Genomic DNA, 56,017 nt, shown 5'->3' with positions numbered 1-56,017 from the left:
TCGCCCTCCACCTCCGTCCCCCCGGGTCGGTTCCAGGCTCGCTCCGCTCCTCGCTCGCTGACGCTCGCTGCGATGCTCACTCGCCCTCCACCTCCCCGCCTCCCTGCTCGAGCAGACGCTCGATCAGCACGCCGTCCCGGCCGTCGATCTCCGCGAGCAGCACGAGGATCTGCTCGCTGCGCGACGTCGGGACGTTCTTGCCGACGTAGTCCGCGCGGATCGGCAGCTCCCGGTGGCCGCGGTCGACCAGCACCGCGAGCTGCACCGCGCGGGGGCGACCGTGGTCGCCGAGGGCGTCGAGCGCGGCGCGGGTCGTCCGTCCGGAATAGAGGACGTCGTCGACGAGCACGACGAGCCGGTCGTCGACGCCGCCCTCGGGCATGGAGGTCGGCTCGAGCGGGCGGGCGGGCTTGCGGCGCAGGTCGTCGCGGTAGGGCGTCGGGTCGACGATGCCCACCTCGGGCTCGACACCGGAGAACTCCGCGATCGCCGTCGCGAGCCGCCGGGCCAGCAGCGCGCCGCGGGTGGGGACCCCGACGAGCACGGGCGGGCCCGCGTCCGCGGTCTTCTCGATGATCTGGTGCGCGATACGCGCGATGATGCGGGTGACGTCCGCCGCGCTGAGCAGCTCCCTGCCGGGAGGGCTCGCGCCGACGTGGTCCCCGCGGCGGTCGTTCGCCACGGACCACTCCTTCCCCGCCTCACGGGACGGGCTTAAAGGAACCGGTGAGGCGGCCCGCGGAACGGCACCGCCGCGCCGAGACCGTACCAGCGCGACCCACGGGCCGTCCGGCGAGGTGATCCGGCAGACAGGCCGCCCATCGGGCCGACCGTGGCAGGATGTCGATCAGCCGTTCGGGTGTTCTCAGGCTGTGACGACTCCGGAACGGGGTGCGCATCTTGACCGCGACAGCCTCGTCAGCGCATGATTACTCTCCGTATTGATCGACACGGTTCCCGGGTGGCCGCACTGTGCGGGGGGCAGCGCCACGGGACCGCCGGGCCGACCGTCGCGACCGTACGGCCGCATTCCGATCCACGCCCGATCACACGACGTTCCACCCAGCACGCCGTTCGACACCAGGATTGACAGCACTGACGCCGCCGGACCGGGGCCGGCGACCAGCACGTGAGGAGATCGCCACCATGGGCGACTACGCCAAGGCGCTCGGCGGGAAGCTCCGCGCCATCCGTCAGCAGCAGGGACTGTCGCTGCACGGCGTCGAGCAGAAGTCCGGCGGTCGCTGGAAGGCGGTCGTGGTGGGCTCCTACGAGCGCGGCGACCGCGCGGTCACCGTCCAGAAGCTCGCCGAGCTCGCCGACTTCTACGGCGTCCCGGTCGCCGAGCTGCTGCCCGAGGGCCGGGTGCCGTCCGGCTCCGAACCCGCCACGAAGATCGTGATCAACCTGGAGCGGCTCCAGCAGCTGCCCGCCGACAAGGTCGGCCCGCTCGCCCGGTACGCCGCGGCGATCCAGAGCCAGCGCGGCGACTACAACGGCAAGGTGCTCTCGATCCGCGCCGAGGACCTCCGCTCGCTCGCGATCATCTACGACACCTCCCCCGGCGAGCTCACCGACCAGCTGATCGACTGGGGCGTCCTGCCGCCGGACGCCCGCCCCGCCGGACGGGAGTGAGCGGCCGGCACCGTGTCCGATCGGGCGCGCCCCGTTCGTCGGGGTGGTAGGAGGTGAGGGGTCACCTCCCCGACCCGAGGAGGCACGCGTGCACTACCTGGTCCTGCTGTACGGCGACGAGAAGACCGCGGCCGAGCCCGGCACCCCCGAGTTCGACGCCGAGCTGGCCGCCTACACCGCGTTCGACGAGGCCGCGGCGGGCGCGATCCGCGGCGGCGCCGCGCTCCACCTCACCGAGCGCGCCCGCACCATCCGCCACGACGGCGCCGCCGTCACGATCACCGACGGCCCCTTCGCCGAGACCACCGAGGCGCTCGGCGGCTACTACGTCCTCGAGGCCGACGACCTCGACGCGGTGATCGCGCTGGCGCGCCGCATCCCGGCGACCACGGCCACCCACGGGGGCTCGGAGATCCGGCCGATGGTGGCGTCGGAGACGCTGCGGTCCGAGGGTGAGATGCTCCCGGACCTCTGGCTGGCCACGCTGCACCGCCCCGGAGGCACAGCCGGCACGGTCGCCACCGGCTGGGGCGACACGGACGCGGACCACGCGGCGTTCGTCGAGGCCCACCGGGACCGGCTGGTCCGCATCGCCGTCGTCCACCCCACCACCAGCGCGACGACGGTGCGGACGCGCGAGGGCGAGCTCGTCGTCACGGACGGGCCGTACGACCCCGACGTCGCGGTCGCCGGCGGGTTCTACGTCGTGCAGGGCACGCCCGAGGAGGCCGAGGCGCTCGCCCGCGCCATCCCCCTCCCCGACGGGGGCGCCGTCGAGCTGCGGCCGATCGTGAACCTCGCGGACCTGGGCATGTGAACGGCAACGGCGCGGCGACCACCGCCGACGCGGTGGTCGCCGCCTTCCGGGCCGAGGCGGGCGCGGCGGTCGCCACCGTGGCCCGGCTCACCGGCGACGTGGGCCGGGCCGAGGACGCCGTCCAGGAAGCCTTCGCCGTCGCCGTGGTGCGCTGGCCCCTGCACGGGGTGCCGGAGCGGCCGGGTGCGTGGATCACGACCACCGCGCGCAACCGCGCCCTCGACGTGCTCCGCAGGGAGGCGGGCCGGGCGGTCCGCGAGGAGGAGTCGGCCCGGGCCCTCCGCGACGGCATGGTCGCCGCCCTGGAGGCCACGCCGCCGGTCCTGCACCCGGTCGTCGACGACCAGCTGCGGCTGCTGTTCACGTGCTGCCATCCGGCGCTCGCCCGGGAGGTCCACGTCGAGCTGGCGCTGCGGCTGGTGTGCGGGCTGCGGGTCCCCGAGATCGCCAGGGCGCTGCTGCGGGGCGAGGACGCGGTCGCGCGCCGGATCCACCGGGCCAAGTCCAAGATCCGTGACGCCCGGATCCCGCTGCGGGTCCCGCCGCCGGAGCTGCTCGGCGAGCGGCTGCCGTCGGTGCTCGACTGCGTGTATCTCACCTACACCGAGGGCTACGCCGCCACGGCTGGCGACACCCTCATCCGCCACGATCTCTGCGACGAGGCCGTCCGGCTGACGCGGCTCGTCGTGGAGCTGCTGCCGGGCCACCCCGGTGCGCAGGCGCTGCTCGCCCTGCTCCTGCTGCAGGACGCCCGCCGCCCGGCGCGCCTCGACGCGGACGGCGAGGTCGTCGTGCTGGCCGACCAGGACCGGACGCGCTGGGACGCCTCCCGCATCACCGAGGGCATGCGGTGGCTGGACCTGGCGAGCGCCCATCCCGAGGTCACGGCGGCCGACGCCGCCTACCTGTTCCAGGCCGCCGTCGCTGCCGAACACTCCACGGCGCCGAGCTGGGATGCCACGGACTGGCCTGCGATCCGCACCCTCTACGACCAGCTCGCCACGCTGACGTCCTCCCCCGCCGTCCTGCTGAACCGGGCGGTGGCGGTCGCCCACGCCGACGGGCCCGCTGCGGCCCTCCCGCTGCTGGAGGACCTCGCCGCCGATCCACGCCTCACCGGGTCGCACCGGCTGCCGTTGGCCCTCGCGGAGGTCCACCGCATGCTGGGGTCCGTGCAGGCCGCCCGCGCGGCCTACGCCGAGGCCGAGCGGCTCGCCCCCACCGCGCCGGAGCGGCGCCACGCCACCCGGATGCGGGCGTCGCTCCCGTGACGTCGGCGCGGTCCGGCGCCGTTCGGGTCCGGCAGGGACGGCCGAGCACGACGTCAGCGGGGTGGCGGCAGGCGCGAACCCCGCTGACGTCGCGCTCGGGCGTCGTGCGGGGGCCGATCGACCCGCGACCAGATCGTCCTGGCGACTGGCAGGCGTGCTGGTGAACGGTTGTCGCCCGGCGCCGCCCGCGCCTAGTGTCGGGACCGTGCCCCTCGTCCCGCTCGTGCGTCGACGCTCCGTCGACCTGATGCGGGTGCACGCCTCCGGCTGTCTGGGCTGATCCGCCCCTCCCACCTCCCGGGCCCGGCCCGGGAGGGCGCCGCCGCGCGCCGATCCGCGCTGTGCCCCCATCCAGCCCCTATCCCCTGAGGAGACCGCATGCCCGCGACCCTGCCCCCGCTCGTGTCCGCCGACGAGCTCGCCGCCGCCCTCGCCTCCGACGCCGACGGCGCCGAGATCGTCGTCCTCGACGCCACCACCCGCCTCGCCGTGACCGCCGAGGGCGAGCCCTACACCGTCAGCCCCGACCAGGACGGGTACCTCGCCGAGCACCTGCCCGGAGCCGTGTTCGCCGACGTCCCGAACGCCCTCTCCGACCCCGGCGGCCGGTTCGCCTTCACCCTGCCGAGCCCGCAGCGGTTCGCCGAGGCGGCAGGCCGGCTCGGGATCGGCGACGGCACCCACGTCGTCGTCTACGACACCGCCACCAACGCCTGGGCCACCCGGGTGTGGTGGCTGCTGCGGGTGTTCGGCCACGACGCGGTGTCCGTCCTCGACGGCGGGCTCTCCGCCTGGAAGGCCGCCGGGCACCTCGTCGAGTCCGGATCGGTGACGCCGCGACCCTCGACGTTCACCGCCCGCCCACGGCCCGAGCTGATCGCCGACACCGAGGAGGTCCGGAAGCTCAGCGAGGAGGGCGGTGTCGTCGTGAACACGCTGGACCCGGCGACCTACCGCGGCGAGGTCGAGGTCTCGCCCTACTCGCGGCGCGGGCGCATCCCGGGCAGCACGAACCTGCCGTTCTTCACGCTGCTCGACCCGGCGACCGGCCGCTTTCTCGACCGGCCCGCCCTCGGCGCGGCGCTGGAGGCGGCCGGCCTCCTGACGGGCGACCGGACCGTCACCTACTGCGGCGGCGGTGTCGCGGCCACCCTCCCGGCGTTCGCGGCCTACGTCGTCGACGGCACGGAGCTGGCGGTGTACGACGGCTCGCTGTCGGAATGGACGGCCGACGCGGCGCTGCCGGTCGAGGTCGGGTGAGCGTTCAGTAGATCGGGACGCCCACGTCGATGCCGAGCTGGATCCTGCCCGCCGGTTCGAGCATCGTCGCGGCGAGCAGGCCGTGCTGCGCGGCGACCATGCCGTCGCGGAAGGCCCGCTCCAGGCGGCTGCCGACGGAGAGCGACGACGAGCTGCCCAGCACGTACGCGCGGGTGAGGACGTCGCGGGAGGTCTGGGCGGCGTGGCACATCGCCGCCCGGATCGCGCCGCGCAGCGCGGGCGTCACCGAGCCGTCCGGGCCTCCCGTCCCGTCGAGGACGGCCGCGTCGATCTCGGCCGCGCAGGTGCGCAGCAGCAGGCTCGCTGCCCGCAGCGCCGCGTCCGCACCCGCGATCGCGGCCTGGGCATGCGCCCGGTGCGCGAGCGTCGCCCCGTTGTCGGTCAGCTTGTCCGTGGCGAGTTCCACCAGCGCGTCCAGCCCCGCACGGGCGATGCCGAGCACGACGGCGGCGCAGCCCGTGGAGGCGTTCGTGAACGCCGGGATGCGGTAGAGCGGCCGGTCGATGCGCGACGGCGCGAACGGGCTCACGACGAGCTCGGAGGGCACGACGGCGCCGTCGACGACGACCGAGTTGCTGCCGGTGCCGCGCATGCCGGTGACCTGCCAGGTGTCGAGCACGCCGACCGCCGACCGCGGCAGGAAGAACACCCGCACGTCCGGCTGCGCGGCCTCGACCATCCCGAACAGGGCCACCCAGTTCGCGGAGTCGATGCCGCTCACCAGGTCCCACCGGCCGGTTAGCGCGTACCCGCCCTTGACCGGGACGGCACGGCCGGTGGGGCGGGCCGAGTTGACGACCACCGGGTCGGCCCGCTGAACGGGGTCGCCGCCCCAGACGCGGTCGGCCCCGGCCTCGGACAGCAGTGCCGCCGCGAAGCCCGTGTTGCCGTTCCAGACGTTCCAGGCGACCGGGCCGTCGATGCGGGCCAGCTCCTCCAGCACCGCGACCGTGTCGGTGAGGCCGAGCTCGGCGCCGCCGTACTCGCGCGGGGTGGTGAGGCGGAAGGCGCCCGCGGACCGCAGGGCCTCGATCAGCGGGTCGGGAAGGCGGCGGAGGGCGTCCGCCTCGTCGCGCCAGGTCTCGACGGCCTCGCGCACGGCAGCGGGCAGCTCACGGGCGCGACTCAGGGTCTGGACCATGAGTCCAGACTACACGTCTGGACTCAGAGTCCGCTAGGGTCGGGGCCATGGCCGTCCGCCCCTACGTCCGCCCCGGCGCGCCGAACGCCGGATCGAGAGCCACGGAGCAACGCGTCCTGGACGCCGCCGAGGAGATGATCGGCGAGGGCGAGTTCCACCGGGCGAGCGTCGCCGAGCTCGCCCGCCGCGCCGGGGTGGCCCGCGCGACCGTGTTCGGGCGCTTCGGCTCCAAGCTGGGCGTCCTCGAGGCCCTCGCCACCCGCTGCTCGGGCGGGCCGGAGATGCGCGGCATCCGCGAGGCGATCGTCGTCGACGAGCCGCGCACCGCCGTCACGGCCGTGGTGCGGGCCTCGTGCGTGCTCTGGGAGCGGCAGGGACACATCCTGCTCACGCTCAAGGCCGTCACGGAGCTGGAGCCCGGCGCGGTGGCGCTCGTCGACGACCAGCGCGCCGATCAGCGCACGTCGCTCGAAGGCCTCGTGGCGAGGCTCGACGCGGCGGAGGAGCTGCGCGCCGGCCTCGCCCCGCACGCGGCCACCGCCGCGCTGCACATGATCACGAGCGTGGAGTCGTTCGTGGAGCTGCGCACCCACGGCGAGCTGTCGTTCGACGCCACCGTCGAGGCGCTCACCGGGCTCGCGACGAGCCTGCTGCGATGACCGTCAGCGGGCGGCGCGCAGCTGGTCCGCGATGTCGGCGATCCCGCCGAGCACGCCGTTGAGGAACCGCGGCGAGTCGTCCGTGGACAGCGTGCGGGCCAGCTCCACGGCCTCGGTGATCGCCACCGGGTCGTCGATCTCGTCCACCCACAGCAGCTCGAACACCCCGATCCGCAGCAGCATGCGATCGACCGCCGGCATCCGCGCCACCGTCCAGCCCTCGGAGTGCTCCGCGAGCAGCTGGTCGATGCGCGTCTGATGGGCCACCACCCCCTCGACGAGGAGTGCGGCGTAGTCCGAGACGGGCGGCGCGTCGTCGGTCTCGCGACGCTGGGTGAGCACCGCGAGCGGATCCTCGCCGCGCGCCTCGGACTCGAAGAGGATGTCCAGCGCGCGCTTGCGTGCCCTCGTGCGCGCCCTGATCATCAGCCCGACACGCGGCCCAGGTAGCGACCGTCGCGGGTGTCCACCTTGACCTTCGTGCCCGTCTCGACGAACAGCGGCACCTGGATCTCCGCGCCTGTCTCCAGCGTGGCGGGCTTGGTCCCGCCGGTGGAGCGGTCGCCCTGCAGGCCCGGGTCCGTGTGGCTGATCACCAGCTCGACGGAGGCGGGCAGCTCGACGTAGAGCGGCACGCCCTCGTGGGAGGCCACCATCGCGACCTGGTTCTCCAGCAGGTAGTCCGCCGCGCCGCCGACCGTGGCCTCCGGGACCGGGATCTGGTCGTAGGTGTCGCCGTCCATGAAGACGAAGTCCGTGCCGTCCCGGTAGAGGAACGTCATGTCGCGGCGGTCGACGGTGGCCGTGTCGACCTTCGTGCCGGCGTTGAACGTCTTGTCCACGACCTTGCCGGTGAGCACGTTCTTGAGGGTCGTGCGCACGAAGGCGCCACCCTTCCCGGGCTTGACGTGCTGGAACTCCGTGACCGACCACAGCTGGCCGTCGAGGTTGAGCACCAGACCGTTCTTCAGGTCGTTCGTGGTCGCCACGCGTGGATCTCCTGGTGTCGAGAGTGCGGGCGCGGGCCCGTGCCGGGAGCGCGCCTGGGGTTCGGCCGGAGGGCGGCGGCCGATCAGGCGGCACCGCCGTGCTGCAGCCCAGGATACCGGTCCACCCCGGCGCCCCGGCGGCCGAGGCGGCCCCGGCCGCAGCCTCCGGCTCCCTCGGGGCCCACTCACAGTTCCAGCAGCTCCCGCGTCGTCCGGCTCAGCGCCTCGGCCGTCCCGCCCGTCACGAGCAGCGTGTCCTCGATCCGGACGCCGCCGCGGCCCTCCAGGTACACCCCGGGCTCGACGGTCACGGTCATGCCCGCGGCCAGCGTGCCCGAGCCCGCGGGCCCGAGGCCCGGCGCCTCGTGGATGCGCAGGCCGACCCCGTGCCCCAGCCCGTGCGGGAAGTTCTCACCCTCCCCCGCCGCGACCACGACGTCGCGCGCGGCCGCGTCCACCGCGACGACGTCGGCGCCGGGCCGCAGGGCCGCGCACCCGGCCACCTGCGCCGCCGCGACCAGCGCGTACAGCTCCCGCTGCCACGCCGCCGCTGGGCCGAGCACGACCGTGCGGGTCATGTCGGAGTGGTAGCCCTCGACGAGGGCACCGAAGTCGAGGGTGACGAGGTCACCACGGCGCAGCGGGGCCCCCGACGGCCGGTGGTGCGGGATCGCGGCGTTCGCACCCGCCGCCACGATCGACTCGAACGCCGGGGCGGTGGCACCCAGGGCGCGCATCCGGGCCTCCAGGTCCAGCGCCACGTCCCGCTCGGTGCGCCCGGGCCGCACGCCGTCCGCGGCGACCAGGTCGGCGAACGCCTCGTCCGCGACCGCACAGGCGCGACGGAGCGTGGCGACCTCGTCGGCGTCCTTCACCTCGCGCAGGCGCTGCACGAGGCCGGGCGCCCGGTGCAGCGCCGTCGACCCACCCGCGCGGGCGAGCTCGTCGACCAGCTCAGAGTGGGCGTCGACCGTCACCGCGTCCGACTCGAAGCCCAGCCGCCCGACACCCCGCCCCGCCGCCGTCGTCACGAGCGTCCTGGCACCCGCGCGATCGATCACGGCCGGCAGGTCCGGTGCCTCGGCCGCCGCCTGGAGCGTGTACCTGCCGTCCGTGCAGAACACGTCCCGGCCGTCCGACGCGACCAGCAGGCAGGCGTTCGAGCCCGTGAACCCGGTGAGGTAGCGGACGTTCACCAGGTCCGTGACAAGCAGCGCGTCCACCTCGCCCGGATCGGCGAGCAGGGCGCGCAGGGCGTCGCGTCGGGCCCGGTGGGCTGCACTGGGGGGCATGCCCCGAGCCTAGGACGGGGGCGGCACCTTCTCATCGGGCAACTCGTCGGCGATGAAGCGCAGAGCGAGCTCGTAGCCGCGCAGCCCCAGACCGACGAGCACCCCGTCCGCGACGCCGCTGATGTAGGAGTGGTGGCGGAACTCCTCACGCTTGTGCACGTTGCTGATGTGCACCTCCAGCAGCGGCGCGGTGAGCTGCGCGCACGCGTCGCGCACCGCCACCGAGGTGTGCGTCCACGCGCCGGCGTTGAGCACCACGGGCACGCCGTCGTCCGCCGCGGTGTGCAGCCAGCCGATCAGCTCGCCCTCGTGGTCGGTCTGGCGCACCTCGACCGCGAGGCCCAGCTCCGCGCCTGTGCGTTCGCACCGCTCGACCAGCTCGGCATAGGTACCGAAGCCGTACATCGTCGGCTCCCGCTTGCCGAGCCTGCCCAGGTTCGGCCCGTTGAGGACGAGGACGGCCCGGCTCACGCCGTACCTCTCGTGCCGACCGCGGCGTACGCGCGCTCCAGCAGCTCCGGCTCCGGCGCCTCCAGCCGCGCCGGCTTCGCCAGACCGTCCAGTACGACGAACCGCAGCTTGCCCGAGCGCGCCTTCTTGTCCCCGTGCATCGCCTCCACGAGCTCGTCCAGTGCACCCGCCTCGTAGGAGACGGGCAGCCCGAGTGACTCCAGCACGGCCCGGTGGCGGTCCGCGGTGGTGTCGTCCAGCCGCCCCGCGACCCGCGCCAGCTCGGCGGCGAAGACCAGCCCGACGCTCACCGCAGCACCGTGCCGCCAGCGGTACTCCTCGCGGCGCTCGATCGCGTGGCCGAGGGTGTGCCCGTAGTTGAGGACCTCCCGCAGGTGCGACTCCCGCAGGTCGGCGGACACGACGTCCGCCTTCACCTGGATCGCTCGGCGCACCAGCTCCGGCAGCACCTCCCCCGCCGGATCCAGCGCCGCCGCCGGCCCCGCCTCGACGAGGTCGATGATCACCGGATCGGCGATGAACCCCACCTTCACGACCTCGGCCATCCCCGCGACCAGCTCCGGGCCGGGCAGCGTGTCCAGTGTGGCGAGATCGACCAGCACCGCGGACGGCTCGTAGAACGCGCCCACGAGGTTCTTGCCCGCCGCGGTGTTGATGCCGGTCTTGCCGCCGACGGCGGCGTCCACCATCCCGAGCAGCGTGGTGGGCACGTGCACCACCCGCACGCCCCGCATCCAGGTGGCGGCGACGAACCCGGCGAGATCGGTGACCGCGCCCCCGCCGAACCCGACGATCACGTCCCCGCGGCCCAGCCCGGCGGTGCCGCACACCTCCCAGCAGAACCCCGCGACCGCGAGAGACTTGCCTTCTTCGGCATCGGGAACCTCGATGCGGTGCGCCTCGACGCCCGCAGACTCCAGCGCGAGCCGCGCCTCCTCGACGGCGTCCGCGAGCACCGGCTGGTGCACCAGCAACGCCGTGCGCGCCCCCGTGCGGGTCACCGTGTCGGTGAGCCGCTCGCGCACGCCCCGCCCGATCACCACCTCGTACGGCCGCTCCGCCGCCACCTCGACCGTCACCGGTGTGCTCATGGTCGCCGACTGTAGAGGCCGATCACAGGCCCGCCGACCCCGCGGGGCGCCCACCGTGCGCCGGACCGGCCGTCGTCGTGATCTCGATCGGCTCGCCCTCCTCCGGCGGCACGTCGGCCTCGCCGGGAAGGTCGTCCTCCGCGGAGCGGGGCGCCTCCGGGTCTGCCGCGCCCAGCGCCTCCAGGACGGCGCGGGCGACCTGGTTGGTGTTGCGACGCACCGTGTCGATCTCGATCGTCGCGACCTCGCGGTAGAGCGGTGTGCGGGCCTCCAGCAACGCCCGGAACGTCGCTCGCGGGTTGACGCCCACGAGCAGCGGCCGGGCCGTCGAAATGCCGGTGCGGCGCAGCCCGTCCGCCAGCCCGACCGTCAGGTAGACGACCTCGTGGCCCCGCAGCCGCTCCCGGGTCTCCGCCGCCAGCACCGACCCGCCGCCGAGCGCGAGCACACCGCTCGTCGTGCCGAGGGCCTCCGCGACGACCTCGCGCTCCAGCGCGCGGAACGCCGGCTCGCCGTCCTGCGTGAAGATGTCCGAGATCGGCTTGCCCGCCCGCTCCACGATCAGCGCGTCGACGTCGGTGAACTCCAGCCCGAGCCGACGTGCCACCACCTTCCCGACCGTGGTCTTCCCCGCGCCCGGTGGCCCGACGAGGACCAGGCGCGGGCGTTTCCCAGCGGTCATCGCGTGGCGTCCCGGTACGCCGTGAGGTTGCGGCGCGTCTCGGCCAGCGAGTCTCCGCCGAACTTCTCCAGCGCGGCTTGGGCCAGGACGAGGGCGACCATCGCCTCGGCGACGACGCCCGCCGCGGGCACCGCACACACGTCCGAGCGCTGGTGGATGGCCTGCGCCGGCCCCCCGGTGGCGACGTCCACGGTGCGCAGGGCGCGAGGGACGGTGGAGATCGGCTTCATCGCCACCCGCACGCGGACGGGCTCGCCGTTGGTCATGCCGCCCTCGATGCCGCCCGCGCGGTTCGACAGGCGTTCGACCCCGTCCTCGCCGGGGACCATCTCGTCGTGTGCGGCGCTGCCGCGACGCCGGGCCGTGCGGAACCCGTCGCCGATCTCCACACCCTTCATCGCCTGGATGCCCATCAGCGCCCCCGCGAGCCGCGCGTCCAGGCGCCGGTCCGACTGCACGTACGAGCCCAACCCCACCGGCAACCCGTAGGCGATCACCTCGACGACACCGCCGAGCGTGTCGCCGTCGGACTGCGCAGCGTCCACCTCGGCCACCATCGCCGCGGTGGCGGCGTCCGAGTACGCGCGGACCGGGCTCGCGTCGACGCGATCCAGGTCGCCCGGGCCCGGCAGCTCGTCCTCCGGGGCCTCCGCCGCACCCAACGAGACCACGTGGGAGAGCACGGACACGCCCAACGCCTGGGCGAGGAACGCCTTCGCGACGGTGCCGAGGACCACCCGAGCGGCGGTCTCCCTGGCGCTCGCCCGCTCGAGCACGGGGCGGGCGTCGTCGAACCCGTACTTCGTCATGCCGGCGAGATCGGCATGGCCGGGACGCGGGCGTGTGAGCGGGGCGTTGCGGGCGCGGTTCTCGATCAGCGCGGGGTCGACCGGATCGGCCGCCATCACCGTCTCCCACTTGGGCCACTCCGTGTTGCCGATCCGGACGGCCACCGGTCCACCCTGGGTGCGCCCGTGCCGGACCCCGCCGATGACCTCCAGCTCGTCCGCCTCGAACTTCATCCGCGCACCCCGTCCGTAGCCGAGACGGCGGCGGGCCAGCTCGGCGGCCAGCTCCTTCGTGGTGATCTCCACCCCGGCGACCATGCCCTCGAGGACGGCCACCAGGGCCGGGCCGTGCGACTCCCCGGCGGTGATCCAGCGCAACACGACGACCTTCCTTCCACCCGCTCCCGGCCGATCAGCCTAGACCCGGGCCCGCGCCGCCCAGCGCTGTGCCGAGCGTCACCACCCACGCCGCGAGCAGCATCGACGGTCCGTGGGGGACGCCGCCGTCGCGGCGGGCCCGCCCGGAGATCGCCGCGAGCGAGCCGAGCACGGCGGTCAGCGCGGCCGCCAGCACCGCCGCCGGGACGAGGGCGGCGAGCGAACCTGCGGCCAGCACGGCGCCCAACGGCCCGGCGAGCTTGACGTCCCCGCCCCCGATCGCCCGGGGCGCGCACCACCGGACCGCGGCGTGCGCGCCCACGGCGAGGCCCGCTCCGGCGAGGCCGCGCAGCACCGCGGCGCCCCCGAGCGGGAGGACGAGCAGCAGCGCGGCCGGAAGCGCGGGGAGCGTGAGCGCGTCCGGCAGCCGCCTTCTGACGAGGTCGACCGCGCCGAGCGCGGCGGCGAGCCAGCCCAGCCCGAGCAACGCCGGCAGCCAGATCCCGGGCAGCGCACCGCCCACCCACAACCCGCCAGCTCCTCCCCAGAGCACGGCGACGGCCAGCTCGCATCCCGGCGGCTTGACCGGCGCACCCCTGGGCAAGTGCCCCACGAGCCGCCGGGCAGCGGCGCCCGCGAGGGCCCCGGCCACCGTGAAGGCCGCGGTCGCGGTCACCGTCACGATCATCATGGCTCGATCATGGGAGCGGGCGGGGCGGGGACGCCAGACCCGTTTCGCGAGCTGTGGACAACCCGGCGCGAGGTGGATAACCGGCTGGCGGGGGGCGTCCTTGCAGGGGGTCGCGCGGCGTCCGGGGCGGGGTCGTCATCGGCGTCGGGCTCGCACACGCCGCGCCTCGCAGGGGTTGCGCCCGCCTTACAGAGGTCGCGCCCGCCTTGCGGGGTCGCGCCCGCCTCGCAGAGTCACGCCCGCCTCGCAGGTCTGGTGCACGCCGTCGCAGGAGCTGCGCCCGCCTCGCAGAGAACGGGCACGCCTCGCAGGGGCCGCAGCCTCTGCGAGGCGCACGCGAACCCTGCGAAGCCGCCACCGGCCCGCGCGGCGGCAGCCCGCCGGACGAACGGTCGTCGCCACCACCGGGATCGCACCCCACACACGCCTACACCGCGCCTCGCAGACCCCCGCGCCGCGCCTCGCAGAGAACGGGCACGCCTCGCAGGGGCCGCAGCCTCTGCGAGGCGCACGCGAACCCTGCGAAGCCGCCACCGGCCCGCGCGGCGGCAGCCCGCCGGACGAACGGTCGTCGCCACCGCCGGGATCGCACCCCACACACGCCTACACCGCGCCTCGCAGACCCCCGCGCCGCGCCTCGCAGAGAACGGACACGCCTCGCAGGAGCCGCAGTATCTGCGAGGCGTGTTCGAGCCCTGCGAGGCGGCGCTCAGGGCCCGCGGCGGCAGGCGCCGGCGCGCAAGGCTCAGGACCGCGGCACACGGCGGCGGGCGGAGCACGCCGAGGCAGGCGGCACGCGACGGCGCCGGGCGGAACACCGCGCTCAGGGCACGCGGCGGCGCCAAGGGCTCCGCGGCGACCGCACCGGGCGGCTCGACGGGCGGAACGCGACGGCGGCGGGCGGAACGCCCCGCTCAGGGCCCGCGGCAGGCGGCGGCGGGCGGGCGGCCCGCGTCAGCCCGACGGCAGGCGGCACGCGGGCGCCAAGGGGCCCGCGGCGACACTGCACCGGGGTGGCCCGACGCCGGGCTGCCCGCGACAGCCCGACGGCAGGCGGCCCGGCGGCGACACCAGAGAGCCCGCGGCAGCAGGAAGCCAGTGGCACCAGAGAGCCCGTGGCAACACCCGAAAGCCCGCGGCGGCGCCAGGGCCCCAGCGACACCGCGCCCGGCGGCCCGTGCCGCCGCGGCCCGCACACCGGCCGCGCCGCCGCCACCCGCCCCGGCTCGCGCCGAACGCGACAACCACCGCCCCCGTCACGCCACCGGTGCCGGCACCGCCCCCGCCCGCCGGTGCTGGTCGCAGACGGTGGACCCGTCGCGGAACAGCACACCGTCCGCGCACCGCGCCTCGACGGCGCCACCCGCGAACTGCTCGGTGTAGAGCCGCGCGTAGAGGCCCCCGCGGGCGAGCAGCTCGGCGTGCGTGCCGCGCTCCACGATCCGGCCCTCGTCGACGGCGAGGATCACGTCGGCGCCGAGGACGGTGGACAGCCGGTGCGCGATGGCGATCGTGGTACGGCGGCTGGTCGCGTTCTCCAGGGCCTCCTGGACCAGGCGCTCGCTGGTCGTGTCCAGGGCGCTGGTGGCTTCGTCGAGGATGAGGATCCGCGGGTCGGAGAGCAGCACCCGCGCGATCGCCAGGCGTTGCTTCTCCCCGCCGGAGAGCCGGTAGCCGCGCTCCCCGACGACGGTGTCGTAGCCCTCGGCGAAGCTCAGGATGCGGTCGTGGATGTTGGCCGCCCGGGCGGCCGCCTCCAGCTCGGCGTCGGTGGCGTCCGGCTTGGCGTAGCGGAGGTTGTCCGCGATCGTCGCGTGCAGCATGTAGGTGTCCTGCGTGACCATCCCGATGGCGTCGGCCACCGACGCCTGGGTGAGTTCGCGGACGTCCTGTCCGTCGATGAGCACGCGCCCCCGGTCCACGTCGTAGAGGCGCGGGACGAGGTAGGACAGGGTGGTCTTGCCCGACCCGCTCGGGCCGACGATCGCCGCGAGCTGCCCCGGCTCGACGACGAACGACACGTCCCGCACCGCCCACGCGGGCTCTCCCCCGGAGTCGGACGGGTACGCGAACCACACCCCGTCGAGCTCCACGCGCCCCGGCTCGGGGCTCGACGGCAGCACCCGCGCGTCCGGGGCGTCCACGATCCGCGGCTTCAGGTCGAGATACTCGAAGATCCGCCGGAACAGCGCGAGCGAGGTCTGGACGTCCAGCCCGACCCGCAGCAGGTTGACGGTCGGGAAGATCAGCCGGCCCTGCAGCGTCGTGAACGCGACGATCGTGCCCGCGCTCACGCCGGTGCCCGCCGCGATGAGGAACCCCGCGACCAGGTACACCAGGGCCGGGGTGACGTTCATGAACGTCATGACGACGGCGAAGAAGGACTGCCCCGTCATCGCCTGGCGCACCTGCAGCCCGACCTGGCGGGCGTTCTCGGCGCGGTAGCGCTCGATCTCGTAGGCCTGCCGGTTGAACACCTTCGCGAGCAGCACGCCCGAGACGGACAGCGACTCCTCGGTGATCGCCGTCATGTCCGAGAGCGACTCCTGGGTGCGCCCGGCGATGCGCTGGCGCACCCGGCCGACCCGGGTCTGGAGCAGCACGAACACCGGCATCAGCACGACTGCGACGAGGGTGAGCTGCCAGGACAGCAGCAGCATCGCCACGAGCGCCGCCGCCACCGTGACGACGTTGCCGAGGATCGAGCTCGCCGTCTCCGAGAGCACCGACTGCACCCCGCCGACGTCGTTCGCGAGCCGGGACTGGATCGCGCCGGTGCGGGTGGCGGTGAAGAACGACAGGTCCATGCGCTGGAGGTGCTCGAACAGCCGCCCGCGCAGGTCGGCCATCACGCGGTTGCCGAGCAGCGTCGTCTGCCAGGTCTGGAACACCCCGATCAGCGACGCGACGATCGGTATCACCACCATCCCGGCCACCAGCCAGCACAGGAGCTGCAGGTCGACCGGCGAGCCGTCCACGGGGAAGAGCGCCCGGTCGAACGCGGCCTGGGTGAGGAACGGCGTGATGATGCCGAGGCCGCTGCTCGCCAAGACCGCCACGACGATCACCACGAGTGTGGTGCGGTAGGGGGTGAACAGCGCCCACACGCGGCGCCCGAGCCGATCGTCCATGGCGCCGAGCGTAGGCAGCCGGGCCGGCGCACGCGTCGATGGCGTGGCGCAGCTGTGAACTCCCGGTGAACCGCCGACGTCGGCACGGCGACGTCCGGTTCAATGGCCGTCTCGGTCGTTCGGAGGACGGTTGGACGGGCACTACGTCGGCAGGGTCTCGCGCCAGGACCCGCTGCACGGGCTGCTGTCGCGGATCGTGGTCGAGCGGCTCGGCGTCGAGCACCCGGCCGGGTTCCGCGCGTTCCGGATGCGCGGCAGCAACGAGGTCTACGGCTACGAGGAGCGCGCCAGCGGCACGCGCCTGGTCGGCAAGTTCTTCGGCCGCCGTTTCGGGTGGGACCGCGACCGGGCCGCGTCGAAGGCCGGCAAGGAGTTCGCGAGCTACGAGACGCTGCGCCGCTACCACCTGGTCGGATCGCCGCACCACGTCGTGCGGCCGCTGGGGCTGGAGCGCGACATCAACTGCGTGCTCGTGCTCGAGTACTACGGCGGTGAGTCGCTCTGCAGCGCGATCGCCCGGGCGCTGCGCGGCGAGCACGACCACCTGTACCGCAGGCTCACCTCGCTGGCCTTCTACCTGGCCACCCAGCACAACCGCACCGCGAACGGCGCCCACGTCGACTTCGGCACCGACCTCGGCTACCTCGACCGCCTCCTCGACGCCCTGCGGTCGGCGGGCCGCCTCGGCGCCTGGGACGTCGACGAGATCGGGTGGCTGGGGCAGCTGTGGAGCCTGCGTCCGCGGATGTGGACCGACCGGCAGGTGTGGCTGCACGGTGACGCCACCCCGGCCAACTTCCTCTTCGGCGACGGGCTCGACGTCGGCGCCATCGACCTGGAGCGGATGCGCCGCGGGGACCGCGTGTTCGACGTGGGGCGGGTCGCGGGTGAGCTGCAGCACGCGTTCCTGCGTGCCACCGGCCGCCGGGAGGGCGCCGAGCCATTCATCGGCCACTTCCTGTGGGAGTACTGCTGCCACTTCCCCCACCGGGAGGCCGCGTTCGCGTCCGTCACCGCGCGCGTCCCGTTCCACATGGCGGCGAACCTGCTGCGGATCGCGCGCAACGACTACGTCGATCCGCCGTACCGCGCCAGACTGGTCGCGCAGGCCAAGGAACTCCTGCGCACACCCTGACCGAACGGGGCCCATGGACGACATCCGCGCGATCGTCTTCGACGTCAACGGCACGCTCGTCGACATCCTCACCGACGAGCACGACGAGGCCGTCCACCGCGCGGTCGGGCACCTGCTGACCTACCAGGGCATCGACGTGCGCCGCGGGCGGGTGCGCGACCTCTACCACGCCTACCTCGACCAGCAACGGGCCGCGAGCGGGGAGGAGCATCCCGAGTTCGACGCCGTCGCGATCTGGGCCCGGATCGTCGACGAGCACGCCACGGACTACACCCGGTCGCTGCCCGCCGGAAAGCGGGCGCAGCTGCCGTTGCTGCTGGCCGAGACCTACCGGGGCGTGTCCCGGCGCCGGCTGCGGCTCTACCCGGGGGTGCGCGAGGTGCTCGACGAGCTGGCCGCGCGGTTCCCGCTGGCCGTCGTCACCGACGCGCAGAGCGCCTGGGCGCGGGCCGAGCTGCAGCACGTGGGCCTGCTGGAGCTCTTCGACCCGATCGTCGTGTCCGGCGACCACGGGTTCCGCAAGCCGGACGGGCGGCTCTTCCGGCTCGCGCTGGCCGAGCTGGAGGTGGCGCCCGAGCACGCGCTCTACGTGGGCAACGACATGTACCGCGACGTGCACGGGGCCCAGTCGGCCGGGATGCGGGCGGTGCTGTTGCGCTCCGGTCAGGGGCGGGACACCTGGGGGGACACCGTGCCCGACCACGTGATCGACGACCACCGCGAGCTGCTGGACCTGCTGGGGCTGGCCCCGTCGAGAACGACGTTGTGCTGATCAACAAGGCGTTCGGGGCTGCGTAAGGTCGTTCTCGACGGTCACCCCGGGGCGGCCAGCCAGCCGAGGATCGCGTCCGTGTGCTCCCCGAGGGCGGGCACCGGGTCCATCCGGGCAGGCCTGCCGGGGAACCCGATCGGCGGCGGCAGCGCCCGCAGCTCCCCCGCGGGTGAGCCCGCGGTCGTCCACCGGCCGGCCAGCTGGGGGTGCTCGAGCACCTCGGCGACCTCCCGGCGGCGGCCGTGCGCGATCCCCGCGGCGGCGAGCCGCCCCAGGAGCTCCTCGCCGGTCAGCCCGTCCAGCACCGCGCCGATCACGGCGTGCAGGGCGGGCCGGTTCGCCACCCGGTGGGCGCCGGTGTCGAAGCGGGGGTCCGTCGTCACCTGCGGCCGCTCCAGCACGCCCGAGCAGAACGCCGCCCACTCGCGCTCGTTCTGGATCGCGAGCACGACCTCGGTGCCGTCGCCCGCGGTGAAGGTGCCGTAGGGGGCGATCGCGGAGTGGCTCGTCCCGGTGCGCGGGGGCGGGGTGCCGCCGTAGCCGGTGTAGTAGAGCGGGAAGCCCATCCACTCGACCAGCGCGTCGAACAGGCTGATCTCCAGGTGCGTCCCCGCGCCCGTCCGCTCGCGGTCGTAGAGGGCCGCGAGGACCGCGGAGAACGCGTACATGCCCGCCCCGATGTCCGCCGCCGGGATCCCCGCCTTGGCGGGGGCCTCCGGGGTGCCGGTGACGGCGACGAGCCCCGCCTCGGACTGGATGAGCAGGTCGTAGGCCTTGGCGTCGCGGTACGGGCCGGACGGGCCGTAGCCCGAGATCGAGCAGGTGATCAGCCGCGGATGGCGTTCCCGCAGCGCCTCGTGGCCCAGCCCGAGCCGCTCGGCGGCCCCCGGTGCGAAGTTCTGCACGAAGACGTCGGCCCGTTCCAGCAGCGGCCCCATCACCGCGCCCCGGTCGGCCTTGAGGTCCAGCGCGAGGCTCTCCTTGGAGCGGTTCAGCCACACGAAGTGGCTCGACAACCCCTTGACTGCCTCGTCGTAGCCGCGGGCGAAGTCGCCCCCGTCGGGGCGCTCCACCTTGATCACCCGAGCGCCGAGGTCGGCGAGCTGGCGGGTGGCGAACGGCGCCGCCACCGCCTGCTCGCACGACACGACGACGATCCCGTCGAGCGGAAGCGCGGGCATGCGGCGATCCTGCCAGGCGGCACGCTACCGCTGCCGGGTGAGCGCCACGGCGATGATGATGATCACGCCCTGGATGATGATCTGCTGGCTGACGTCGAGACCGGCCAGGATCAAGCCGTTGTTGATCAATCCGACGAACACGGCGCCCACGACCGAGCCGACGATCCGGCCGGTCCCGCCGAACAGGCTCGTCCCACCCAGGACGACCGCCGCGATCACCGAGAGCTCGTCCCCGGTCCCCCACTGGAAGCGGCCGGACTGGAGTCGCCCCGCGTACAGCATCCCGGCAATGCTCGCGACCACCGCGGAGATCACGAGCACCGCGAAGGTGACGCGCCTGACCCGGACCCCGCTGAATGCCGCGGCCACCGCGTTGCCGCCCGTGGCGAGGACCTGGCGGCCGAACGCCGTCTTGTTCATCACGACCACGCCGCCGACGACGAAGACCGCAGCCCAGACGAGAAGCGACGGGATCGGGCCGAAGTCCCCGGAGCCGAAGTAGGTGGTGAAGGTGCGGTCGAGGATCGGGACGGGCTGGAAGCCGGAGATCCACTGGGCGATGCCCGCGGCGATGCCGAGCATCGCGAGGGTCACGAGGAACGACGGGATGCCCGCGTAGGCGACCAGCCCGCCGTTGACCACCCCCACGCACAGACCGACCCCGATGCCGGCGAGGACGCCGAGCACGACGTCGCCGGTCGCGGACAGCGTCAGCGCCGTGACGACGCTCGAGAGCCCCGCCACCGACCCGACGGACAGGTCGATCTGCGCCGCGGCGATCACGAAGGTGACCGCGACCGCCATGACCGCGATCACCGCGGTCTGCCGGACGATGTTGAGCAGGTTCGTCGCGGTGAGGAACCCGTCGTCGCCGAGGGTGACGGCGAACAGGAGGAAGACCACGACGAAGCCGATGTAGATCGCGTGCTCGCGCCAGTCGAACCGCGCGGTCCACGACCCGGCGGCGGCGCCGTCCCCCGGGGACGGGTCCGTCCCGGGCTCCGGGCCGGTCGTCCGGCCGGAGATCGTGCTGTCGCGCAGGGACATGTCAGGCTCCTTGGACGGCGAGCTGCAGCGATTCCTCGTCGGCGATGTCACGGCGGGGCAGGTCCGCGGTGACGCGGCCGGACCGCAGGACGAGCACGCGGTCGGCGACCGCCAGCAGTTCCTCGAGCTCGGAGGAGATCACGAGGACCGCGGTGCCCGCCTCGGCGAGATCCATGATCAGGTGCATGATGTCGGTCTTGGTGGCGATGTCGACCCCGACGGTCGGCTCGTCGAGGATCAGCACCCTCGGCGCCGGCCCGCTCTCGCGCAGGGCCAGCCACTTCGCGAGCGCGACCTTCTGCTGGTTGCCCCCGGAGAGCCGGCCGACCGGCTGTGCGCGGTGCACCCCCCGGATGTCGAGAGCCGCGATCAGCGCCTCGCACACCGAACGCCCGCGACCGTCGTCGACGAAGGGTCCCCGGCCGAGCCTGCGCAGGCTCGGCAGCAGGATGTTCCGGTCGACCGTGTGCTGCAGGACGAGCCCCTGCTGCTGACGCGACTCCGGCAGCAGTACGAGCCCGGCGGCGATGGCCGCGCACGGATCGGCGGGACGAAACGGCGTCCCGTCCAGCTCGATCGTCCCGGCATCGACGCGGTCCACGCCGAACAGGCACCGGGCCAGCTCGGTCCGGCCGCTGCCGATGAGGCCGGCGAGGCCGAGCACCTCGCCGCGGCGGAGGTCGAAGGAGACGTCCGCGAGCCGGTCCCCCGCGCACAGGCCACGTACCGACAGCGCCGGGGTGTCCCGGTGAGGTCGCACGGCACGGTCCGGGCGGCCGGCACCCCGGCCGGCGTCCCGATCGGCGAGGTGCAGGATCTCCCGCCCGACGATCGCCTCCGCGACCTGCCGGGGCGGGACCGCCGACACGTCGTCGGACAGGACGCGCCTGCCCTCCCGGATGACGCTCATCCGGTCGGCGACGCGCGCGATCTCCGCCATCCGGTGGCTGATGTAGACGATCGCCATGTCCAGCTCGACCAGGCGTTCCACCAGCTCGAAGAGCCGCTCCACCTCGCTGTAGGGCAGGCTCGCGGTCGGCTCGTCGAGGATCAGCGTGCGCGCCAGCTGGCTCAGCGCCTTGGCGATCTCCGTCAGCTGCCGGTACCCGACCGGCAGGGACCCGACGGTCGCCCGCGGGTCGAGCCGCACGCCCATGCGGTCCAGCACGTCGGCGGTGTCGCGGACGAGGCGGCGGTCGTCGATCACACCCCACCGGCGGGGCTCGCGGCCCAGGAAGACGTTCTGCGCGACCGTCATCGTCGGCACGAGGCTGAACTCCTGGAAGACCATGCCGATCCCGGCCGCCGTGGCGTCGGACGGCGTCCGCAGCCGCACCGCGGCGCCGTCCAGGACGATCTCGCCGCCGTCCGGCTGGTGGACCCCCCGCAGGATCTTCATCAGCGTCGACTTGCCGGCGCCGTTGCCGCCGAGGAGGGCGTGCACCTCGCCGCGGCGGACGTCCAGGTCGACGCCGCGCAGCACCTCGACCTTGCCGAACGACTTGCGGATGCCGCGCATCTCGACGGCCAGGGGCGCTGGTGCGCCCGGCCCGGACCGCATCAGCCCGGGCCCATCGCCGTGGTCAGGTCCGCGGGCGGATCGGCCTGGTAGACGGTGGTCCACGAGTCGAGCAGGTTGTCCGCATCGACGGGCAGCGCCGGGAGCGCGACGAAGGGCGGCGCCTGCTTGCCGAGCAGGCCGTACGCGGCGAGGCGGGCCTCGACGACGCCCTGCTGGTAGGGCTGGGCCGCCGCGATGCCCGTGACGTACTCGCGCCGTGCCATGTCGATGGCCACGTTGTTGCCGAGGTCGACGGTGGTGACCGCCAGGCCGGCGCGGCCGGAGGACCGCGCGGCGTCGATCGCGCCCTCGCACGGGGCGTCGAACCAGCACCAGACGCCGGCGAGGTCCGGATGCTTGGTCAGCCAGGCGTTGACGGTGGAGCTGCCCTCACCCTTCCAGTCGGGACCGAGCAGGCCCTTGTCCTCGGCGACGGTGATGGCGGGGTACTCCGCGGTGAGGGTCTCGGTGAAGCCCTGCGCCCGCAGGACGTTGGTCGGCGCCTGCGCCGCGTGGCGGATGACGCCGACGGCGCCGGATCCGCAGAGGCTGCGGGCCATCTGGTGGGCGTTGATCACGCCCGCGCCGTAGTTGTCCGTGGCCACGACGGACACGTAGTCGGTGCCGGGCCGGAAGTCCTTGGCCGGGTTCTCCAGGAAGACGAGCTTGACGTCCTGGTCGGCGGCCTTGCGGAACGCGGGCGCGAGCGCGGTGGGGTCCAGAGACGGGATCGAGAGCATCACGTCCGGACCGGCCGCGAGCGCGGTCTCGACGTCGGAGAACTGCTTGGCCGGGTCGGCCTGGGCGTCGGTCTGCGCGACGATGCGGATCCCGAGCTTGTCGAGCTCCGACCGTATGCCGGCGACCTGGGCGTTGCTCCAGCTGTCCCCGGAGAAGTGCATGACGACGGCCGCCGTCGCGCCCATCGCCCTGACCTTCGCGATCTCGTCGTCGGAGAGTGCGATCGACGTCCAGTCGGGCGACGTCTCACCGTAGGGCCCCTTGGCGAGCACGCCGCCTCCGGCGTAGGCCGAGATCGCCGCGTCGTAGGGGGTCGGATCGCAGGTCGCTGCGGCCGCGCCACCACCCGCCCCCTGCGAGCAGGCGGTGAGGCCTGCCGCGAGCAGCAAGGCGGCGAGCAGGCCGGGCGCCGCGCTGCGGAGGGACCGGGCAGAACTGCGGGCAGAACCGGGCTTGCGGGTCTCGCTCATGTCGTACCTCACTCGTCATCGAAGAGGGATCGAAGAGGGGGTCACTGCCGCGGGCGGCGGGCCGTCAGGCGGCGGGCAGCGTCACGGCCTTCATCTGGGTCAGGGCAAAGAGGCCTTCGGGGCCGCCTTCGCGGCCGAACCCGGACTGCTTCATGCCGCCGAACGGCGCGGCCAGGCAGGGGAAGGTGGCGTTGATGACGAACACGCCGGAGCGCACCCTGCGCGCGACGGAGAGGCCCGTCTCGGCGCTGGTGGTGAACACGGATCCGGAGAGCCCATAGCGGGAGTCGTTGGCGAGGGCGACCGCCTCGTCGATCGTGTCGAACGCGATGACGCAGAACACGGGCCCGAAGATCTCGTTGCGGGCCACCTCCATGTCGTTGGTCACGCCGGTGAGCAGGGTCGGTTCGAGGAAGTAGCCGCCGAACCCGGCCGGGCGCCCACCCCCGTGGACGACGGTCGCGCCGGCTCGCCGCGCGCGCTCGACGTAGCCTTCGGCGCGTTCGCGGAACCGCTCGGCGGCCAGCGGCCCCCACTGCGTCGCGGGATCTGCCGGGTCCCCGATCCTCAGTGCCCGCAGCCCTGCGACCAGCCGCGCGACGACCTCGTCGTGGATCTCGCGGGCGACGAGGATCCGGGTCATCGCGACGCAGATCTGCCCGCTGTACATCGCCATGGCGTCCACGAGCGCCGGGACGGTCAGGGACAGGTCGGCGTCCGCGGCGACGATCGCCGCGGACTTGCCGCCCAGCTCGAGCACGACGTTCGCGACGCGGTCGGCGCAGGCGTGCATCACCGAGGTCCCGACCTCGGTGCCGCCCGTGAAGTGCACCGCGTCGATCGCCGGGTGCTCGACCAGGTACCGGCTGACGTCGGCGTCCCCCGCGAGGATGCTCAGCACGCCGGCGGGAAAGCCCGCGGCGTCGGCCGCGTCGGCGAACAGGTAGCCGAGCAGCCGGTTCTCCGGAGGCAGCTTGACGATCATCGTGTTGCCCGCGAGCAGCGCCGGGACGATGGCGAGCGCGAACTGCATGTGCGGCCCGTTGAAGGCCACGATCCCGACCGTGGGACCGATCGCCTCGTGCCGGACCTCGACGTCACCCAGGTCGGTGCGCCGCACCTCGACCCACGGCGCGGTCAGGGACTGCGCCAGTGCCCGGTTCCAGAACGTGGAGGCGGCGGCGGTCAGCTCCGTGCCGTTGCGCAGCGGCATGCCGGCCTCGAGCGCCCAGAGCCTGCTGATCTCGTCGACCCGCTTGTCGAGCGCGGCGCAGAACCGGCCGACGACGGCGTGCCGCTCCTCGAACGGCAGCCCGTGCCAGCCGTCGAAGGCGGCTGCGGCCTCGGTGACCGCGATCTCGGCATCGGCGACGACCGGGCGCGGGAGCGTCGTGACCACCTCGGCGGTGAACGGCGACACCACGTCGGCGCGCTCCGTCGACCGGGGCGCGACCCATCGGCTCCCGATGAACAGCTCGTCCGCGTGCGGGACATCCATGCGCTTCCTTCCCTCTATATAGATCGACATTCGACGTCTTTCAGGCAGAAATCGACGTAATAGGGACATGGCTGTACCGGCGTGCCGGGCCGCGAGGGCCCGTCAGCGCTGGGCGAAGCCCGCGTCGATCGGCAGCGAGACGCCCGTGACGTAGCGGGCCTCGTCGGAGGCGAGCCAGACGACGGCGTTCGAGATGTCGACGGGCTCCACCTGGTCGACCGGCAGCGCGTTCTGCATGTTGGCCGCCCAGGAGGGGTTGGCCTCGATGAACCCGCGGATGTGGTCGTTGTTGATGAACGGCGTGTTCACCCCCGTGGGGTGCAGGCTGTTCACGCGGATCCAGTGGGGTGCGAGCTCGTTGGCGAGCGTGCGCATCAGCCCGACGACCCCGTGCTTCGCGGCGCAGTAGTGGCCGAGGTTCACCATCCCCTTGGTGCCAGCGCTCGAACTGGTGATGACGATCGAGCCGCCGTTGCCCGCCTCGATCATCGCCGGGGCCGCGGCGCGCACCGTCCGGAACACGCCGGTCAGGTTGATCCCGATCATCTGGTCCCACTGCTCGTCGGTGATCGACCAGGTGTCGTCGACGAAGCCCGTGACGGCCGCGTTCGCGCAGACGACGTCGAGCCGGCCGAAGCGGTCGACGGCCTCGGCGACCAGCGCCCCGACCGCGTCCGAGTCCCGCACGTCGGCCTCGGTGGCGAGGACCCGCCGGTCGAGCTGCTCGACCAGCCGGACCGTCTCCTTCAGGTCCTCCGGGGTGCTCAGCGGGTACTCGACGGTGTCGAGCTGGCGGCAGGCGTCGAAGGCGACGATGTCGGCGCCCTCCTCGGCCAGCCGCACGGCGTGCGATCGGCCCTGGCCGCGGGCGGCGCCCGAGACGAGCGCGACCTTGCCTTCGAGTCGTCCGGTCATGATCTGGTCCTCACCTCGATGGTCGGATACCGGTCCGGTCAGCGGGCGGCGTCAGCCGCGAAGGGACGGGAGAGGTCCCGCAGATGGGTCTCGCGGGCGAGTGCGACGGCCACCGTCGTCACGACGGCCGCGATCGCGACGTACGTGGCGACTGCAGTGCCGGTGCCGAACGCCACGAGCAGCGCCGTCGCGACGAAGGGCGCGATCGAGCCGCCGACGAGCGTGGGCAGCTGCGCGGACAGCGACATGCCGCTGTAGCGGACCCGCGTGTCGAACTGCTCGGCGAAGAAGGCCGCCTGAGGTCCGTAGAGCGCCGAGTGGAAGACGAGCCCGCCGATCATCGCGACGGCGATCCAGACGGTGTCGCGGGTGTCCAGCAGCGCGAAGAACGCGTACGCCCACCCGGCGGTGCCGACGGCGCCGAGCAGCAGCACCGGGCGACGGCCGAGCCGGTCGGACAGCGCGCCGAAGGCGGGCGTCGCGGCGATCTGCACCAGGTTGGCGACGACCAGGGCCGAGAGCACCACCGCCTTGTCCCCGCCGTTGTGCTCGACGACGTAGACGATCACGAAGGCGGTGACGACGTAGTAGACGATGTTCTCGGTCAGCCGGGCGGCCGAGCAGATCAGCACCTGGCGCGGGAAGCGCTGCAGCACCTCCAGCACCGGCAGCGCGCGGGACTCCGGTGCCTCCTGCCGGGCGGCGAGGAACAGCGGCGCGTCCTCGACCCTGCGGCGCACCCAGAAGCCGACGACCAGCAGCACTGCCGAGAGCAGGAACGGGATCCGCCAGCCCCAGCTGAGGAACGCCTCGTCGGTGAGCAGCAGGGCGAGCAGCGCGAGGACCCCGGTCGCCATCAGGTTGCCCAACGGGATGCCCGCCTCGGCGACCGCTGTCCAGGCGCCGCGGCGGCGGCCCGGGACGTGCTCTGCGACCAGCAGCATCGCCCCGCCCCACTCCCCGCCCAGCGCGAAGCCCTGGATCAACCGGAGCAGGCACAGCAGGACGGCCGCCCAGGCGCCGATGCTCGCGTAGGTCGGGAGGAGGCCGATCGCGAAGGTCGCGACCCCCATGAGGACGAGGCTCACGATGAGCAGCGGCTTGCGCCCGATGCGATCGCCGAAGTGGCCGAAGACGATCCCGCCGAGGGGCCGGGCGAAGAAGCCCAGCGCGTAGCTGAGGAACGCGAGCATCGTGCCGATCAGGGGGTCCTCGCTGGGGAAGAAGAGGTGGTTGAACACCAGCGCGGCGGCCGCGCCGTAGAGCAGGAAGTCGTAGGCCTCGAGCGTCATCCCGGCCGCGCTGGCGGTGACGATCCGGCGCAGCCCGTGCGGGGTCGCGACCGGGACCTGGCGGGTGCTGTCCTCGACGGTCACGCCGTCGCCTCCTCGGACCGCAGCTCCACCGGCCCACCGGTCCGCTGGGAGGCAAGCGCCGCCTCCAGGACGGCCGTCACGGGCCGGACCTCCCGCGCGGACGCCTGCGGCTCGCGCTTGGTGATCACGGCGTCGGCGAACTCGCGGAACTGCCGCTCGAACGACGGGTCGCCGTGCAGGTACGGCCGCACCTCCTCCTGCACGACCGGCTCGCCACCGATCCAGAGGTTGCGGTCGTCGGCAAGGCGCATGCTCCCGGCCGGCCCGTGGATCCACCGGTCGTTGAACGGCTGGCGGGCGTTCAACGACAGGTAGCCCGTACCGAGACTGCCGTCGGCGAAGTCGACGACGACGACGGCCTCGTCCTCGCCCTCCCAGTGCTCGCGCAGCCGGCGGGTCCGCGCATAGACGCGGGTCGGCGGCGCACCGACCAGCCAGAGCATCGTGTCGACCACGTGCGGGCCGTTCAGCCCGAGGGCGAGCCCGCCGACGTCGGCGGCGGAGCGCCACCAGTCCGTGGCGAGACCGTCGGCGTAGACGCCGAGCAGCTGGACGAGGCTGACCGGGCCACCGAGCTCGACGAGCCGCTCCTTCGCGACCTGCGCGCCACGGAAGAACCGCCGGCACTGCGCGGCCATGAGGATCCGGTCGTGCCGCTCGGCGGCGTCGATCATCAGATCGATGTCCGCGACGGTGGTGGCCAGCGGCTTCTCGACGAGCAGGTGCTTGCCGCTCGCGAGCAGGGGAGCCGCGAGGGTCGCGTGGACGTGGTTGGGCACGGTCAGCACGACGGCGTCGATGTCGTCGGCGTCGAGCACCGCGGCGGCGTCGTGGTCGGCCCGCTCGGCGCCGTAGCGGGTGGCCAGCTCCTCGGTGCGGGCGCGCTCGTGCGGCAGCCCGGCCACCGAGACGAGGGTGGCGAGGTCGGCGGCCGCGGCGATGGCCTCGAGGTGGGCGGTGGCGATCCGGCCGGGTCCGACGAGCGCGACCCGCAGCTCGCCCGCGGTCATCGCGCCGCTCCGGTCGTGTGGCGGGGCAGCATGGTCTTCTCCTCGATCTGGGCGAGCACGCGGGATGCGGCGAGGTCGGCGAACTCGGGGTCGTTGAGGTGCAGGTCGAGCTCCTCGACCCGGACGACGTCGGGGTCGAGGTCGGCGAGCAGCGCGGCGGCGAGGGCCGCGCGGGCCTCGGGGTCGTCGAACGGGCCGCCGTCGACGTCGAGGGCGGAGACGCCCCGGGTGGGGATCAGGACGGTGGCCGGGCCCGTGGCGGCGTTGAGCTTCCCGGCGATGGCCCGCCCGATGCGCCCGGCCTCGTGGGCGTCGACCCGCAGGAGCGTGTTCTCCGCGTTGTGCCGGTAGAGCACCCGGTCCGCGTACTCGCGCGGGACGGATGCCGGCGGGCCGAAGTTGGCCATGTCCGTCGCGCCGAGGGAGACGACCTGCGGGATCCCGGCGCGGGCCGCCGCCTCCAGCCGGTGGGGGCCTGCGCCGAGGATCCCGCCGACGATCTCGTCGGCCCACTCGGTCGTGGTGAGGTCCAGGACCGCGTCGACGAGACCCTCGGCGACCAGCCGCTCCATCGTGCGACCGCCTGTCCCGGTCGCGTGGAACACGAGGACCTCGCACCCGGCCGCCTCGAGGCGCTCCTTGGCCCGCATCACACAGGCGGTGGTGACCCCGAACATCGTCGCCGCGACGAGCGGGCGGTCCGGGACCTGCTGCCCGCCGTCGCGGGCACCGCTCACCATCCCCGACAGCGCGTCGGCCGCGCGGGCGTAGGTGACGGCGCTGATCCGGTTGATCCCGGCGACATCGACCAGCGACGGGAAGAGCACGATGTCCGAGGTGCCGACGTAGCCCGCGGTGTCGCCGGACGAGACCGTCGTCAGGATGACCTTGGGCAGGCCGAGGGGCAGGGCCCGCATCGCGGCGGAGCCGATGGTCGTCCCGGCGCCGCCGCCGATGGCCAGCACGGCGTCCGCCCGGCCCGCGCCGACGAGCTCGGCGACGACGGCGGCCGCGCCGGCGGCCATCGTGGCCACGGCGGTCGAGCGGTCGCGGCGCTCCCGCAGCTGCGCGAGCTCGACGCCGCCGCGCGCGGCGACCGTCGAACGGTCGATGTCGGGGTCGAGCCCGGGCGCGCCCAGCACGCCGACGTCGATCACCGTGACGTCGTGGCCGTGCGCCCGCAGCCGGGCCCGGAGGAAAGCCGCGTCGTCCGCCTTCGTGTCGAGGGCGGCGAGCAGCGCGACGGTGGCAGCCATTGCTCCCGGCTCCGATCAGGTCAGATGGTGAGGATTCCGCCGTTGACGTCGAGCGTCGTCCCGGTGACGAACCGGGACAGGTCCGAGAGCAGGAAGAGGATCGCGCCGACCACGTCCTGCTCGTGGACGTTGCGCCCGAGCGGGGTCTGCTTGGCGAGCTCCACCAGGTCCTGCTCGCGGTGCAGCTCGGTGAGCAGGTCGTTCATGCGGTCGCCGACGATCCCGCCGGGGCAGATCGAGTTGGCCCGGATGTTGTCCGGGCCGAACTCCTTGGCGATGTGGCGGGTCAGCCCCAGCACGCCGGCCTTGGCCGCCGAGTAGTGGCACCCGAGGAACGGGCTCGACGTCCGTCCCGCCAGGGAGGAGAGGGCGACGATCGCGCCGCCGCCCGCCCGCTGCATGTGCGGGACGACGGCCTGGTAGGCGAGGAAGGCGCCCTTGAGGTTGGAGTCGACGATGAGGTCCCACTCGTCGGGGTCGACGTCCAGCGTGGGCCGCTGTGCCCGGTAGGCGCCCGCGCAGTGGACGAGGCGGGTGAGCGACCCGAACCGGGCCGCGGTCTCGGCCGCCACGCGCTGCATGTCGGCGCGGTCGGTGCAGTCCCCGACGAGGCCGAGCGACCGGTCCGGGAACACCTCGTCGAACTCGCGCGCCACCTCGGTGACGCGCTCGGCGGCGACGTCGACGACGGCGACGCGCCCGCCGAGCCGCAGCAGGTTCAGTGCCGCGAGCCGTCCGGTACCGCGCGCCCCGCCCGTGACGAGGGTGACGGTGCCGGACAGGCTCTCCCCCACGGCGGCCCAGTCGTAGGTGTCCTGCAGGTGGATCTGCATCGTGGCCTCCGCTGCTCAGGCGATCCGGATGTTCTTGAACTCGGCGGTCGTGTCGGCGAGCGCGACCTCGACGGGGAGGCGCTCCATGCTCGACGCTCCGACGAAACCGACGGCGTCGGTGCGTGCGATGACGTACGCGGCGTCGGCCGGGGTCGCGATCGGGCCGCCATGGCAGAGCACGAGCACGTCCGGGTTCTCCCCCAGTGCCGCCCCGGCGATGGCCCGGACCCGTGCGCACGAGTCGTCCAGGCTGAAGGCACCCTCGGTGTCCATGCCGTTGCTGCCGCCGACCGTCAGCCCCATGTGCGCGATCACGACGTCGGCGCCGACGGCGACCATCGCCTTGGCCTCCTCCGGGGTGAACACGTAGACGATCGTGAACAGGCCCAGCCCGTGCGCGATCCGGATCATCTCGACCTCGCGCTCGAAGCCGAGCCCGGACGCCTCGAGCTCCTGGCGGATCCGGCCGTCGAAGAGCCCCACGGTCGGGAAGTTGTTGACGCCGGAGAAGCCGGCGTCGCGGACCGCGCCGAGCAGCGCCGGCATCCGGCGGGTGGGATCGGTGCCGTTGATCCCCGCGACGACCGGGGTGTCGGTGACGACCGGGAGGATCTCGCGCTCGCCCATCTCCATGACGATCTGGTTCGCGTCGCCGAGTGCGAGCAGGCCGCACATGGAGCTGTGGCCCGCCATCCGGAAGCGGCCCGAGTTGTAGATGACGATCAGATCGGCGCCGCCGCGCTCGATGAACTTCGCGGAGATCCCGGTGCCCGCCCCGGCACCGACGATCGCCCGCCCGGCCGCCACCTGAGCGCGCAGTCGCCGCAGCACCTCGTCCCTTCCGAACCCCATTGGTCTGACCACCTTCGCTGGGACCTGCGCCGTGACCGGCGCCACTCATTTATGCCGATGAACAACGTAAAGACGTCGGCCATCGATGTCAACCGGCTACTGAAGCAGCGCGCGCCGACGTATAGTGGGCCGCGTGAACCTCCGCGTACCGGATGTGTCCGGCCCGAGCCCGCGCCGCGCAGGCCGGCTCGCCCTCGCGACGCCCGCCCCGAGGACGACGTCGCCGCGCGTCGCGCGGACCGGCGAGGTCCTGGACCTGGTGCGCCGCGGTGTGGCGCTCACGACCACCGAGCTCGCCGCCTCGATGGGCGTGGCCCGCTCGACCGTCACCGAACGCCTCGACCTGCTGATGCAGCACGGCCTCGTCGTCACGAGCGGCGAGACGTCCGCGGGCCGCGGCAGGCCCGCCAGCGTCCTGTCGTTCAACCAGCAGGCAGGGGTGACCCTCGCCGCGCAGGTCGGGATGAGCGGCACGTTCGCCGCCGTCACCGACCTCGCCGGCGAGGTGCTGTGGATCAACCAGGTGCATCTCGACGTCGCCGAGGGCTCCCGTGCGGTCGCGACGATGCTCCGGGAGCAGTTCGACGCGGGCCTGCGCGAGAGCGGCACGGCGGACCGGCGGATCCACGGCATCGCCGTCGGCGTCCCCGGCGACATCGAGATCGTCGCGCGCACCGGCGCCCGCGCCGCGGCGTCACCGTGGCACCCGGAGGAGATGACGACCCTGCTCCGCGAGCACTTCGGCTGCCCGGTGTACACCGACCGCGACGTCAACTACCTCGCGCTGGGCGAGCACCGCAGCTCCTGGCCGGACTCCACGTCGCTGCTGTGCCTCAAGGTCGGCACGGTCATCGCCGCCGGGCTCGTCGTCGACGGCCGGGTGGTCCGGGGCGCGGGGGGCCTGTTCGGCGAGCTCGGCCACACGAAGGTGCCCGGGGCGCGGCGACCGTGCGCCTGCGGGAGCAGGGGATGCCTGAACACCGTGGCCGGCGGCGCCGTCCTCGCCGACGAGCTGCGCGCCAAAGGACACGACGCCCACGCCGCCCGCGACGTCACGCTGCTGGCCAACCAGGGCAGCGTCGACGCGATCCAGGCCGTCCGCGACGCCGGTGTCCAGATCGGCCGCGTGGTCGCGGCCGCGATCAACCTGATCAACCCCGACGTCGTGTCCGTGTGGGGCTACCTCGTCGACGCGGGCGACCAGTTCCTCGCGGGGATGCACGAGGCGATCTACTCCGACGCACTGCCCTCGTCCGCGCGGATCCTCACGCTCGAGCAGTCGAGGCTCGGCGACGACGCCGGCATCCGCGGCGCGGCACTCACGGTCGTCGAACAGACCCTGAGTCCCGAGCAGATCGACACGTACTTCACCGAGCTCGCCGGGGCGTGAGCCCGTCCGTCAGGCCAGCGCGACGATCTCCGCCAGACCCTCGGCCAGGCACGCCACCAGCTCGTCCGGCTCGGTGACCGCGGCGCCGTCGGAGTTGATGCCGATGCAGGCCGTCCCGGCGTGCGAGAGCAGCGTGAGCATCACCGCACAACCCGGGAGCGGGCCGAACGGGTACATGCGGGTGATCCGCGCCCCAGCCATGTAGACCTCGCGGGGCAGGCCGGGGACGTTCGAGACCTGGACGTCGTTGGCCGACGACAGCCGCCCGGACACCGCACCGACGACCGGCGCGGGCAGCCACTCCATGACCGGTCCCAGGAGCCCGAGGACGTCCGGGTTCGCCCGCGCCGAGAGCACGAACTCGCGCACGACCCGGATCCGTTCGACGGGGTCCTTCTCCGCCATCGACCCGACGAGCCGGGCCCCGGTGAACCGGTTGCCGCCCTGCGGGTCGTCCTCGCGGCGCAGGCTGATCGGGAAGCCGATCGGGAGATCGCCGGCTTCGGCCCCGAGCAGCTCGTGGTAGCGGCGGAACCCGCCGATCACGGCGGCGAGGAGGCCGTCGTTGACCGAGCCGCCCACCGCCTTCGCCCCGGCACGCAGCGCGGCGAGCGGGAGGTCGAGCACGTCGAAGCGCCAGGGACCCCCGCGCGCGGCCAGCAGCGGCGACCCCGACGGTGCGACGGCGGCCCCGCCGACGGTCCGGACGGCCGCGGCGGCCCGGGACAGGGTCGCGAGGGGATGGGCCAGCGAGCCGAGCAGCCCGGCCCCCTGGCGCAGGACCTCCCCTGGCGCGGCGGTGACCGTGCGGGAGACCTGGCCGGTGAGCAGCGCGGAGGGCACCGCGAACCCGGCATCGGGGACGGGCGGCTCGGGACGCGCCGGGTCCGGTTCCGGATGGTCGCGATGCAGCTTCGAGATCAGCTGCAGCCAGCCGAGAGCATCCGTGGCGCTGTGGTGGATCACCGTCACGTACGCGGCACCCCCGCCCTCCAGGCCGTCCACCAGCAGCGCGCGCCACGGCGGGCGGTCGCGGTCCAGCGGCGCCATGGCGAACTCGGCCGCAGCGTCCAGCATCTGGCGCTGCGACCCGGGCGCGGGCAGCGTCCGGTGGTGGACGTGCGCGTCCAGGTCCAGGGAGGCGACCGTGACCCACGCGGGCGCCCCGACCCCGAGCGCGGGCTCGACCACCTTCTGGCGCATCCGCGGCACCATCCGCGACGCCCACTCGTGCGCGGCCCGGAAGCGCTCCCAGTCCGGGGCCGTGTCGAGCAGCTCCAGCATCGTGGCGTTGGCCCGCAGCCGGGGATCGGCGTCCTCGGCGCGCCACATCGCCGTCTCCAGCGGGTTCATCTCCGGGGCCGTGCCCCAGTCCAGCGGTGCGTCCGGCACGGGGCCCGCCGGGCCGGTGGCGACCCGCACCTCGTGCACCGTCGGCCGCCACTGCGCGAGCGCGTCGACGAACCTGGCGCGGACGTCCGCGACGTGGTCGTCCAGTGTCGCGACCGTCCAGCCGTCGGTGGGCACCGGCGCCAGCACCCGCACCTGCACGGTGCCGGGCCGGATGGTCGACGAGTCGCGCCACATCAGCTCGCCCGCGTTGCGGATCACGACGGGCAGGATCGGCACGCCCGCCTGCATCGCGACGTGGAACGCGCCCTTCTTGAACGGGCCCAGCGCGGGGGTGGCCGACCGGGTGCCCTCCGGCGCGATGACCAGCGAGATCCCCTCGCGCAGCCGTTGCACGGCGGGTTCGAGGGCCAAGCGGGCCTTGGCGCCGTCCGCGCGGTCCACGAACGCGACGTCCATGAGCCGAAACGCCAGGCCGAAGCCCGGCATGCTCGCGAGCTCCTTCTTCGCGACCCCGGTGAACCCGCCGCGCAGCAGCTTCGCCAGCACGAGGACGTCGAGCTGGCTCTGGTGGTTGAACACGATCACGGCAGGGCGCGCTGCGAGGTGCTCCGCGCCCTGGACGTCGACGTGCACGCCGGCGAGCGCCGCGCCGAGGTCGCCCGCGAGCGTGATCCCGAGATCGACACCGTCGCGGCGCGAGCCCCCGGTGACGAGCCCGGTGACGAGCCCCGCACCGAACCCGCCGAGCATCCCGCCGACCCCGGCGACGGTGCGCACCACGTCGGTCACGCCCGTGTGGTTGCGGGAGCGGAAGCGCGCGATCGGCCAGCCCCGGGCGCGGGCCCGGGCGGCGAGTCCGCGGCCGGGGTTCAGCGCGCGCGGACGCCCGACCGCCTCCAGGAACGGGACGTCCTCGTCGCCGTTGGAGTAGGCGTAGCTCGCCGCGAGGTCGATGCCGTGGACCGGGGCGAACTCGCGCACGGCGGCCGCCTTGCCCGCCCGCCACAGCGGCGGCCCGCCGGGGCGCCCGGTGCAGATTCCGTTCTCGAACCCGACGGGTGTCACGAGGATGTGCTCGACGCCCATCGCCCGCGCTGCGGGCTCCACCTGGAAGCGGGTGGCCGACGAGGCCAGCACCACGGTGTGCCCGGCCCGGCGGTGCGCCTCCACCAGCCGCCACGCCTCCGGGTAGAGCGAGCGGGCGATGCCCTGCACGAACAGCCGCTCCCCCAGCTCGCCCAGCTCGTCCTCGCTGCGCCCGGTCCAGGCGCGCATGCCGAGCACGAAGAACTGCTCGAAGTCGGCCTCGGTGGTGACCCCGCGCATCCCGATGAGCAGCAGCCGGCCGACATCGCCCGGGGTGACGTGCATCGAGCGCAGGTGGTGGCGGGCGAAGGTCCCGAACGAGTAGCCGTCGATCAGGGTGCCGTCGAAGTCGAAGAATGCGCCGACCTGCGGCCCCTGGGGGCCCTGCTCGACGTCGGCGACCAGCCGGTCCTCCGTCCACCGCCCGTCACGTTCACGGTTCGACACCGGCCGCCTCCTGTCGGGTCGCCGCGTCGATCTCGTCGATCGTGGTCACGCGCGCGACGACGTCCTCGACCCGCTCGGCGAACCGCGCCCGCCGGGCGGCGAGGTCGGCCCCGTCGAGCAGGCCCTGGTTGTCGGCCAGCTTCAGCGCCGACGCGAACAGCTCCCGCGACAGCGACTCGGGCCCGTGCAGCCTGCCCTGCAGCAGCAGCTGCTGGCCGAGCCCGGCCGTGGCGTCGAGGAACTCCTTCTCCGGGCCCGGTGGGCGGTCCCCGAGCGACACGAGCCTGCTGGCGACGACGAGCTGGGCGTCCAGGAACGAGCGCAGCACGCGGTGCGCGATGAGGAAGCCGGCCTTCTCCAGCAGCACCCGGCCCTCGGGCCCGGCGCCGTCCGCGCCGAGGCGGGTGAGCTCGGCGGCGAGCTGCTCGGCGTGGGTGGCGCGGTCCGGGAAGAAGAACTCGAACTTGAGCAGGTCCCGCAGCCGGGCCGCCTCGGCCGCGCGCTCGGCGGGCGGGCAGAGCAGCATCAGCTCCGCGATCGCCCGGTTCACGAAGTGGTGGATCGAGGAGTTGCGGTAGAAGGCGGCCACGAGGTGCTGGCCGCGCTCGATCGCGAACACCGCCTCCTCGCCCCCGGTGTAGGTCGTGACGACCCGCTCCGCGGTGAGCTCCGCGAGCACCCGCCGCAGGCCCTCCTCCGTGTCGAGCAGCTCGGTGGCGTGCGGCAGGCCACGTTCCAGGACGTACTCGCGCACCGGGCGCAGCACCCGCGCCACCTGCGGCAGCGTCAGCGCGCGGTCGCGCACCCCGAGCAGCGTGAGTGTCACCAGCGACGTCGCGATCACCGGGGTCACCGCGTTGATCCCGACCGCCACCTCGAAGGCCGCCTTCTGCAGCGCGAGCCGCCGCCCGTCCGGGCCCTCGGTGCCCGGCCCGGACTCCAGCCCCGGTTCCAGCGCACCACGCAGCGAGATCGGCAGCCCGAACCGCACGTATGCGGTACCGATCGGGGACAGCTGCGCCCGGGCGTAGGACGCGAGCCAGGACAGCCCCTCGCCCTTCTTCGCCGCGCCCCGCTGCTCGGCGGCCATCGCCGCCACCTCGCGCAGCTGGTCGTAGGTGATCGACACGGGCACCAGGTACGCGTCCTGCGCGCGACCCCGGTCCAGCGCCTCCGCGACGTTCGCCAGCAGCCCGTAGCGCGGCGGGCGCAGCTTTCCGGTGCGCGAGCGGCCGCCCTCCATGTACCACTCCAGGTTGAACCGCTTGGCCAGCAGGAACCCGAAGTACTCGCGGACGGCGAACTTGTAGACCTCGTCGTCGCCGAAGCTGCGCCGGATGAACACGATCCCCGCGCGCTTGGCCAGCGGCGCGAGCGGCCAGAACCGCAGGTTGTCCCCGCCGAGGACGTGGTTGCGGGGGAAGTCGTGCTCGGCGAGGACGTCCGCGAGCAGCAGCGGGTCGGCGTAGGAGCGGTGGCTGGGCAGGAACACCAGCGGGTAGCCGCGGTTGAGCTCGCGCAGCTCGGCAAGGCCGGAGGTCTCCACCTCCACCTTCCACGCCCGGGAGTGCAGCGGGCGCAGCACCCCGGAGAGCATGTCGACCGCCAGCGGGCTCATCGAGGCCACGAGCGCGTCCAGGTCCTCGCCCGCCGCGGCCGCGATGTCGTCGGGCGTGCGGCCCAGCCGGGCCGCGAGCTCGGCGACGCCGGCGCGGAACTGCGCGCTCGCCCGGATGTCCTCGACGATCCGCTTCGGAACCTTGTAGCGCCCGCCGACCAGCGCGCGCTCGGCGCGGTCCAGCGCCAGCCGCGCCTGGCGGGCCACGAAGTCGCCGAAACCGCCCGCCCCGTGCCCGGCGAACCGCTCCCGCAGCTCGCCCACGCTCGCCGGTTCCGCGACGACCACCACCGCCCGGTCCGGCTCGCGGCGCGCGATGCGGGCCTGCGCGCGGGCGGGCGGGCGGCGGGGGTCCACCAGCGAGAGCAGGTCCGTGACGCGCACCCGGCGCTGGCCGTTGCGTTCCCGCGGCAGCCAGGCGACACGCACCGCGAGGACGTCGGCGTCCGGCGCGGCCGCATCCAGAGGTCCGGCGATGGCCGACCCGGCGGCGGGCAGTACGCCGTCGGCGCGCACGCCGGTGTCGCGGACCCAGTCCCTCACGAGGGCACGCTCGACGTCGGTGCCGACGTCGGCGAGGACGAGCGTCTCGGAGGCGGTGTCCGGAGCGGGCGATGCGGTCACGGCGGTCCCGGGGCTGGTGGCGGGCGGGCGGGAGCCCCATCCTGGCCCATCCGCGCCGCCACGGCGACGACCGCCGCGGCCGGCGACCCCGCCGTCTGGCACCCGGGCGCGCTGGGGAAGCCTGGGCGGATGGACGGCGTACTGCTGAACCTCGGCCTCGTGCTGCTGTTCGTGCTGATCGGGGGCTTCTTCTCGGCCTCGGAGCTCGCGGTGGTGTCGCTGCGGGAGGCGCAGGCCGAGCGCCTGGCCACCACCGGGCGGCGCGGCGAGCGCGTCGCCGCGCTGCGCCGGGACTCGACGACGTTCCTCGCCGCCGTCCAGATCGGCGTCACCGTCGCCGGGTTCTTCTCGGCGGCGTACGGCGGCTCGACCCTGACCGAGCCGCTCGCGGGGGTCCTCACCGGTTGGGGCGTGCCGGCCGGGATCGCCGCCACCGTGGCGTTCATCGCCGTCACGGCCTTCGTCTCCTACCTGTCACTGGTGCTCGGGGAGCTCGTGCCCAAGCGGCTCGCGCTGCAGAAGGCCGAGGCCGTCGCCCTGGCCGTGGCCCCCGTCCTGGACCGGGTCGCCCGCCTGTCGCGGCCCCTGATCTGGCTGCTGTCCCAGTCGACGAACCTCGTCGTGCGGGCGCTGGGGCTGGATCCGAAGGGCCGCGGCGACGAGGTGTCGGAAGAGGAGCTGCGCGACCTCGTCGCGGGCCACGGCGATCTCGACGCCGAGGAGCGCCGGGTCCTCGGCGATGTCTTCGGCGCCGCGGACCGCCAGCTCGCCGCCGTGCTGATCCCCCGCACCGAGGTGGAGTTCCTCGACGCCGACATGCTGCTGGCCGAGGCGGCCCGCCACACCGTCTCGCGCCCCCACTCCCGCTACCCGGTCACCGGCGAGACCGTCGACGACGTCGTCGGCGTCGTCCACGTGCGGGACCTGCTCACGGCCGCGCTCGAGCGTGCGGGCATGGTGGAGGGCAACGGGACCCACCCGGAGACAGTCGGCGACGTCGCGCGCCCGGCGTCCATGCTTCCCGGCAGCCTGCCGGTGCTCTCCGCGCTGTCGCAGATGCGCGCCGAGCGCGTCCACCTCGCCGTCGTCGTCGACGAGTACGGCGGCACGGCGGGCATCGTCACGATGGAGGACGTCCTCGAGGAGATCGTCGGGGAGATCGAGGACGAGTACGACCCCGACGAGAGCCGCCGTGACGCCACCGAGCTGGACGGCCTGCTCAACCGGGACGACGTGGAGGAGCGCACCGGTCTGCGGCTGCCCGACGGCCCTTTCGAGACCCTGGCCGGGTTCGTCCAGGCCGCCCTCGGGCGCGTCCCCGCCGTCGGCGACGCGATCGACGCGCTCGACAACCGCTTCACGGTCACCGAGATGGACGGCCGCAGGGTCGCCCGGATCCGTGTGGCCCCCCGTCCCGAGCAGGCGCCCGGGCCGTCCGAGACGGGGTTGACGGCCGCCGGCGAGGGGTAGCGTCCACGAGGTGAGCATCGCGAGCGTGAACCCGGCCACCGGGGAAGAGATCCGCACCTTCGAGCCCCTCACCGGCGAGCAGATCGAGGAGCGGCTCCAACGGGCCGCGGAGGCGTTCCGCAGCTACCGGCACACGACGTTCGCCGAGCGGGCGGGCTGGATGCGCCGGGCCGCGGACGTCCTCGACGCGCGGGCCGAGGAGCTCGCCCGGCACGCCACCGTGGAGATGGGCAAGACCCTCGCCTCGGCGAAGGCCGAGGTCGCCAAGTGCGCCAAGGGCTGCCGGTACTACGCCGAGCACACGCAGGCGCAACTGGCCGACGTGCCGCACCCGGTCGAGGGCGCCCGGGTGTTCACCCGCCACGAGCCGCTCGGGCCCGTGCTGGCCGTCATGCCCTGGAACTTCCCGTACTGGCAGGTGTTCCGGTTCGCCGCGCCGGCCCTGATGGCCGGCAACGTCGGCCTGCTCAAGCACGCGTCGAACGTGCCGCAGTGCGCCCTGGCCATCGAGGACGTGTTCGCCGAGGCCGGCTTCCCCGACGGCGTCTTCCAGACGCTCCTGATCGGCTCGGGGCCCGTCGCGTCGATCATCGCCGACGACCGCGTGCGGGCCGTCACGCTCACCGGCAGCGAGCCGGCAGGCCGGGCGGTCGCGGCCGCGGCGGGCAAGGCCATCAAGCCCAGCGTGCTGGAGCTCGGCGGGTCCGACGCGTTCGTCGTCATGCCGTCGGTCGACCTCGACGTCGCCGTCGACAACGCCGTCGCCTCGCGGATGCTCAACAACGCCCAGTCCTGCATCAACGCCAAGCGGTTCGTCGTGCACGAGGCGGTCGCGGACGAGTTCGAGCGCAAGCTGGTCGCGAAGCTCGATGCGATGACGATCGGCGACCCGATCGACGAGGGCACGCAGCTCGGGCCGCTGGTCAACGCGGACGCCGTGGAGACCATCGACCGGCAGGTGCGCGACTCCGTCGCCGCGGGCGCGCGGCTCGTCACCGGCGGCAAGCCGCTGCCCGGGCCCGGCTTCTACTACCCGCCCACCGTCCTCGCCGACATCCCCGAGGGCTCCCCCGCCCACCACGAGGAGTTCTTCGGGCCGGTCGCGCTGATCTTCCGCGCCCGCGACGTCGACGACGCCGTCCGCATCGCCAACGACTCCCCGTTCGCGCTCGGCGGCAGCGCCTGGACGGCCGACGAGGCGGAGCAGGAGCGGTTCGTCACCGAGATCGAGACGGGGATGATCTACATCAACAAGGCCACCGAGTCGACGCCCGAGGTGCCGTTCGGCGGGGCGAAGAACTCCGGCTACGGCCGGGAGCTCTCGGACTATGGGCCGCGGTCGTTCGTGAACGCGAAGACGGTATGGATCGCGGGGTAGCGCCGGGCCGTCACGCGTCGGGCCGGGCGCGGCGGTCGAGCCCGTCCAGCACCAGGTCCAGACCCCAGGCGAACTCGTCGCCGAAGGCGTAGCCGGGCTGCAGGACGTGCTCGACGGTGAGCCACGTCAGGTGGGGATAGCGGTCCGGGTCGATCGCGGCGGCCATCTCGCGGGCGAACTCGGCCGTCCCCTCGCCGTCCCGCAGCGGCAGGCTCGCCTCCTGCAGGGCGAACCCGTAGACGTAGCTGTCGATCAGTGCGTACGCGTGGGCGGCCCCGGCCGGGCCGAACCCGGCACCGCGCAGCACACCGAGCACGGCGTCGTGGTGGCGCAAGGTCGCGGGCCCTGGCGCGCGGCGTGACTCCAGGAGCCCGATGGCCCAGCGGTGGCGGCCGAGCACCACGCGCACCGACTCCGCACGCTTCCGCATCGCGGCCCGCCAGTCCGGGCCCGCGGGCAGGTCGATCTCGGTGAACACGGCGTCCACCATCCCGTCGAGCAGGTCGTCCTTGCCGCTCACGTAGCGGTACAGCGACATCGCCTCGACGCCGAGCGCCTCGCCCAGCCTGCGCATCGTGAGCGCGGGCAGGCCCGCCGCGTCGGCGAGCGTCACCGCGGCGCGCACGATCCGTTCCCGGCTGAGCGGTTCCCGTTCCGGCACCGGTCCCCTCCTTCACCCCGACGACTTGACAACCCGACCGCGCGGCCGCAACCTTACAACATAAGCTTACAACGTAAGGAGACCCAGGTGTCGATGACGGCGGTGGTGCAGGACCGCTACGGGGAGGCCGAGGAGGTTCTGCGGGTCGTGCAGGTGCCCCGGCCGGTCCCGGGCCCCGGCGAGGTGCTGGTGCAGGTGCAGGCCGCCGGACTGGACCGCGGCGCCTGGCACCTCATGGCAGGCGTGCCCTACCCCGTCCGGTTCGCGGGCTTCGGGGTCACCGCCCCGCGCGACCCGGTGCGCGGACGTGAGCTGGCCGGACGCGTCGTCGCGACCGGCCAGGACGTCGCGCACCTGCGGACGGGCGACGAGGTGTTCGGCATCGCGGAGGGCGCGTTCGCGGAGTACGCGACGGCCCGGGCGGACCTGCTGGTCCCCCGGCCGCCCGGGGTGACACCGGTGCAGGCCGCTGCGACGCCGATCTCCGGACTCACCGCGCTGCAGGCCGTCCGCCGCCACGGCGAGGTGCGCGCCGGGCAGGAGGTGCTCGTGCTCGGCGCGTCCGGCGGGGTCGGCTCCTTCGCGGTGCAGATCGCGAAGGCCGACGGAGCGCGGGTGACCGGTACGGCCAGCACCGCGAAGCTGGACGTCGTCCGGGCCGTCGGAGCGGACGCGGTGGTCGACCACTCGCGCGAGGACGTGACGGGCCGCTTCGACGTCGTGATCGACAACGGCGGGCACCGGTCGCTGCGCGCGCTGCGCCGGCTGCTCACGCGCGAGGGCACGCTCGTCATCGTCGGCTCCGAGACCGGCGGGCGCTGGATGGGCGGCCTCGACCGGACGCTTCGGGCACTGCTGCTCTCGCCGTTCGTCCGGCACCGGCTGCGGTCGTTCGTGAGCCCCGAGAACCGCCGCGACCTGGAGACGCTCGCAGACCTGCTCGCGTCCGGCCGGGTCGTGCCCTACGTCGAGGAGACCTATCCGCTCACCGCGACGGCCACGGCGATGGCCCGCCTGCGCGACGGGCGCGTCCGCGGCAAGGCCGTCGTCGAGATCATCCGGGAGACCTGACGCGCCACCCCGGCCCGTGCCACCCTGGGCCCGTGCCCGAGCCCGACGAGTACGTCCCCGCGCGCCCACATCCGGCGCTCGCGGGCCTCGTCGCGCGCTACGGGGGGTACCGCGAGCACAGCGCCGCGCCCCTGCGCCGCCGCCAGGCCCCCACCGCCACCTGCACGCTGATCCTCGGGCTGGACCCGCCCCTGCGGCTGCACGGCCCGGCGGGTCCGGTCGTGCGCCGGTCGTTCCTCGCCGGGATGCACGACGCGGTGGTGGTCACCGAGTTCACCGGCGACCAGGCCGGGGTGCAGGTCGATCTCACCCCGCTCGGCGCGCACGTCCTGCTCGGGCGCCCGCTCGCCGAACTCACGAACCTCACCCCAGCCCTGGACGAGCTGGGCGTCGACCCGCTGCGACGGCTGCCGGACCGGCTGGCCGCGGACGACGGCTGGCCCGCCCGCTTCGCCCGGGTGGACGAGACGCTGCTCGCGCTCGCGGCGGCGAGCCGCACCCGGCCGGATCCGGAGGTGGCCAGGGCATGGCACCTGCTCACGCGCACGCGCGGCCGGGTGGGGATCGCGGCGCTGGCGGCGGAGGTCGGCTGGAGCAGGCGGCGGCTGCTGCGGCGGTTCACCGTCCAGGTCGGTCTCGGCCCGAAGACGGCGGCGCGGGTGCTGCGGTTCCGCCACGCCGCGGACCTGCTGGCCGCCGGTGGCCGCACCGTCGCCGACGTCGCGGCGCTCACCGGCCACGCCGACCAGAGCCACCTCGTCCGCGAGTTCCGGGCGCTGGCAGGCTGCCCACCGACGCGGTTCACGCCGGACCGGATCGACCCATTCGTCCAAGACGAGCGCGCTGACCTGGTCCTACGGTCGCCCTCATGAGCATCTACCCGACCCTGCGCTACGACGACGCTGCCGCCGCGATCCGCTTCCTCACCGCCGCCCTCGGCCTCGCCGAGCTGGCCGTGCACGCCGACGACGGTGTCGTCCAGCACGCCGAGCTCGCCCACGACGACGGTGTCGTCATGATCGGCACGCGCCGCGGGGGCGACACCTTCGACACGGGCCGGGCCGTGCTCTACATCGCCGTCGAGGACGCGGACGCCCACCACGACCGGGCCGTCGCCGCGGGCGCCGAGGTCGTCATGCCGCTCACCGACCAGCCGTACGGCTCCCGCGAGTACGCCGTGCGCGACCCCGAGGGCAACGTGTGGAGCGTCGGCACCTACCGGTCCAAGGTCTCGTGACGACGCCGCTGGAGCGCCTGCGCGCGCTCTGCCTGGCGCTGCCCGAGGCGACGGAGAAGATCAGCCACGGCGAGCCGACCTGGTTCGTCCGCAAGACGTTCGCGACGTTCGCCGATCACCACCACGACGACCGGCTCGCGTTCTGGTGTGCCGCCCCACCGGGCGCCCAGGAGGAACTGGTGGCGTCGGCGCCCGGGCGGTTCTTCCGGCCGCCCTACGTCGGTGGGCGCGGTTGGGTCGGCGTCTACCTGGACGTGCCGGACGTGGACTGGGACGAGATCGGCGAGCTGGTCGTCGACGCCTACCGGACGGTGGCGCCGAAGAGGCTGGTCGCCCTGCTCGACGCGTGAGCGATCGTTAACATCGGCGCGTGACCGACCTGCCCACCGTCCGGATCGACGGGGCCGTCCACTCCTACGAGGACGTCCCGGGTGAGACCGGGCGCGCGCCGCTGCTGTTCCTGCACGAGGGGCTGGGCTCGGTCGGGTTGTGGCGGGGCTTCCACCACCGGATCGCGGCGGCGACCGGTCGGCGCGCGGTGGCGTTCTCGCGGCTGGGCCACGGCTGGTCCGACCCGCCGTCCGCGCCGCGCGGGCCCGGGTTCATGGAGAGCGAGGCCACCGACGTCGTCCCCGCGCTGTGCGCCGCGCTCGGCCTGGAGCGGCCGATCCTGGTGGGCCACAGCGACGGCGCCTCGATCGCGCTGCTGCACGCCGCGGCGTACGACCTCCCGGGGCTGGTGGTGCTCGCGCCGCACACCTTCGTGGAGGAGGCAGGACTGCGCGAGATCGAGGCCACCCGGGGCGCGTACGCGGACGGCCTACGGGAGCGGATCGCCCGCCACCACCGCGACCCGGACGTCGTGTTCCGCAACTGGAACGACGTCTGGCTGCACCCCGCCTTCCGGACCTGGGACATCCGGCCACGGCTGGCCGGGATCACCTGCCCGGTGCTCGCCGTGCAGGGCACCGCCGACCCGTACGGCACGGTGGCCCACGTCGAGTCGGTGCGCGAGCACGCGCGCGGCCCGGTCGAGGTGGTGCTGCTGGACTGCGGCCACTCCCCCCACCTCGAACGCCCCGAGGAGACGGACGCTGCGGTCGCGCGGTTCCTCAGCTCTCTTCCTTGACCCGGTAGGCGGGCGCGCGGCTCGGCACGGGCAGGGGTGCGGAGCGCAGCAGCGGCAGCACCCGCGGCGCCACCACCTCGGTGAGCACGACGACGCTGGTGGAGCGCATGACCGCGGACGAGCGGTCGATCCGCAGCAGCGTGGCGTGCAGGTCCGCGTGGGACGCGGCGGCGACCTGGCAGACCACGTCCGCGCTCCCGGTGGTGGCGTGCGCGGAGAGCACCCCGGGGATGGCGTCCAGCTCGGCGGCGACCTGGTCGATCGCCCCCTGGGCGATCTCCAGCGACACGATCGCGTGCACCGGGAAGCCGGCCGCGGTGAGGTCGACGTCCGGGCCGTATCCCGTGATCACGCCCGCCTGTTCGAGGCGTTCCAGGCGGGCCCCGACGGTCGGGCGGGCGACCCGGGCGAGCCGGGACAGCTCCAGCACGCCGGCGCGCGGGTGCTCGGTGAGCAGGGCGATCAGCCGGACGTCCAGGGCGTCGAGCGAGGTGGTCGAGGTGGACATCCGGACCCCCTTCATCGGGATCTCAGTGCGCATTCTGCATAGCAGATGTGTTAGAGGTTGCCAGAATGAACAGCTCTCCGTCTACTCGTCGGCATGACCGATGTGCTGCTCGACCCGCTCGTCGGCGAGGTCGCCCACGATCCGACCGGTGACGCGTTCCCGGTGCTCGGCCTGGACCACGTCCGCTTCGCCGTGGGCAACGCCCGCCAGGCGGCGCACTGGTACTCGACGGCGTTCGGCATGCGCGTCGTCGCCTACCGCGGCCCCGAGACCGGGCACCCCGATCTCGCGGAGTACGTGCTCACCTCCGGCTCGGCCCGGTTCGTCCTCACCGGCGAGGTGCGGGCGGGCACCTGGGTGGGCGCCCACGTGGCCGCGCACGGCGACGGGATCGTCGATCTCGCGATCGCCGTCCCGGACGTGGACGCGGCCGTGGCGCACGCCCGCGCGCAGGGCGCCGCGGTGCTCGCCGAACCGCACACCGTCGCCGACACGCACGGCGAGCTGCGGACCGCGGCGATCGCGGCGTACGGGCCGGTGCGCCACACGCTCGTCGACCGCTCCCGCTACGGAGTCGATGGTCGGCTCCCGGACTCGGTCCGCTCCTCGGTCGCCGGAGCTCCCTGCGATGCTCCCTCGCCCTCTCCCTCCGGCGGACCGTTCGCCCCGGGGTTCACCGCCCGTGAACCGCTCGTGGCACCCGGCCCGCGGCTCTTCCAGGCCGTGGACCACTGCGTCGGCAACGTCGAGCTCGGCCGCATGGACGAGTGGGTGGGGTTCTACCGGCGCGTGATGGGCTTCCGGAACATGGCCGAGTTCGTCGGCGAGGACATCGCGACGCAGTACTCGGCACTGATGAGCAAGGTGGTGGCGAGCGGCAACCACCGGGTGAAGTTCCCCCTCAACGAGCCCGCGCTCGGGAGCAGGCGCTCGCAGATCGACGAGTACCTGCAGTTCCACGGTGGCCCCGGGGTGCAGCACGTGGCGCTCGCGACCGGCGACATCGTCGGCGCCGTGCGGGCGATGCGTGCGGCGGGTGTGGAGTTCCTGCCGACCCCGGACAGCTACTACGACGCGCTACCCGGCTGGGTCGGCGACACCCGCGTGCCCGTGGCGACCCTGCGCGAGCTGGGCATCCTCGCCGACCGCGACGAGGACGGCTACCTGCTGCAGATCTTCACCCGCCCCGTCCAGGACCGGCCGACGGTGTTCTTCGAGCTGATCGAGCGGCACGGCTCGCTCGGCTTCGGGAAGGGCAACTTCAAGGCGCTGTTCGAGGCGATCGAGCGGGAGCAGGAGCGGCGCGGCAACCTGTAGGGCACGACCGGACCCGGCCGAGGTGGACGTGAGCGGGTTTCCGCCGTCGGCGGACCCCGCTCACGTTCACCTCGCGCGCTCGTCGCCGGTCTGCGGCGTCCGCCGCGGGCGCAGGGCCGCCACCAGCACCGCACCGGCTGTGACGACGCAGGCGGCCAGCAGGCCGGTGGTGCGCAGGGCGTCGACCAGGCCGTCCCCGGCGGCGGCCCGGTCCAGGCCGCCGATGGCGAGGATCGCCGCGAGCCCGACCGCCCCGCCCACGTACTGCGCCGTGGAGACGAGGGCCGCGGCCACGCCCTGCTCCCGCGGTCCGGCGGCGGCGCCTGCGGCGCGGAACACCGCCGGGAACGCGATCCCGGCGAACAGCGTCCACGCCAGCCACGGCGCGGTGACGGCGTACGAGCCCGCAGGAAGCGACAGCGCCAGCCCGGCGATCCCTACCCCCATCCCGGCGAGCCCCGTGGCGAGCGCGCCGAACGGCCCGTACCGCGCGACGATCCGCGGGAACGCCACGCCCGCGCCAAGCATCGCCAGCAGGCTCATCGGCAGGAAGGCGAGCCCGGCGGCCAGCGCGTCGAGGCCGAGGACGTCCTGCAGGAACGTGGTCGTCAGGTAGAACGCGGCCGCGACCGCACCCATGAACAGGAACACCGCGGCGGCCGGCACGGCGAGTGCCCGGCGCGCCACGAGCCGCGTCGGCAGCAGGGCGTGCGCACCGCGGCGGTGCTCGACGGCGGCGAACGCGGCCAGCAGCAGGAGCCCCGCGAGGGCCGTCCAGCCGCGCGTCACGATGCCGTGGACCAGCGCCGACGCACCCGCGGTCGCGAGCACCGCGCCCACCGCGTCGAACCCGCCGGGTGCGCGGGGCCCGTCGGCCTCGAACGCGCGGGTCCCGGCGAGCAGCAGGGCCGCGACGGGCACGTTCACGAGCAGCACGGCCTGCCAGCCGAGGGTGGCGGTGAGCACGCCGCCGGCGAGCGCGCCCACGGCGGCGCCCGACGCGCCTGCCACGCCCCACAGCGCGAACGCGCGGTTGCGCTCCGGGCCGTCGGCGAACGTCGTGCCGATCAGGGCGAGCCCGGCGGGTACGACGAGCGCCGCGCCCAGGCCCTGCACGGCCCGGGCGGCGATCAGCGCGCCCGCGGTGGGGGCGAGGCCGCCCACGAGGGAGGCGAGCCCGAACAGGGCGAGCCCGGCCGCGAGGGTGCGCCTGCTGCCGACCCGGTCCGCGGCCCGCCCGCCGAGCAGCAGGAACCCGCCGAGGACGACGGTGTAGGCCGAGACGACCCACTGCAGGTCGGCCGGGGCGAACCCGAGCGCGCGGCCGATGCTCGGCAGCGCGACGAACACGATGTCGAAGTCGACGGCCATGAGGAACTGCCCCAGGGCCAGCACCACAAGGCGGAGGCGGCCCCGGTCCTGGACGACGGTCACGTCTTCCCTCTTTCCCATCCTTGGTGCACGATCTGTAACAGGGCAGATGCTCTGTCACATGCGCCGAGCTGGGAAGAAGGCAGTTTCGTGTCCCGAAGGAACACCGATGTGACGGTGCAGGTCAGGGAGGGGGGAGGAGCGTTGGACCACGTCTGCCCGCTCAACGAGGTGCTCGACCGGGTGAGCGGGAAGTGGGCGATCGGCATCCTCACGCTGGCGGGCGACCGCGGCCCGATCCGCTTCGTGGAGCTGGAACGCGGCATTCCGGGCATCAGCCGGCGGATGCTCACGCTGACGCTGCGCAACCTGGAGCGGGACGGCCTGCTGGTCCGCACCGTCTACCCGACGGTGCCGCCGAAGGTCGAGTACACCCTCACCGACGCCGCGCGCGAGCTGTCCGACACCCTCTCCGGGCTCACCGAGTGGGCGGTGCGCCACCGGAGCACGATCGCGCGGGCCCGCGAGGCCTACGACGCGCGGGTGGGTCAGGTGGCCGCCCAGCCGGTCCAGCGCGTCGGCGTGATCACCAGCAGCGGACCGGCCGGGCGCGGGTCGCGGTAGGGCGGGTACTTGGCAGCCAGCGCGTCGAGCGCCTGCTCGTCGGGGTCGGCGACGGTGGCGGTGCCGTCGACGCGCACCCACCACAGCCGCGACCAGTCGTCGGCGTAGTGGTCGACGACCAGGCCGACCCGCGGGTCGCGGGCGACGTCGGCGAGCCGGGCCAGCTTCGGGGTGCGCTTGGGCTTGACGGCGTCGACCACGGAGCAGATCCGGTCCTCGACCAGCGCGAACGTGATCGGCACGAGCCGCGGGGAGCCGTCGGCGCGCACTGTGGCGAGCCGGCCGACGGGTGCAGCCGCCACCAGCTCCCGCAGGACCGCGGGGTCGGAGATCGCCGGCACGCCGGTCAGCCCGGCAGCAGCCCGCGGACGTACGCGGCCTGGCCGACATGCTGGGCCGCGTCGTCCACGACGCTGACCAGCCGCACCGCGAGCGTCACCGGCGGGTCCCACCGCTCGTCGACGATCCGCTCCAGGTCGGCGTCCGAGAGCCCACGCAGGAAGGCGACCGACTCGTCCAGCACGGCGTCGACGTAGCCGTGCAGTTCCGCGGCCTGCGACCGGAACGCCGCCACCTGCGCGGTGGTGTGCCCGTAGCCGGTGTCCTCGGGGTCGGGTTCCCGGCCGAACCGCTGCGCCCAGCCGGCGGCGGTCCAGCGCTGCTCGACGCCCGCCGCCTCGCTGAGATGGTCGTCGGCGACCCGGGCCAGGTGCCAGACGAGCCAGCCGATCGGGTTGCCCCGGCCGTCGACGCGGTAGGCGAGCTGCTCCGCGGACAGCTCGCCCACGACGTGGTGGGCGTTCTCGCGGACGCGCCCGAGCGCGTCGATGAGGAGATCGGCCGCAGCCGTCACGGTCGCCACCGGCCCGAGCGTAGACGGACCCGCGGGAGGAGCGGGAACATGCGGAAGGGGCTCGCTGTTCGAGGGTTAGTAGTTGTACGTTCAATCATCTAGCGACCGGAGGAACCACGATGCCCGCCGTCACCGTCCCCGACATCACCGTGCTGCCGCGCATCCCCGCGCCGGACGCGACGGCCACCGAGCGGCCGGTCCGCTCGGTCACCACCGCCCCGTCCGGGTTCGAGGGCGAGGGCTTCCCGGTGCGCCGGGCGTTCCAGGGCGTGGACATGCGCGACCTGGACCCCTTCCTGCACATGGACCAGATGGGCGAGGTCGAGTACGCCCCCGGCGAGCCCAAGGGCACGTCCTGGCATCCCCACCGCGGGTTCGAGACCGTCACCTACATCATCGACGGCACCTTCGAGCACCAGGACTCCCACGGCGGCGGCGGCGAGATCACCAACGGCGACACCCAGTGGATGACCGCGGGTTCCGGGCTGCTGCACATCGAGCGGCCACCGGAGGGGCTCGTCGTCTCGGGCGGGCTCTTCCACGGCCTCCAGCTGTGGGTGAACCTGCCGCGCGCGGACAAGTGGCTCGAGCCGAAGTACCAGGACCTGCGCGGGTCCGCGTCCACGCTGCTCACCACGCCGGACGGCGGGGCGCTGCTGCGGCTCATCGCGGGCGACATCGCGGGCGACACAGCCGGCCACACCGGCCCCGGATCGACCCACACCCCGATGGCGATGCTGCACGCCACGGTCTCCCCCGGCGCGCAGCTGCGGCTGCCGTGGCGGCGCGACTTCAACGCGCTGGTCTACGTGCTCTCCGGCACCGGCACGGTCGGGCCGCTCGGCCACCCGGTGAAGACCGGCCAGCTCGCGGTCTTCGGTCCGGGCGACACGATCACGGTGGCGGCGGACCGCGTGCAGGAGTCCCGGCTGGCGGGCCTGGACGTGGTCGTGCTGGGCGGGCAGCCCATCCGCGAGCCGGTCGCCTGGGCAGGGCCGTTCGTCATGAACACCCGCGCCGAGGTCATGCAGGCCTTCGAGGACTACCAGAAGGGCAAGCTCGGCGTCGTGCCCGCGACGTACGTGCCGCACGGGCGGTAGGCGACCTCACCCGGGAGCGTCGGTACACCTCAGTACCGGGGCGGGCGGCGGACCGCGGCCGCCGCGGCACCGGTGACCAGGCTCCCGATCGCGACACCGATCACGAGGTGGATGACCGCCGTGGCGATCTTGACCGGGACCGGGGCGCCGCCCGTGAACGGCAGCACGACCGCGGCGGCTGTCACGAGCCCGATGATCCAGCCCAGGTAGGCCAGCGGCCGCGGCGTGGACACCAGCAGCAGGTGGGCGAGCCCCGTCGCGGCCAGGGCGGCCGCGGCGGCGAGCAGGCAGAGCAGGACGGCGTCGTCGTTGTCGAAACCGCGCGACGACGGCAGGATCGCCCGCACGATCAGCACCCCGACCAGCGCCACCAGCGCCGCGACGACGGCGGTGGCGAGGCCGCCCGCCCAGAGCTTGCCGGTGTTGACCACCGGCCCGCGGTCGGCGTCGCCCGGATCGTCGCCCCGGTCGTAGGCCCAGGTCTCGTCCGACGCGCGTCCGCGCCGGTCTCGAGGAGCGGTCATCAGGCGCCTCCGCATCTGCCGACTGGGCGAATCGCGGAATTATTGCGTAGCGACCTCACCCGCGCCGAGGCGGCCGGTGCGCGTCGCCCACCGCTCGAACCAGAGCGTGGCGAGCGGCGGGACGCTCGCCACCACGGCGAGCGCGACCGTCCAGCGGCCCCAGCCCAGCGCGCGGGCGGCGATCACCGTGACCACCAGGTAGGCGATGAACAGCGCCCCGTGGATCGGGCCGAAGACCTGCACCCCGATCTCGTTCTGCACGACGACGTACTTGAAGAACATGCCGACGAGGAGCCCCGCCCAGGAGCAGGCCTCGGCGACGGCGACGATCCGGAAGAGGCGCGCGACATCGATCACGAGCCGAATTCTACCGACTGTCGAAGTTGACCTGCCGCGTGTGGGCCAGTGCGACGCCCGGGCGGCACGGTATGCAGGCGGATGGGCACACGGATGGGCACCGGCACAGCAGGAGGACCGTCATGACGCCACCGGGGATCGAGATCGACGACGACCCGACCCGGGTCGACGTCGACGCGCTGCATCCCGCGCTGGCCGCGAGCTACTGGTCGCCGGGCGTGCCCCGCCACGTCGTCGAGGCCGCGATCGCCGGCTCGGACTGCTTCGGTGCCTACGACCGGACGCTGGTCCCGGGGCGCATGGTCGGCTTCGCCCGGCTCGTCACGGACCGGGCCACTTTCGGCTGGGTCGCCGACGTGATCGTGCTCCCCGACGCCCGCGGCCGCGGCATCGGAACGGCCCTCGTGCGGGCCGTCACCGAGCGCGCGGGCGCGTACGGGCTGCGCCGCCTCATGCTCGCCACCCGCGATGCCCACGAGCTCTACCGCCCGCACGGGTTCGCCGACGCCGGACCGGGCGTGCTCATGGAACGCCTCGAGGACCCCGCCCGGCTCTACGGCTCCTGAGCCGGGTCCTCGGCCCCGTCCTGCCCGCCGGCCCGCCGCGCCCGCTCGTGCAGCCGCGTCCGCACCTCGTCGGGGGTGTAGGCGCGCCGCCTGCGCTCGTCGCGCGCCACGACCACACCGGTCGCAGCCACGCCAGCCAGCCCGGCGAGGCCGAGCAGTTTCCACCACTTCCCCGTCACGGGACGAGAGCCTACGGCCCTACGATCTCGCAGGTGATCACCCTGGACGAGGCCGTCGAGCTGACCCGAACGGGCGACATCTGGATCTTCCGGGGGTCGGGTGGCGCGGACCGGGCGATCCGGGGGCTCACGAACGCCCCGGTCAACCACGTCGGCATGGCCGTGGTGATCGACGACCTGCCGCCGCTGATGTGGCACGCCGAGCTGGGCAAGGCCCTCGTCGACGTCTGGACGGGCACGCACCACCGCGGGGTGCAGCTGCACGACCTGCGGGCGGCCGTCCTGCAGTGGGGGCGCCGCTACCACCAGCGCGGGTGGCTGCGCCAGCTCTCCGGGCCGGTGGGCGAGCAGATGGAGGAGGCGGTGCTGCGCACGATCGCGCGGCTCGACGGCACCCCGTTCCCGTCGACGGCGCGGCTCGCGACCCGGTGGGCCCGCGGGCGGCTGCCGCGCCTGCGGTCGCTGGGCAGCACCGTGACCAGCACCGTGAGCAGCAGCGTGACCAGCACAGTGAGCAGCACGGTGGACACCGCGCGCGCCCTGCTGCGCCGCGACCCCGAGCCGTCCGGGCCGTCGGAGCCGTCCGGGCCGTCCATGGAGCCGGAGCCGGACGGGCCGACGCTGGAGACCGCGTACTGCGCGGAGGTCGTCGCCATCACCTACGAGGAGATGGGGCTGCTCACCCGCGACCGCTCGCCGAACTGGTACGACCCCGGCCGCTTCTGGAGCGGCCACGACCTGCAGCTCGCCGAGGGCTTCTCGCTCGGCGGCGAGATCGCGGTGTCGCTGCCGGACTGACGGTGCGCGGACCGACGGTGCGCGGGCCTCGTAGCCTGCCCGCCGTGACCGGCGCAGCGGACCTGACCGCGACACGATCCAGCTACGACGTCATGGCCGAGGGCTACGCGCAGCTCTTCCGCACCGCGCTCGACGACTCTCCGCTGGACCGGGCGCTGCTCGGCGGCTTCGCGGAGCTCGTTCTGCGCGACCACCCCGACGGGCCGGTGGTCGACGCGGGCTGCGGACCGGGCCGCGTCGCCGCCCTGCTGCACCGGCTCGGGCTCGCCGTGCGCGGGATCGACCTGTCACCGGCCATGGTCGAGCTCGCCCGTCGCGACCATCCCGGGATCGGCTTCGACGTCGCGGAGATGGGCGCGCTCGACACCGCGGACGCGAGCCTGGCCGGGATCGTCGCCTGGTACTCGCTCATCCACGTCCCCGCCGACCGGCGGGCGCGGGTGATCGGCGAGTTCCACCGCGTGATCCGACCGGGCGGCTACCTGCTGCTGGCCTTCCAGGTCGGCGACGACACCCTGCACCTCGACGAGGCCTTCGGCCACGACGTGTCGCTCGACTTCCACCGCCTGCAACCCGACGCCGTCGTCGCCTTGCTCGTCGATGGGGGGTTCGACATGACCGCCCGCCTGGTCAGGGCGCCCGAGCCGACCTGTGCGGCGGCGAGGATCCCGCAGGGCCTTGTCATCGCCCGCAAGCCATCGCCCGCAAGCCATCGCCCGCAAGCCATCGCCCGCAAGCCATCGCCCGCAAGCCGTCCCACCGGTCGGCAGGCCGGGCAGCGGAGCCGGACCTAGGCTCGGGCCCGTGACCCTCAGCACCGAGGAACAGGCCGTCGTCGCGACCGTGCGGGAGTTCGTCGACCGGGAGGTCCGGCCGACCGCCCGCGAGCTGGAGCACGCGGACACCTACCCGGAGAAGCTCATCGACCAGATGAAGCAGCTGGGGATCTTCGGGCTCGCGATCCCGCAGCCGTGGGGCGAGGCACCGGTCTCGATGCCCTGCTACGCGCTCGTCACGGCGGAGCTGGCGCGGGGGTGGATGAGCCTCGCGGGTGCCATGGGCGGGCACACCGTCGTGGCGAAGCTGCTACTCGCGTTCGGCACCGACGAGCAGAAGGACCGCTGGCTGCCGCGGATGGCCACCGGGGAGGTCCGCGCGACGATGGCACTCACCGAACCCGGCGGCGGGTCCGACCTGCAGGCGATGACGACGACGGCCCAGCGGGACGGCGACCACTACGTGATCAACGGCGCCAAGACCTGGATCACCAACGCGCGGCGCTCACGGCTCACCGCCCTGCTGTGCCGCACCGACCCCGCGGCGGACCCACCCCACCGCGGGATCAGCATCCTGCTCATCGAGCCGGGCCCCGGGTTCACCGTGTCCCGGGACCTGCCCAAGCTCGGCTACAAGGGTGTCGAGAGCTGCGAGCTGCACTTCGACGGCTACCGCATCCCGCTGTCCGCGCTGCTGGGCGGCGTCGAGGGCAGCGGATTCGCGCAGATGATGACGGGCCTGGAGACCGGGCGCATCCAGGTCGCCGCCCGCGCCCTGGGCGTGGGCCGGGCGGCGTTCGACGACGCATTCCGCTATGCGCAGGAACGGGAGAGCTTCGGGCGCCCGATCTGGCAGCACCAGTCGATCGGCAACTATCTGGCGGACATGGCGACGAAGCTCACAGCCGCCCGCCAGCTCATCCTGCATGCGGCCGAGAAGGCGGAGGCGGGGCTGCGCTGCGACCTCGAGGCCGGAATGGCGAAGCTGTTCGCCTCCGAGACGGCGATGCAGATCGCCCTGGACGCCGTACGCATTCACGGCGGCTACGGCTACTCCACCGAGTTCGACGTGGAGCGCTACTTCCGCGACGCTCCGTTGATGATCGTCGGCGAGGGCACGAACGAGATCCAGCGCAATGTCATCGTCGGCCAGCTCGTGAAACGGGGCGGGTTGGAGCGGTGACCGTGCCCGCGGCGTAGCGTCTGCCCCGTGGTGTGGACGCCGGGCCGGGTCGCGGCCCTGGGGGTGGCGGTCGCAGCGGTCGCCGGGGCGGCGAGCCTGGCGCGGGCGGCGGCGGGAGTGCCCACGGCGATCGGCGCCCGCCGCGGCGCGTTGCGGGCGGCGGCGGACGGATCCGCGCACCAGCGGGACGGGTTCTTCCACAACACCGAGCCGCCCACCGGCGGCAGCGACACCCGGACGATCCTGCGTGCGCTGCTCGCCCGCGGCGAGATCGGCACCCCTGCAGGCCCGGTGCCGCTGGCCCCGGTGCACGTCCCGGCGCGCGCGGCCCCGCTGGCCGTCACCTGGTTCGGGCACTCCAGCGCGCTGATCGAGATCGACGGCCGCCGCGTGCTCGTCGACCCGATGTGGGGTGAGCGGGCCTCACCGTCGCGGCGGGTGGGCCCGCGGCGCCTGCACGCGGCGCCCGTCGCGCTGTCCGCGCTGCCGCCGGTGGACGCCGTCCTGCTCTCCCACGACCACTACGACCACCTGGACCTGCCCACCGTCCGGGCGCTGGCCCGCGGGACCGGAGCGGTGTTCGTGGTCCCGCTGGGTCTCGGGGCGCACCTGCGCCGGTGGGGTGTGCCCGGGGAGCGGGTCGTGGAGCTGGACTGGGGCGCGCGCGTGGAGATCGCGGGGCTCGCCCTGCACTGCGCCCAGGCGCGCCACTTCTCGGGACGGGCACTGGTCCGCAACATGACGCTCTGGTCGTCCTGGGCGATCCTGGGCCCGCGCAGCCGCGTCTACTTCGGCGGCGACACCGGCTACACCCCCGCGTTCGCACGCACCGGGGCCGAGCTGGGCCCGTTCGACCTCGTGCTGCTGCCCGTCGGGGCCTACAGCCATCACTGGCCGGACGTGCACATGGACCCCGAGCAGACGGTGCGCGCGCATGCGGACCTGCGCGGCGACGTCCTGCTGCCGGTGCACTGGGCGACGTTCAACCTCGCATTCCACGGCTGGTCCGAGCCCGTGGAACGGGTCGTCGCGGCCGGGGACGCCGCGGGGATCCGGCTCGTCGTCCCCCGCCCGGGTGAACGCGTGGACCTGGCCGTCCGCCCGGAACTGCGCGACTGGTGGACGGAAGTGGGTTCGGCCGGAGTATCGGTGCCCGCTTCGGATCCGGCTCGGCGGGGTGGCCTGCGGATTCCGCTCGCCGGATTGTTCCGTTTCGGCAGCGTTCCATCGGTGGACACGACCCACCCCGGGTTCGACAATGTACGGGGCATCGATTAGGGTCGGCTTCGTCGAAATGGTCGACTCCTTCATCCGGGCGGATCCGCGATCCCGTTCTGCGGAACGGTGAGTGGTGCCCGCCCTACGATCTCGAAAGGCCCCGCCGTGGCGAAGCAGACAACGGTCACCCTGATCGACGACCTTGACGGTTCCCC

General features: G+C 73.9%; 55 protein-coding genes. 23 read left to right on the top strand and 32 right to left on the bottom strand.

Features of this window, described 5'->3' with window-relative positions; genetic code table 11:
* Positions 1-76: 76 nt before the first annotated feature.
* A complete protein-coding gene (pyrR, locus tag AB7J25_RS12125; protein ID WP_428508234.1) occupies positions 77-682 on the bottom strand; it encodes a bifunctional pyr operon transcriptional regulator/uracil phosphoribosyltransferase PyrR in 606 nt (201 codons plus the stop codon).
* 464 nt (positions 683-1,146) lie between these two features.
* On the opposite strand from pyrR, the gene AB7J25_RS12120 reads away from it, so the two are divergent.
* From AB7J25_RS12120 to AB7J25_RS12105, 4 genes are all read left to right on the top strand, one after another.
* Complete coding sequence (locus AB7J25_RS12120; protein WP_428508232.1) at positions 1,147-1,635, top strand: transcriptional regulator BldD; 489 nt, start codon at positions 1,147-1,149, stop codon at positions 1,633-1,635.
* Between the two features lie 88 nt (positions 1,636-1,723).
* Positions 1,724-2,452 (top strand): YciI family protein, encoded by a 729-nt coding sequence (locus tag AB7J25_RS12115; protein WP_428508230.1) that lies wholly within the window; start codon positions 1,724-1,726, stop codon positions 2,450-2,452.
* Positions 2,449-3,723, top strand: coding sequence for an RNA polymerase sigma factor (locus tag AB7J25_RS12110; protein ID WP_428508228.1), 1,275 nt, complete (start codon positions 2,449-2,451; stop codon positions 3,721-3,723). Before AB7J25_RS12115 ends, AB7J25_RS12110 begins: the two co-directional genes overlap by 4 nt.
* Before the next feature lie 378 nt (positions 3,724-4,101).
* Positions 4,102-4,983, top strand: a complete 882-nt coding sequence (locus AB7J25_RS12105; RefSeq protein WP_428508226.1) for a sulfurtransferase — start codon at positions 4,102-4,104, stop codon at positions 4,981-4,983.
* A gap of 4 nt (positions 4,984-4,987) precedes the next feature.
* Here the strand turns inward: AB7J25_RS12105 and AB7J25_RS12100 are convergent, their stop codons facing one another.
* Positions 4,988-6,145 carry an acyl-CoA dehydrogenase family protein gene (locus tag AB7J25_RS12100; protein ID WP_428508224.1) on the bottom strand — a complete coding sequence of 386 codons (1,158 nt, stop codon included), beginning with the start codon at positions 6,143-6,145 and terminating at the stop codon, positions 4,988-4,990.
* Positions 6,146-6,192: 47 nt separating this feature from the next.
* Here AB7J25_RS12100 and AB7J25_RS12095 point away from each other — a divergent pair, with 47 nt between their 5' ends.
* On the top strand, positions 6,193-6,804 hold the full coding sequence (locus AB7J25_RS12095; RefSeq protein WP_428508222.1) for a TetR/AcrR family transcriptional regulator: 612 nt from the start codon (positions 6,193-6,195) through the stop codon (positions 6,802-6,804).
* Positions 6,805-6,807: 3 nt separating this feature from the next.
* On the opposite strand, the gene nusB is transcribed toward AB7J25_RS12095, so the two are convergent.
* The 9 genes from nusB to AB7J25_RS12050 all read right to left on the bottom strand — a co-directional run bounded on the left by nusB (position 6,808) and on the right by AB7J25_RS12050 (position 16,317).
* Positions 6,808-7,227 carry a transcription antitermination factor NusB gene (gene nusB / locus AB7J25_RS12090; RefSeq protein ID WP_428508238.1) on the bottom strand — a complete coding sequence of 140 codons (420 nt, stop codon included), beginning with the start codon at positions 7,225-7,227 and terminating at the stop codon, positions 6,808-6,810.
* A 2-nt stretch (positions 7,228-7,229) separates the two neighbouring features.
* On the bottom strand, positions 7,230-7,793 hold the full coding sequence (gene efp / locus AB7J25_RS12085; RefSeq protein ID WP_428508220.1) for an elongation factor P: 564 nt from the start codon (positions 7,791-7,793) through the stop codon (positions 7,230-7,232).
* A 185-nt stretch (positions 7,794-7,978) separates the two neighbouring features.
* Positions 7,979-9,085: a M24 family metallopeptidase gene (locus AB7J25_RS12080; RefSeq protein ID WP_428508218.1), complete on the bottom strand. Its 1,107-nt coding sequence runs from the start codon at positions 9,083-9,085 to the stop codon at positions 7,979-7,981.
* A 9-nt stretch (positions 9,086-9,094) separates the two neighbouring features.
* Positions 9,095-9,556, bottom strand: coding sequence for a type II 3-dehydroquinate dehydratase (gene aroQ / locus AB7J25_RS12075; protein WP_428508216.1), 462 nt, complete (start codon positions 9,554-9,556; stop codon positions 9,095-9,097).
* The gene (gene aroB / locus AB7J25_RS12070; RefSeq protein WP_428508214.1) at positions 9,553-10,647 is read right to left on the bottom strand and encodes a 3-dehydroquinate synthase; all 1,095 of its coding nucleotides are present in this window, start codon (positions 10,645-10,647) and stop codon (positions 9,553-9,555) included. The genes aroQ and aroB overlap by 4 nt, the downstream gene beginning before the upstream one ends.
* Before the next feature lie 22 nt (positions 10,648-10,669).
* Positions 10,670-11,329, bottom strand: a complete 660-nt coding sequence (locus tag AB7J25_RS12065; RefSeq protein ID WP_428508212.1) for a shikimate kinase — start codon at positions 11,327-11,329, stop codon at positions 10,670-10,672.
* Positions 11,326-12,498: a chorismate synthase gene (gene aroC / locus AB7J25_RS12060; protein WP_428508210.1), complete on the bottom strand. Its 1,173-nt coding sequence runs from the start codon at positions 12,496-12,498 to the stop codon at positions 11,326-11,328. Before aroC ends, AB7J25_RS12065 begins: the two co-directional genes overlap by 4 nt.
* A gap of 31 nt (positions 12,499-12,529) precedes the next feature.
* Positions 12,530-13,186, bottom strand: a complete 657-nt coding sequence (locus AB7J25_RS12055; RefSeq protein WP_428508208.1) for a prepilin peptidase — start codon at positions 13,184-13,186, stop codon at positions 12,530-12,532.
* Positions 13,187-14,442: 1,256 nt separating this feature from the next.
* Complete coding sequence (locus AB7J25_RS12050) at positions 14,443-16,317, bottom strand: ABC transporter ATP-binding protein (protein WP_428508206.1); 1,875 nt, start codon at positions 16,315-16,317, stop codon at positions 14,443-14,445.
* Between the two features lie 130 nt (positions 16,318-16,447).
* On the opposite strand from AB7J25_RS12050, the gene AB7J25_RS12045 reads away from it, so the two are divergent.
* Complete coding sequence (locus tag AB7J25_RS12045; protein ID WP_428508204.1) at positions 16,448-17,452, top strand: phosphotransferase; 1,005 nt, start codon at positions 16,448-16,450, stop codon at positions 17,450-17,452.
* Between the two features lie 13 nt (positions 17,453-17,465).
* Positions 17,466-18,224: an HAD family hydrolase gene (locus tag AB7J25_RS12040; protein ID WP_428508202.1), complete on the top strand. Its 759-nt coding sequence runs from the start codon at positions 17,466-17,468 to the stop codon at positions 18,222-18,224.
* Between the two features lie 41 nt (positions 18,225-18,265).
* Here AB7J25_RS12040 and AB7J25_RS12035 read toward each other — a convergent pair whose 3' ends face one another.
* The 11 genes from AB7J25_RS12035 to AB7J25_RS11985 form a co-directional block, all read right to left on the bottom strand.
* Positions 18,266-19,405 (bottom strand): CaiB/BaiF CoA transferase family protein, encoded by a 1,140-nt coding sequence (locus AB7J25_RS12035; RefSeq protein WP_428508200.1) that lies wholly within the window; start codon positions 19,403-19,405, stop codon positions 18,266-18,268.
* Between the two features lie 24 nt (positions 19,406-19,429).
* Positions 19,430-20,452: an ABC transporter permease gene (locus AB7J25_RS12030; protein WP_428508198.1), complete on the bottom strand. Its 1,023-nt coding sequence runs from the start codon at positions 20,450-20,452 to the stop codon at positions 19,430-19,432.
* Between the two features lies 1 nt (position 20,453).
* The gene (locus tag AB7J25_RS12025) at positions 20,454-22,013 is read right to left on the bottom strand and encodes a sugar ABC transporter ATP-binding protein (RefSeq protein WP_428508196.1); all 1,560 of its coding nucleotides are present in this window, start codon (positions 22,011-22,013) and stop codon (positions 20,454-20,456) included.
* Entirely contained in the window at positions 22,013-23,224 is a 1,212-nt protein-coding gene (locus tag AB7J25_RS12020) for a substrate-binding domain-containing protein (protein WP_428508194.1), read from the bottom strand. The genes AB7J25_RS12025 and AB7J25_RS12020 overlap by 1 nt, the downstream gene beginning before the upstream one ends.
* Before the next feature lie 64 nt (positions 23,225-23,288).
* Complete coding sequence (locus AB7J25_RS12015) at positions 23,289-24,722, bottom strand: aldehyde dehydrogenase family protein (protein WP_428508192.1); 1,434 nt, start codon at positions 24,720-24,722, stop codon at positions 23,289-23,291.
* Between the two features lie 102 nt (positions 24,723-24,824).
* Entirely contained in the window at positions 24,825-25,637 is an 813-nt protein-coding gene (locus tag AB7J25_RS12010) for a mycofactocin-coupled SDR family oxidoreductase (protein ID WP_428508190.1), read from the bottom strand.
* Positions 25,638-25,675: 38 nt separating this feature from the next.
* Positions 25,676-27,013 carry an MFS transporter gene (locus tag AB7J25_RS12005; RefSeq protein ID WP_428508188.1) on the bottom strand — a complete coding sequence of 446 codons (1,338 nt, stop codon included), beginning with the start codon at positions 27,011-27,013 and terminating at the stop codon, positions 25,676-25,678.
* Positions 27,010-28,023, bottom strand: coding sequence for a Gfo/Idh/MocA family protein (locus AB7J25_RS12000; protein ID WP_428508186.1), 1,014 nt, complete (start codon positions 28,021-28,023; stop codon positions 27,010-27,012). Before AB7J25_RS12000 ends, AB7J25_RS12005 begins: the two co-directional genes overlap by 4 nt.
* Positions 28,020-29,279 (bottom strand): Tm-1-like ATP-binding domain-containing protein, encoded by a 1,260-nt coding sequence (locus tag AB7J25_RS11995; RefSeq protein WP_428508184.1) that lies wholly within the window; start codon positions 29,277-29,279, stop codon positions 28,020-28,022. Before AB7J25_RS11995 ends, AB7J25_RS12000 begins: the two co-directional genes overlap by 4 nt.
* Before the next feature lie 20 nt (positions 29,280-29,299).
* On the bottom strand, positions 29,300-30,112 hold the full coding sequence (locus tag AB7J25_RS11990; RefSeq protein ID WP_428508183.1) for an SDR family NAD(P)-dependent oxidoreductase: 813 nt from the start codon (positions 30,110-30,112) through the stop codon (positions 29,300-29,302).
* Between the two features lie 15 nt (positions 30,113-30,127).
* The gene (locus AB7J25_RS11985; protein ID WP_428508182.1) at positions 30,128-30,964 is read right to left on the bottom strand and encodes a phosphoenolpyruvate hydrolase family protein; all 837 of its coding nucleotides are present in this window, start codon (positions 30,962-30,964) and stop codon (positions 30,128-30,130) included.
* Positions 30,965-31,097: 133 nt separating this feature from the next.
* On the opposite strand from AB7J25_RS11985, the gene AB7J25_RS11980 reads away from it, so the two are divergent.
* Complete coding sequence (locus AB7J25_RS11980) at positions 31,098-32,354, top strand: ROK family protein (RefSeq protein ID WP_428508180.1); 1,257 nt, start codon at positions 31,098-31,100, stop codon at positions 32,352-32,354.
* A 9-nt stretch (positions 32,355-32,363) separates the two neighbouring features.
* Here AB7J25_RS11980 and AB7J25_RS11975 read toward each other — a convergent pair whose 3' ends face one another.
* Entirely contained in the window at positions 32,364-35,240 is a 2,877-nt protein-coding gene (locus AB7J25_RS11975) for an HAD-IB family hydrolase (RefSeq protein ID WP_428508178.1), read from the bottom strand.
* The gene (locus tag AB7J25_RS11970; protein WP_428508176.1) at positions 35,227-37,482 is read right to left on the bottom strand and encodes a glycerol-3-phosphate 1-O-acyltransferase; all 2,256 of its coding nucleotides are present in this window, start codon (positions 37,480-37,482) and stop codon (positions 35,227-35,229) included. The genes AB7J25_RS11975 and AB7J25_RS11970 overlap by 14 nt, the downstream gene beginning before the upstream one ends.
* Before the next feature lie 129 nt (positions 37,483-37,611).
* Here AB7J25_RS11970 and AB7J25_RS11965 point away from each other — a divergent pair, with 129 nt between their 5' ends.
* Together AB7J25_RS11965 and AB7J25_RS11960 are read left to right on the top strand one after the other, a co-directional pair.
* A complete protein-coding gene (locus AB7J25_RS11965) occupies positions 37,612-38,952 on the top strand; it encodes a hemolysin family protein (RefSeq protein ID WP_428508174.1) in 1,341 nt (446 codons plus the stop codon).
* Between the two features lie 10 nt (positions 38,953-38,962).
* A complete protein-coding gene (locus tag AB7J25_RS11960; RefSeq protein ID WP_428508172.1) occupies positions 38,963-40,330 on the top strand; it encodes an NAD-dependent succinate-semialdehyde dehydrogenase in 1,368 nt (455 codons plus the stop codon).
* Positions 40,331-40,340: 10 nt separating this feature from the next.
* On the opposite strand, the gene AB7J25_RS11955 is transcribed toward AB7J25_RS11960, so the two are convergent.
* Entirely contained in the window at positions 40,341-40,991 is a 651-nt protein-coding gene (locus tag AB7J25_RS11955; RefSeq protein ID WP_428508170.1) for a TetR/AcrR family transcriptional regulator C-terminal domain-containing protein, read from the bottom strand.
* A gap of 93 nt (positions 40,992-41,084) precedes the next feature.
* On the opposite strand from AB7J25_RS11955, the gene AB7J25_RS11950 reads away from it, so the two are divergent.
* From AB7J25_RS11950 to AB7J25_RS11930, 5 genes are read left to right on the top strand one after another with little or no spacing between them, the layout of a single operon-like run.
* Positions 41,085-42,062, top strand: coding sequence for an NAD(P)-dependent alcohol dehydrogenase (locus tag AB7J25_RS11950; RefSeq protein ID WP_428508236.1), 978 nt, complete (start codon positions 41,085-41,087; stop codon positions 42,060-42,062).
* 32 nt (positions 42,063-42,094) lie between these two features.
* Entirely contained in the window at positions 42,095-42,934 is an 840-nt protein-coding gene (locus AB7J25_RS11945) for a helix-turn-helix domain-containing protein (RefSeq protein ID WP_428508169.1), read from the top strand.
* Positions 42,931-43,299 (top strand): VOC family protein, encoded by a 369-nt coding sequence (locus AB7J25_RS11940; protein WP_428508167.1) that lies wholly within the window; start codon positions 42,931-42,933, stop codon positions 43,297-43,299. The genes AB7J25_RS11945 and AB7J25_RS11940 overlap by 4 nt, the downstream gene beginning before the upstream one ends.
* On the top strand, positions 43,296-43,649 hold the full coding sequence (locus AB7J25_RS11935; protein WP_428508165.1) for an MmcQ/YjbR family DNA-binding protein: 354 nt from the start codon (positions 43,296-43,298) through the stop codon (positions 43,647-43,649). Before AB7J25_RS11940 ends, AB7J25_RS11935 begins: the two co-directional genes overlap by 4 nt.
* Before the next feature lie 20 nt (positions 43,650-43,669).
* Positions 43,670-44,428 carry an alpha/beta fold hydrolase gene (locus tag AB7J25_RS11930; protein ID WP_428508163.1) on the top strand — a complete coding sequence of 253 codons (759 nt, stop codon included), beginning with the start codon at positions 43,670-43,672 and terminating at the stop codon, positions 44,426-44,428.
* Here the strand turns inward: AB7J25_RS11930 and AB7J25_RS11925 are convergent.
* Positions 44,412-44,936, bottom strand: a complete 525-nt coding sequence (locus AB7J25_RS11925; RefSeq protein WP_428508161.1) for an Lrp/AsnC family transcriptional regulator — start codon at positions 44,934-44,936, stop codon at positions 44,412-44,414. The two genes, AB7J25_RS11930 and AB7J25_RS11925, sit on opposite strands and share 17 nt — an antisense overlap.
* Positions 44,937-45,029: 93 nt before the next feature.
* Between AB7J25_RS11925 and hppD the strand changes: the two genes are divergently transcribed.
* On the top strand, positions 45,030-46,253 hold the full coding sequence (hppD, locus tag AB7J25_RS11920; protein WP_428508159.1) for a 4-hydroxyphenylpyruvate dioxygenase: 1,224 nt from the start codon (positions 45,030-45,032) through the stop codon (positions 46,251-46,253).
* Positions 46,254-46,319: 66 nt separating this feature from the next.
* Here the strand turns inward: hppD and AB7J25_RS11915 are convergent, their stop codons facing one another.
* Positions 46,320-47,687, bottom strand: coding sequence for an MFS transporter (locus AB7J25_RS11915; protein WP_428508157.1), 1,368 nt, complete (start codon positions 47,685-47,687; stop codon positions 46,320-46,322).
* An 87-nt stretch (positions 47,688-47,774) separates the two neighbouring features.
* Between AB7J25_RS11915 and AB7J25_RS11910 the strand changes: the two genes are divergently transcribed.
* Positions 47,775-48,248 carry a winged helix-turn-helix transcriptional regulator gene (locus tag AB7J25_RS11910; RefSeq protein ID WP_428508155.1) on the top strand — a complete coding sequence of 158 codons (474 nt, stop codon included), beginning with the start codon at positions 47,775-47,777 and terminating at the stop codon, positions 48,246-48,248.
* On the opposite strand, the gene AB7J25_RS11905 is transcribed toward AB7J25_RS11910, so the two are convergent.
* Positions 48,173-48,589: a TIGR03668 family PPOX class F420-dependent oxidoreductase gene (locus AB7J25_RS11905; RefSeq protein WP_428508153.1), complete on the bottom strand. Its 417-nt coding sequence runs from the start codon at positions 48,587-48,589 to the stop codon at positions 48,173-48,175. The two genes, AB7J25_RS11910 and AB7J25_RS11905, sit on opposite strands and share 76 nt — an antisense overlap.
* Before the next feature lie 5 nt (positions 48,590-48,594).
* Entirely contained in the window at positions 48,595-49,110 is a 516-nt protein-coding gene (locus AB7J25_RS11900; protein ID WP_428508151.1) for a mycothiol transferase, read from the bottom strand.
* A gap of 110 nt (positions 49,111-49,220) precedes the next feature.
* Here AB7J25_RS11900 and AB7J25_RS11895 point away from each other — a divergent pair, with 110 nt between their 5' ends.
* The gene (locus AB7J25_RS11895) at positions 49,221-50,201 is read left to right on the top strand and encodes a pirin family protein (RefSeq protein ID WP_428508149.1); all 981 of its coding nucleotides are present in this window, start codon (positions 49,221-49,223) and stop codon (positions 50,199-50,201) included.
* Between the two features lie 29 nt (positions 50,202-50,230).
* Here the strand turns inward: AB7J25_RS11895 and AB7J25_RS11890 are convergent, their stop codons facing one another.
* Positions 50,231-50,725 (bottom strand): DUF6069 family protein, encoded by a 495-nt coding sequence (locus AB7J25_RS11890; protein ID WP_428508147.1) that lies wholly within the window; start codon positions 50,723-50,725, stop codon positions 50,231-50,233.
* Between the two features lie 39 nt (positions 50,726-50,764).
* Positions 50,765-51,082 (bottom strand): DUF3817 domain-containing protein, encoded by a 318-nt coding sequence (locus AB7J25_RS11885; protein ID WP_428508145.1) that lies wholly within the window; start codon positions 51,080-51,082, stop codon positions 50,765-50,767.
* Positions 51,083-51,204: 122 nt separating this feature from the next.
* Here AB7J25_RS11885 and AB7J25_RS11880 point away from each other — a divergent pair, with 122 nt between their 5' ends.
* Positions 51,205-51,648 carry a GNAT family N-acetyltransferase gene (locus AB7J25_RS11880; RefSeq protein WP_428508143.1) on the top strand — a complete coding sequence of 148 codons (444 nt, stop codon included), beginning with the start codon at positions 51,205-51,207 and terminating at the stop codon, positions 51,646-51,648.
* Here AB7J25_RS11880 and AB7J25_RS11875 read toward each other — a convergent pair.
* Entirely contained in the window at positions 51,636-51,827 is a 192-nt protein-coding gene (locus tag AB7J25_RS11875; protein ID WP_428508141.1) for a hypothetical protein, read from the bottom strand. The genes AB7J25_RS11880 and AB7J25_RS11875 overlap by 13 nt on opposite strands.
* Before the next feature lie 33 nt (positions 51,828-51,860).
* On the opposite strand from AB7J25_RS11875, the gene AB7J25_RS11870 reads away from it, so the two are divergent.
* Genes AB7J25_RS11870 through AB7J25_RS11855 form a run of 4 tightly spaced genes read left to right on the top strand, consistent with a single transcriptional unit; the run spans position 51,861 to position 55,862 of the window.
* Positions 51,861-52,625 (top strand): hypothetical protein, encoded by a 765-nt coding sequence (locus AB7J25_RS11870; protein WP_428508139.1) that lies wholly within the window; start codon positions 51,861-51,863, stop codon positions 52,623-52,625.
* A gap of 44 nt (positions 52,626-52,669) precedes the next feature.
* The gene (locus AB7J25_RS11865) at positions 52,670-53,419 is read left to right on the top strand and encodes a class I SAM-dependent DNA methyltransferase (protein ID WP_428508137.1); all 750 of its coding nucleotides are present in this window, start codon (positions 52,670-52,672) and stop codon (positions 53,417-53,419) included.
* A 10-nt stretch (positions 53,420-53,429) separates the two neighbouring features.
* The gene (locus tag AB7J25_RS11860; protein ID WP_428508135.1) at positions 53,430-54,584 is read left to right on the top strand and encodes an acyl-CoA dehydrogenase family protein; all 1,155 of its coding nucleotides are present in this window, start codon (positions 53,430-53,432) and stop codon (positions 54,582-54,584) included.
* 27 nt (positions 54,585-54,611) lie between these two features.
* Positions 54,612-55,862 (top strand): MBL fold metallo-hydrolase, encoded by a 1,251-nt coding sequence (locus tag AB7J25_RS11855; RefSeq protein WP_428508133.1) that lies wholly within the window; start codon positions 54,612-54,614, stop codon positions 55,860-55,862.
* The last annotated feature ends 155 nt before the right edge of the window (positions 55,863-56,017 follow it).

This window comes from Pseudonocardia sp. (genome assembly GCF_050246655.1).
Lineage (GTDB): Bacteria > Actinomycetota > Actinomycetes > Mycobacteriales > Pseudonocardiaceae > Pseudonocardia.
Note: the sequence above shows the minus strand (reverse complement) of the source record. Positions and strands in the feature narration are given on the sequence as shown.

Bases quoted from the DNA above. Each gene is read 5' to 3' on its own strand.
- AB7J25_RS12025 (WP_428508196.1), bottom strand. From the start codon at position 22,013: ATGCGGTCCGGGCCGGGCGCACCAGCGCCCCTGGCCGTCGAGATGCGC.
- AB7J25_RS12015 (WP_428508192.1), bottom strand. From the start codon at position 24,722: ATGGATGTCCCGCACGCGGACGAGCTGTTCATCGGGAGCCGATGGGTC.
- AB7J25_RS11890 (WP_428508147.1), bottom strand. From the start codon at position 50,725: ATGACCGCTCCTCGAGACCGGCGCGGACGCGCGTCGGACGAGACCTGG.
- AB7J25_RS12095 (WP_428508222.1), top strand. From the start codon at position 6,193: ATGGCCGTCCGCCCCTACGTCCGCCCCGGCGCGCCGAACGCCGGATCG.
- AB7J25_RS11985 (WP_428508182.1), bottom strand. From the start codon at position 30,964: ATGGGGTTCGGAAGGGACGAGGTGCTGCGGCGACTGCGCGCTCAGGTG.
- AB7J25_RS12105 (WP_428508226.1), top strand. From the start codon at position 4,102: ATGCCCGCGACCCTGCCCCCGCTCGTGTCCGCCGACGAGCTCGCCGCC.
- AB7J25_RS11925 (WP_428508161.1), bottom strand. From the start codon at position 44,936: ATGTCCACCTCGACCACCTCGCTCGACGCCCTGGACGTCCGGCTGATC.
- AB7J25_RS11880 (WP_428508143.1), top strand. From the start codon at position 51,205: ATGACGCCACCGGGGATCGAGATCGACGACGACCCGACCCGGGTCGAC.
- AB7J25_RS12020 (WP_428508194.1), bottom strand. From the start codon at position 23,224: ATGAGCGAGACCCGCAAGCCCGGTTCTGCCCGCAGTTCTGCCCGGTCC.
- AB7J25_RS12010 (WP_428508190.1), bottom strand. From the start codon at position 25,637: ATGACCGGACGACTCGAAGGCAAGGTCGCGCTCGTCTCGGGCGCCGCC.
- AB7J25_RS11940 (WP_428508167.1), top strand. From the start codon at position 42,931: ATGAGCATCTACCCGACCCTGCGCTACGACGACGCTGCCGCCGCGATC.
- AB7J25_RS12100 (WP_428508224.1), bottom strand. From the start codon at position 6,145: ATGGTCCAGACCCTGAGTCGCGCCCGTGAGCTGCCCGCTGCCGTGCGC.
- aroB (WP_428508214.1), bottom strand. From the start codon at position 10,647: ATGAGCACACCGGTGACGGTCGAGGTGGCGGCGGAGCGGCCGTACGAG.
- AB7J25_RS12030 (WP_428508198.1), bottom strand. From the start codon at position 20,452: ATGTCCCTGCGCGACAGCACGATCTCCGGCCGGACGACCGGCCCGGAG.
- AB7J25_RS12080 (WP_428508218.1), bottom strand. From the start codon at position 9,085: ATGCCCCCCAGTGCAGCCCACCGGGCCCGACGCGACGCCCTGCGCGCC.
- AB7J25_RS11965 (WP_428508174.1), top strand. From the start codon at position 37,612: ATGGACGGCGTACTGCTGAACCTCGGCCTCGTGCTGCTGTTCGTGCTG.
- AB7J25_RS12040 (WP_428508202.1), top strand. From the start codon at position 17,466: ATGGACGACATCCGCGCGATCGTCTTCGACGTCAACGGCACGCTCGTC.
- AB7J25_RS11895 (WP_428508149.1), top strand. From the start codon at position 49,221: ATGCCCGCCGTCACCGTCCCCGACATCACCGTGCTGCCGCGCATCCCC.
- AB7J25_RS12055 (WP_428508208.1), bottom strand. From the start codon at position 13,186: ATGATGATCGTGACGGTGACCGCGACCGCGGCCTTCACGGTGGCCGGG.
- hppD (WP_428508159.1), top strand. From the start codon at position 45,030: ATGACCGATGTGCTGCTCGACCCGCTCGTCGGCGAGGTCGCCCACGAT.
- AB7J25_RS11990 (WP_428508183.1), bottom strand. From the start codon at position 30,112: ATGCAGATCCACCTGCAGGACACCTACGACTGGGCCGCCGTGGGGGAG.
- AB7J25_RS12065 (WP_428508212.1), bottom strand. From the start codon at position 11,329: ATGACCGCTGGGAAACGCCCGCGCCTGGTCCTCGTCGGGCCACCGGGC.
- AB7J25_RS12120 (WP_428508232.1), top strand. From the start codon at position 1,147: ATGGGCGACTACGCCAAGGCGCTCGGCGGGAAGCTCCGCGCCATCCGT.
- AB7J25_RS12035 (WP_428508200.1), bottom strand. From the start codon at position 19,405: ATGCCCGCGCTTCCGCTCGACGGGATCGTCGTCGTGTCGTGCGAGCAG.
- AB7J25_RS11995 (WP_428508184.1), bottom strand. From the start codon at position 29,279: ATGGCTGCCACCGTCGCGCTGCTCGCCGCCCTCGACACGAAGGCGGAC.
- AB7J25_RS12000 (WP_428508186.1), bottom strand. From the start codon at position 28,023: ATGACCGCGGGCGAGCTGCGGGTCGCGCTCGTCGGACCCGGCCGGATC.
- AB7J25_RS12050 (WP_428508206.1), bottom strand. From the start codon at position 16,317: ATGGACGATCGGCTCGGGCGCCGCGTGTGGGCGCTGTTCACCCCCTAC.
- AB7J25_RS11950 (WP_428508236.1), top strand. From the start codon at position 41,085: ATGACGGCGGTGGTGCAGGACCGCTACGGGGAGGCCGAGGAGGTTCTG.